Below are 57671 nucleotides of genomic sequence, written 5' to 3'. Positions count from 1 at the left end.
TTGAATATCGCCAGACGTTCATCAAGCGCGCGGGTATAGAGATTGGTATCCACCCCTACCGCAACAAAATTAGCTCCCCACGCGAGTACTTTTTGCGCCATTTCTGGGTCCACGGCCAGGAACCCAGCGGCCTTTCCCGCGGCGCGAATGCGTCGTATGCTCTGCTCAATAACACGCTGAACTTCCGGATGCCCGGCATTATCCGGATAGCCTAACGAGGCGGATAAATCAGCAGGGCCGATAAAGACGCCATCAATACCTTCCACTTCGAGGATCTCATCCAGATTTTCAAGTGCCGTTTTACTCTCCATCTGAATCAGCAAACACAGCTCGTCGTTGGCCTGCGCCATATAGTTCTCCACGCGTCCCCAGCGGGCAGCGCGAGCCACCCCAGCGCCAACGCCGCGGGTACCGACAGGTGGGTAGCGGGTGGCAGAAACAATATCCCTCGCCTGCTCGGCGGTATCGACCATTGGGATCAACAGCGTTCTGGTGCCAATATCCAGCACCTGCTTAATCAGGCTACGATTGCCCTCTACCGGACGAATGACCGGATGGCTGGCGTAGGGAGCAATAGCCTGGAGTTGGTGGTACAGATCCTGGACCGTATTCGGCGCATGCTCGCCGTCAATCAGCAACCAGTCGTAGCCCGAAGTGGCGGCAATTTCCGCCATGTAGGAAGAGGTCGTGCTCAGCCACAGACCAATTTGCGCCTCTCCCTGCAAAAGTCCCGCTTTAAATGGATTCGATAAAATGGCGTTCATAGTGCTCCCTTAAATTAATGCTGTAAGGTGCTAGCCTGCGGCACCGTGCGATTAACCCGCAGTGAAAAAATAATAACGACCCCAACAATCGCCACGCAGGCGAGCGTCAATAATCCGGCAGAATTGCTGGCGAAGATCGTTTCGGCCTGAACGCGAATAATCGGCGCCAGAAAACCACCGATGGCGCCAAACAGGTTGACGAACCCAATGCCAGCCGCCAGCGCCGTACCGGAAAGCAGCTGCGTCGGCATGGTCCAGAAGACCGGCTGTACGGCAATAACGCCAACGGCGGCTACACACAGCGCGATGATCGCCAGCACCGGTGAAACCAGACCGGAGACCGCAATACCTATTGCTGCCGCCAGCAGAGTGAATGCCGCGATATTACGCCGCTCACCGGTACGGTCGGAGTAGCGTGGAATCAGCCAGGTACCGAACAGCGCCGCAACCCATGGAATCGCAGTCACTACCGAGGCCACAAACCCCACTTTGGTGCCCAGCAGCGCAGCGACCTGAGTTGGCAGGAAGAAAATCAGGCCATAAACCGCAACCTGAATGGTCAGATAGATAATCGCCAGCTGCCAGACCCGGCCATTGCGCAAAGCATCGGACAAACGCGAAGTGACCTTTTTCTGCTCTTCGCTGGCCAGCTCGCTAATTAACGCCTGTTTCTCAGCGGACGTCAGGAAACGCGCATTTTGCGGGGTGTCGTCGAGCCAGAAGAAGGTGAAGAATCCCGCGCCAACGGCAAGCAGCCCTTCAATGATAAACATCCAGAACCAGCCGGGATGCCCCATAAAACCGTGCATTTCCAGCAACGCACCGGATAAAGGTGAACCGAGCGTCAGCGCCAGCGGCGCGCCCATATAAAATAGCCCCATAATGCTGGCGCGGTTTTGCTGTGGAAACCACTGGGAGGTCAGGTAGATCATACCGGGGAAAAAGCCCGCTTCGGCAGCACCGAGCAGCGTGCGCACCAGCAGAAATTTCGCTTCGGTATCCGCCCACGCCATCGCTGCTGACAGAACGCCCCACAGCAGTGTGGTGCAGCCAATCCATTTTCGCGCGCCGAATTTGCGCATCAGCAGATTAGCGGGCACCCCGAGAAAGGCGTACACCACAAAGAAGATCCCCGCCCCCAACGCATAGGCTTCATTACTTAGCCCGGTATCCAGCTGATAGGTCTCTTTGGCAAAGCCAATATTCGAGCGGTCAAGAAATGCCAGCACGTACAGCGCCAGCATAAAGGGGATCAAACGGGCGCGGTTTTTCTTCACCACGCTCTCAAGCAAGGTGTTGCTCATCGTAATATCCTCAAAAAATGGGCCGCACATCAATGCTGTACGGCACGGCTGGATCAGTGGCTATAAGGACGTTTCAGGTTGCAGTCGCGGTTCAGCTCAACGCCGAAGCCCGGTTTATCGAGAACGGTTTTATGAATGCGCCCATTTTGCGGCACCGGTTCACCGACCAGAATCGGGTCAAACTGCGGACGCATTGTTGAGCAGTCCGGGCTGGTCATCAGGAATTCGCTGAACGGTGTGTTGGTAAAGGTAATGACCGCGTGGTGTGAATAGACCGATGATCCGTGCGGGACCACCAGTTGACCGCGCGCTTTAGCAATAGCGGCAATCTCTACCAGCGTGGTCAAACCGCCACACCAGCCCACATCAGGCTGCATAATATCGATGCCAGTTTCTGACAAAGTGCGGAAAGATTGCAGCGTACCGTGGTGCTCACCGCTGGTGACCATCATCCCGGCTGGCGCATTGCGTTTGAGCTCACGATAGCCTTCATACTGCTGCGGCGGCAGGCACTCCTCGATCCACTTAAGGTTGTGAGGTGCGCAGGCGTGAGCCAGCTTTGTGGCGTAATTAACGTCCTGGCTCATCCAGCAGTCAAGCATCAACCAGAAATCCGGGCCGCATTTTTCACGCATATCAGCGACCATCGCGGCGTCTTTGCGGATCCCTGCATCACCATCGTGTGGCCCCCAGTGGGTCGGCATTTTCCCGCCGATAAAGCCCATCTCTTTCGCCAGGTCTGGGCGTGCGCCGGTGGCATAGAACTGAATTTCATCACGCACCGCGCCGCCCAGCAGTTTATACACCGGCAGGCCAACCACTTTACCGAACAGATCCCACAGTGCGAGATCGATACAGGAGATGGTGTTCATCACCAGGCCGCCGGAGCCGGAATAGTACATCGTGGCGTTGAGCATCTGATCATGGATCAGTTTGATATCGCTGACGCACTTACCTTCGATAAAGCGGTTCAGGTGTTTTTCAACGATAAAGCAGCCCATTTCCCCCGCCGTTGATACCGCAAAACCGGTCTGCCCATTTTCAGCTTCAACTTCAACAATCAGCGTCCCCAGAACGTTGATGCCAAATGACTGGCGAGACTGCTCATACTGTTTGTACTTGCTCATCGGCGTAGCAATGTGATCATCAATCCAGTGGTTTGCCCCCTGATCGTGATAATCACCGCCGCCAGCGCCTTTCTCTGCGGTAGCGCCGCCGATAAACCAGGCGCGAACGTGTTTAATTTTCGGTAGGGTCATAGTGTTTTTCCTTATTATGAGGCTTGTTGTTCAAAGGGGCTTTTCCACCCCAACAGGCGTGAAATATCTTTCGCGCAGGCAATCGCCTTACCGGCGAGGTAATCACGATTGTCTTCGTTGATTTGCAGGCGCGTGCCCACCACTGAGATAGCAGCGGTCAGCTCGTTATTCGCGTTAAAGACCGGTGCGGCGACGCAGCGAACGTCGGGATAATCTTCGCCATTATCGAAGCTCCATCCTCTGGCACGAATGCGTTTTAGCTCATCGTGAAGCTGCTGGGCAGTGATGATGGTGGTCGGCGTGGCCCGCTCCCAGCGCAGTTCGCTGATAATCGACTCCTGAACCCGCTCAGGTTGCCAGGCCAGCAGGCATTTACCGATACCGGAACGATAAAGTGACAGGCTCTTGCCTTCATGTGAACGCACGCTGATGGTGGCCGGAGATTCGATCTTCAGAATGTAATAGGCGTTGCCGTTATCGATGATCCCCAGGTGGCAGAGCAGTCCGCACTGATCCATCAGCTGCGTCAGGCGCGGGCGCGCCAGTTCTCGCAGGTCCATTTTGCTCAGAGCATGACCGGCCAGTTCAACCAGCTTAGTCCACAGGCAATAGTTATCCTGATTATCCAGGCTGAGGAAGCGCTGTTTTTTTAACTCCCCCAGCAGCAGATAGGCAGTGCTTTTCGGGATACCCAGTTCGTCAATAATGGTCGCCGCGCTGCAGGGGCCGATACGGGCGATCAAATTGAGAATATCAATGGCGCGGGTGAGCGCCGGGACTTTGCTTGATTCCAACATACTGGACTCCAATCCTGAATACTGGAATCAGTGTTGCGGTTGTCAGGGCGCTAAATTGTGAGCAACTTCAAACGATGGGGCTATTCCAGCCTGATGGAGGTTTGGAGGGAAAAAGATGAGAGATGGCGCACAGATTATTTCAAAGCAAGTACAACAGGTTGGACTGAAAAAGCGCCGAAGGCCATCTCCGACGCGTTGATGTGTTACAGCACAAGCGAATCGACCACATTAATCCAGCCGTGTTCACTGGCAACCGGGCGACCGTTCAGCCAGCGGCGCAGCATGTTCAGCGCCATCATTGCGCACACTTCTTGGCGCACCGCCAGACTATGTCGCGTATTGCTGAACTTCACCTGGAGCGCGTGGGTGGCGTCCGGGGTGGCGAGCGCAAAGTTGATGTGTTCGCTTTCAAGGCCGCTTACCGCCAGCGCCAGTCCGGCGAAATGATTCACCCGGCGTTCAGCGGCCCAGCGGGCGGTCTGCGCTAAGCTCTCATCCTGCGGCGGTACCACTTCGCTGGCGAGCAGCGGCGCCTGGGCGCGGGACAGTTGCAGAGCAATCAGCCCGCTGGTGAACTGCTCGCTTAAGGTCAGGCTGAGCTGTTTCTCTTTCAGTACTCGCGCCAGCTGCGCAGGCAGCCCTTCGGTGCCTTCAAAAATCAGACTTTCACCCGCCACTTTCTGCACTTCCGGCCACAGCGCCAGCATGGCTTCGCGATGCTCCGCAGGCCCGGTTAGCTTCAGTTCGATAATCGGCATCGAGGAGCGATAGCCCATGCTCACGCCCGGCGGTAGCTCAAGGTGCTGGAGGCTCTGAGCGAGATCGCTTTCTGAGCGGCCAAAGGTGGTCAGACGCAGACACAGCGGCGGTTCGCCGACCGGATAACGCTGGCGAATGCGCGGCAGGATCTCTTGTTCGACCATCACCTTAAATTCGGATGGCACGCCCGGGGTGAAGAACATCAGGCAGCGGTTGAGCTTGACGGCAAAGCCGCAGGCGGTGCCAACCGGGTTATCGATAAACTCGGCGCTGGCCGGGATTTCAGCCTGCTTGCGGTTGCTCGGCGCCATGACGCGGCCGCGCTCGCTGAAGAAGCGCTCCATAAACGCCAGCCACTCTTCGTGCAGAATCAGCGATTCGCCTTTGGCCGTTGCCGCGGCAAGCGCGCTGAGGTCGTCGCTGGTCGGCCCCAGGCCGCCGTTCACAATCAGGATATCCGCCTGGGTACTGCGTTCGCGCAGTATCGCCACCAGGTCTTCCAGGTTATCGCCCACGGTGTTGCGTCGCGTCAGCGGGATTCCCTGCTGAAAGCAAAAGTCGGCAAGCCAGGCAGCGTTTGTATCGACGATCTGCCCCGATAAGACTTCGTCACCGGTGGACAGCATCTCAACCGTTATCATCACTTTCTCCAATAAAAAGAGGACGAGTCACTATAACGCAAGCGGAGGATTTAAGAAGAGAAAAACTGGCGCAGCGGTGCCGCCGCGCCGGGGGGAGATTAGAACGCTGCGCTCACGCCAACGTATGGGCCATCGGCCACGGTGTTGTCGCGATGACCGTCTTTACCCGCGAGGTTCAGGTAACGATAACCCGCTTCGATGCTGATTGGACGCATGATGGTGTAACGCGCGCCCGCGTTCGCTTCGGTGTAGCTGTCGATACCGCTGGAAAGCGAATCTGGAGAGTAGTAGTACTCACCGAACAGACGCAGGCTGTCGCCAATTTTCCACTGCAGGCCGCCGCCGACCGCAGCGGCATAGCCGGAATCGCTGTCGTTCGGATCGGTATAAACGCCTTTACCGCCCACGGTTGCCATGAATGGACCGAGAGGGATATTCAGACCCAGGCCCAGACCTGCGACATCACCGTCGTCGTCGCTGTGCGTCCAGTTACCGGTTAACGCCAGGCCGGATGTCTCAGTGCCGAGACCAAAACCCAGGTTAGTGTAATCTTTACCGGCCTGGCCGCTAAAGCTGACTGCACTCGCTGACGCGGAGACAAACATCAGCCCCGCCAGACCCAATAACACGCTCTTTTTCATCTTCATCCTTTCACGCAAACGCAAAAATAAACGCCCATAACCCGCTGAATTGTACTGCGATACGCAGCGGATTCAATGTACGAAACAGGCAATAATCAGTGGGATTGTAACGAATTACTTCTCATACATCAGCAGGAATAATAATACTTACCAATGTAATCACGCATATCTATTGATCACAATTTTCCCTGTGCGCTTACCCACTGGGTCAACTGATGGCGAGAAACTTTAATTCCCGTCCCTTTCATCGCCTCAGGCAGCAGCAGCCAACGGCAAGGTTGTTGAAATCCTGCCAGTTTGTCCTTTGCCCACTGCGCTAGCTCGGCCATATTCAGCGTCGGTTCAGCGTCCAGCACCGCCACCGGGCGCTGACCAAATTCGATATCATCAACGGGGACAATAAAGACCTGATTCACCGCCGGATGCTGTACCAGCACCCGCTCTACCTCTTCCGGCTGAATGCCCTCACCGCCGCTGAAAAACAGATTATCCAGACGCCCAATGACGTGCAGCTTGCCGTCGTGGATTTCTCCGCGATCGCGGGTGGCAAACCAGCCTTCGGCATTCACCAGCGGCACCAGTTCACCGTTACGCCAGTAACCTGAGGCCATGCTGCTGGCGCGCAGCCAGATTTCACCGTCGACCAGGCGCAGTTCACGCCCCGGCAGCGGCACGCCGACATCCTCGCCGCCGTTAGCTTCGCGCGCACAGACGGTAGAGGCAAACTCGGTCAGGCCGTAGCCGCAGAAGGTTTGAATCCCCTGCGCCGCAGCTTGTTCAGTCAGCACCGCAGGGATAGCCGCACCGCCCAGCAGCACCGTTTTCAGGGTGAGCGGCTGTTCGTCATTAAGCAGACGCCAGAGCTGCGTCGGCACCAGCGAGGCGTGGGAGCAGCCGTGCAGCGCCTGCGCGAGCGGGCGTTCACTGACCGCCATCTGCGCGCCCATCAGCAGCCAGCGCCAGAAAATCCCCTGGCCGGAGACGTGGAACAACGGCAACGACAGCAACCAGCAGTCATCCTGATCAAACGGCATCAGGCTCAGTACGCCGTGCGCGCTCGCCAGATGCGCCGCGCAGGTATGCACCGCCGCTTTCGGCAGGCCGGTTGAACCCGAGGTGAGCGTCATGGAGGCCAGGCGTTCAGCACGCCAGCCGCACGACGATGTCAGCGATGCACAACGCAGCTGCAACGGCGCGAGGCCATAGTGCTCATCGGCTTCCAGATTTAAAAAGTGGCGCAGGCTGAGGCCCGGCAGCAGTTGGTTGACCAGCGTCGTCGGCAGCCGTGGGTTCAGCGGCAGAATGCGCGCACCGCACTGCAACAGCGCCAGCCAGGCCAGCACCGCCTCCGGGAGATTGCGCGCGCAGAGCGCCACGCCGTCTTCGGGCTTCACGCCCTGTGCCTGAAACCCGGCGGCCAGCGCGTCGATACGTTCGCACAGCGCCGTCCAGCTCAGGGTTTCGTCATCGAGACGCAGCGCGATGGCGTCGCCGCGCACGTCACGCCAGTGCCGCCACGGCCAGGTTGTAAAGGTCACAGCAGTGGCTCCATATCCTCGATCGCGCCGCACGGCAGCAAGCTGCCAGGCCAGCAGCGAATCAGCTGGGTCTGCATCAGATCCAGGGTATCGAGGCCGGGGATAGTTTGCGGCGTCAGCCACGCGGCGATGCGCGCCAGTTGGGTTAAGCCGAGGCTTGATTCCAGCGAGGAGCTGATCACCGCCGTCAGGCCAAGCGCGTGTGCCGCCGCCACCTGGGCTTTTACGCGTTCCAGGCTGCCGGTCAGCGTCGGTTTGATCACCACGGCTTTGAGGCCGGGCTCGGCTTCAAAGCGGAAATCCGCCTCGCGCAGGCTTTCGTCCCAGGCAATCGCGATGCCGGTTTCACGCGCAAAGGCGCGCGAGTCATCGCGGGTTTTGCATGGTTCTTCAAGGAAAGCGATACGCGAGCGGTGATCCGGGTTGACGTATTTGGCGAACTGCTGGGCTTTCAGCGGCGTCCAGGCACGGTTAGCGTCAAGGCGCAGGGTCAGCTCTGGAATGGCTTCCAGCAGCAGGTTCACCACCATGCCGTCGCGGACCGCTTCATACAGGCCGACCTTCACTTTCGCCACCTTCTCGCCGGACATGTCGGCGAGCTTGATAACCAGATCGTCCGGGTCGCCAGTGCACAGCGGCGCGGCGCGATAGTCCGCTGCCTCGGGCAGCGCATCGTTCAGCTCCGCCAGCGCGCAACTGATGCCGAAGGCTACCGAGGGAACCTCTGGCAACGCGCGATCGTCGCCCTGTCGCCAGGCGTTAACCCAGCCCAGCAGCGCCGACTGCGCGTCGTCCAGCGACTCCAGGCTAAAGCCCGGCAGTGGGGAGATCTCTCCCCACCCGTCCCGTTCGCCGTCACGCAGGTAGACGAATAACCCATCACGGGTTTTCAGCCGCCGCTCGCGCAGAACCACACCTGCGTCCATCGGTATCTGCCAGCGGTAAACCTGCGCACTACGCATTACGGATTCCGTTTGAATTTGCTGAAGTCAGGCTGACGTTTCTGGTTGAAGGCGTTACGGCCTTCCTGACCTTCTTCGGTCATGTAGAACAGCATGGTGGCGTTACCCGCCAGTTCCTGCAGACCCGCCTGACCGTCACAGTCGGCGTTCAGCGCGGCTTTCAGGCAGCGCAGCGCCATCGGGCTGTTTTGCAGCATTTCGCGGCACCAGCGAACGGTCTCTTTTTCGAGGTCGGCCAGCGGTACTACGGTGTTCACCAGGCCCATATCCAGCGCCGCTTTAGCATCGTACTGGCGGCACAGGAACCAGATTTCACGCGCTTTCTTCTGACCGACGATGCGCGCCATGTAGGAAGCGCCCCAGCCGCCATCGAAGGAGCCGACTTTCGGGCCGGTCTGGCCGAAGATGGCGTTATCCGCCGCAATGGTCAGGTCACACATCATGTGCAGCACGTGGCCGCCGCCGATGGAGAAGCCTGCGACCATCGCCACGACCGGTTTCGGGCAGGTACGGATCTGACGCTGGAAGTCCAGCACGTTCAGGTGGTGAACGCCGCTGTCGTCCTGGTATCCGCCGTAGTCGCCGCGCACTTTCTGGTCGCCGCCAGCGCAGAAGGCTTTGTCGCCCGCACCGGTCAGGATGATCACGCCGACGTTGTCGTCATAGCGGGCATCCGCCAGCGCCTGAATCATCTCTTTGACCGTCAGCGGACGAAACGCGTTGCGAACCTGCGGGCGGTTAATGGTGATTTTGGCGATGCCGTCAGCGGATTTTTCGTAGCGAATGTCGGTAAAACCTTCGGAACAATCGTGCCACTCAGCGGGGGCGTACAGCATAGCTTCATCAGGATAGATCATAGCGAGTCCTATAAGTTAACAGGCAGAATCTGAGCCAGGCACGCGGCCACGCCCACGGGATTTTCCCGGTGCGCGTTGTGCCCGGCATCATGAATAAGGTGGCAAGGTCGCGAGAGTTCCTCGGCAATAGCCCGAAACTTGCGGTCGCGCTCGCCACAGAGATACCAGAATGGCTGTGAAAGCGTGTGCAGCGCAGGACGGAGGTCTTCCTGCACGGATAAAGAAGTGGCCAGCAGCATTGCCGCCAGCGCGTTGCCGTCGTTGTGCTGACGCAGCGCCACTAGCGAATCGCGCTGCACGTCGGTGAGGCTGGCAAAGACCGACTGTTGATACCAGGCGCTGAAAACGTCCGCTAGCGGAAGCTCACGAAAACGCTGCGCCCAGGCTTCGTCATTGCGCCAGCGCGATTCCCGCTCCGCGTCGTTCGTCAGCCCAGGGTGACCACCTTCGACAATCAGCCCTGCGAGGCCTTCCGGCCGCGAGCAGGCATAGTGCATGGCAATCCGTCCGCCCAGCGAGTACCCCACCAGCCAGTAATTAAGTATATTGTAACTAAGCAGCGTAGCCTGGAGTGCGGCGTCCATCTCAGTGAAGTTATTGACCCGCACAGACGCAGAACCACCGTGGCCGGGGAGATCGACATACAGCCGATTGGCCCGCGCAAAGCGCTGCCCCACCGGCTGCCATTCGCGGTGGTCGCCGGAAAAACCGTGCAGGAAAACCAGCCACGGCTGTGAGGAGTCGCCCTGCTCGGCCACGGCGTGCAGAATCATAGCTTGCTGACCTGCGCCAGCAGATGCTGCAGCGTTTGCGCACCGTCAGTGTCGTTTACCACCAGCTCAATCACCGTGGTCGCGGGCGTACGCCAGGCGGTGCTCAGCGCCGTTTCCAGCGAGGCCCAATCCTCTGGCTGCTGATAGCGCAGGCCAAACATCTTCGCCGCATGTTCGAAGTGAACGTTTTGCGGCATCGCGTAGAAGCGCTCGCGCTCCTCCACCGGCGTCGGCAGCAGAGAGAAAATCTGCCCGCCGTTGTTGTTGACCACAATCAGCACCAGCGGCGCGGAGACCTGACGCAGCAGCGCCAGCGCGTTGAGATCGTAGAGCGCGGACAGGTCGCCAACGATGGCCAGCGTCGGCCTCGCGCTGGCACGCTGCACGCCAGCTGCCGTAGAAATCAGGCCGTCGATGCCGCTGGCACCGCGGTTGCTATAAACCGGATAGCCCGCCGGAAGCTGGCCTAAAGCGTCAATTAAGCGCACCACCAGGCTGTTGCCGACGAACAGTTGCCCTTGTTCAGGAAGATAGCGGCGAATACGGTGCGCCAGCTGCGCTTCACCAAAATGTTCACTTTGCGCAGCGACCGCATCCCATGCCTGCTCGGAGAGCGTGGGGATGACCGTGGTCCACGGCGCGCGTTTTTCCGCTGGGTGTTTTTCCAGCCACTGGGCGATATTGCTCACCAGTCGACGACCACGATGGTGCGCCGGGTCAAGACGGCCGGAGAGCGGGTCGACCAGCCAGTACTCGTCCGGTTCGCAGGCCAGCTGCCATTGCAGCACGCGTTTGCCGGTGAGGCTGCTGCCAAGCTGCACCACAATCTGCGCCTGCTCAAGCTCGCTGATGGCGGCCGGGTTGCCGAGCCAGAGATCCGCGCACGGAAGCGGCTGCCCGGTTTGCGACAGCACGTCGCCAATCAGCGGCCAGCCGAGGGTTTTCGCCCATTCGGCAACCTTCTTGCCCTCTTCCGCGCTCATGCGCCCGGCAACAATCACGCCGCGCTTTTGCCGCCAGAAGAACCAGTCGCGCTGGACGGCACTCTCCTGATGCAGCGCTTCGCGCAGCCAGGGTTTTTCCCCCTGCCACCAGTCGCCTAACGCCTGCTGCCAGGCAAGGCCAGTATCGTCCATATCGCCATACAGCGGTTCAGCAAACGGGCAGTTGATGTGTACGCCGCCGGAATGCAGTGAGCCCAGCGCGTCATCCACCACGGAGACCAGCCAGCGGGCCGGAATATCCTGGCTCGGGCGCGGTAACGAGAGGGTGCTGGACGGGTGTGAGGCAAACATACCGGGCTGGCGGATCGCCTGATTCGCGCCGCAGTCAATCAGTTCCGGCGGGCGGTCGGCGGTCAGCAGAATAATTTTTTCACCGGTCAACCCCGCTTCAATCAGCGCCGGGTAGAGGTTCGCCACCGCCGTGCCGGAAGTGACAATCACCGCCACCGGCTGCAGGCTGACCTTCGCCAGCCCCAGCGCCAGATGCCCAAGCCCGCGTTCATCAAAATGGGTGTGATGAATAAAGGTGCGGTTCTCCGCCGCCGCCAGCGTAAGCGGTGTGGAACGAGACCCCGGCGCAATGCAAACGTGCCGCACGCCGTGACGGGTTAATGCTTCAAGGATCACCGCCGCCCAGCGTCGGTTAAATGCGCTTACTGACATGAAGTTGTCCGGTATCAAATAATCAACTCAGTATAGATTCTACGGCTTAGTAGGATTTTGATATGAATCGGTAATGTTCTATTCAGGGAACAGCAAAGCGCGCAGACCCGCCGCTTTATTTTCGATCTCCTGCCACTCCTGCTCAGGATCCGAGCCGTCGATGATGCCGGCCCCGGCATACAGGCGCACCGTATCGCCTTCCACCTTCGCCGAGCGCAGCGTGACGCAAAACTCGCTCTGACGACGAGAAAGATAGCCCGCCGACCCGGCGTACCATTCGCGGGTAAACGGCTCGAAACGGTCGATAAAGTCCAGCGCCTGCGCGCGCGGCAGCCCCGCCACCGCCGCCGTCGGCTGCAGTTGCAGCAGGCAGCGCGTATCGTCCGCCACGTTAAGCTCCGCCTGAATGCAACGGCGCAGATGCTGCACCTTGCGCAGGCGAACGATTTCCGCAGGCAGAACGTCGAGGGTGTGGGTCAGCCCCTGTAAGCGCTGGCAGATATCTTCCACCACCAGGCTGTTTTCCCGCTGGTTTTTATCGTCGTGCATCAGCCAGTCGCCCAGCCGCTTTGCGGTTGCTGCATCATCGTGCGCCGCCACGGTGCCCGCCAGCGCTTCGGTACGCAGCGCCGTAACGCGCCGCCGCCATAAACGTTCCGGCGAGGAACCGAGAAACGTCCGCTGCGCGTCGAACGCCATATAGAAATGATAGCAAGAGAAATTGACCCGGCGACTGGCGGCCATCAGCGCACTGGCGTTCGGCGCACTGCTAAAGACCAGATCCGTTGCCCGCGCCAGCACCACTTTGCTAAAGGCACCGTCGCGAATCGCCTGGGTAGCCTGGTCAATCAGCCGACACCAGCCCTCTTTGCCAGGGCGATGGGTTTCACTTTTCTGCTGCAACGCCAGCTCCGCCGAGGCGTGATGGGCGGTAAGCAAGGCCAGGCATGCTCGCGCCTGTTCAGCATCCTGCTGGAGCGAGGTATCACTCCACAGGTTGATGCGAAGCTGAGCGTGCCCGGCTTCGCGCCGCCATTCCAGACGTGGCAGGAACAGCTGGCCGACGTTGGGATCAAACGCGTTCACGCCGCAGATGCGCAGATCGTCGCGCTCAAGCGTGTGCAAAAAGGCATTGGCATTAGCCAGGGAGGAAAAGGTCTGTACGGCACCCAGCGCGGCAATCTCTTCTTTGCCGCTGCGCTGCTGCCAGTAGAACTGCGGCCAGACCGCCTGCCCGCTAAGCCAGGCAAGCGGGTCGAAGGCATCGCTCAGGGGGAAAGAGACTTCGAGGGTTCGCGCGCCGGGCAACGCTGGAAAATCGTCTGTCAGCAGCCCTGACAGGCTCTGCAACGCCGCTAGAATGGATCGCACGCAAACCTCCCTATGATAAAAACCACATAGTATACGGGGTACTTGTTATAAAAAGCAGTACCCACGATTAGGGAGCGGAAACGTAACAAGGCAATATCGCACTGAAAATCAACGCTCTTTGCCTTTCACTATAGACGGGATTTAGGGTTATGCCTGCGCCACTTCTCGCGCCATCCCCACGTGCGGAATACCATCTTCGTCGTAAACGTCGGTCACGGTGATAAACCCGAAATGGCCGTAGAACTCCCGCAGATGCGCCTGCGCGCCAAGATAGAGCGCCCGCTGCGGCCAATGCTGCTGGCAGCTGGCCAGCGCGCGTTCCATCAGCTGGTAGCCCAGACGTTCGCCGCGTACGGCTGAGCTGACAATCACCCGGCCAATCACTACCGGTTCAATTTCTTCCTCACTGACCAGAATGCGCGCGTAGGCCACCAGCTTGTCGTCTTTCCAGCCCAGCAGATGGCGGTTTTCACCCACCAGATCGTCACCGTCGATATCCAGATACACGCAGGCCTGCTCCACCACGAAAACTTCGCTGCGCAGCTTCAGCAGGTCGTACAGCGTCGGGACGGTTAATTCAGAATGGTGCAAATCTTGCCAGCGAATCATGGTAGGCTCCTTAAACCTTATTTTTTACCGCCAGGGGCGCGGCGCTATGCAATTGACGTTTTTAGGTACATCCGCGGGCGTGCCAACCCGAACTCGCAACGTAACAGCAATGCTGCTGAATCTGCAACACCCGACGCAGCCGGGGCTGTGGCTTTTCGACTGCGGCGAAGGCACCCAACACCAGCTGCTGCACACCGCTTTTCATCCGGGCAAAATCGAACGCATATTTATTAGCCACCTGCACGGTGACCATCTGTTTGGCCTGCCGGGGCTGATTTGCAGCCGTTCGATGTCGGGCAGCGCCCAGCCGCTCACCCTGTACGGGCCAAAAGGGCTGAAAGAGTTTGTTGAAACCACCCTGCGCCTGAGCGGTTCGTGGACCGATTTCCCGCTGGAAGTGGTTGAAATCAACGGCGGGGAGATCCTCGACGACGGCCTGCGTAAAGTCACCGCTTTCCCGCTGAATCACCCGGTCGAGTGTTACGGTTTTCGCGTGGAAGAACACGATAAGCCCGGCGCGCTGGATGCGCGCAGGCTGGTTGCCGCAGGCGTCGCGCCTGGCCCGCTGTTCCAGCAGCTTAAAGCCGGTGAGCAGGTCACGCTGGCGGACGGCCGCGTGATTAACGGCGCGGAATACCTCTCCCCTGCCACGCCCGGTAAAAAAGTGGCGATTTTTGGCGACACCGCCCCGTGCGATGCCGCGCTGGAGATGGCCCGCGACGTTGATGTGATGGTGCATGAAGCGACGCTGGAAGCCGCCATGGCGGAGAAAGCCAACAGCCGCGGACACTCGTCCACCGAGCAGACCGCCCAACTGGCGCGGGCCGCCAACGCGAAGCGGCTTATCGTCACCCACGTCAGCTCGCGTTACGATGCTGAAGGCTGCCGCCGCCTGCTCGCCGAGTGCCAGGCGTATTTCCCGGCATGCGAACTGGCCGAAGATTTCGCCACCTTCACGCTGTGATAACGTTTTAGCCACGCCTGCCGATAACTCAGCTAATAAGAGAACGCTTTTTACGCTGAGGGCATGATGGATAACTTCCAGAAAGAGATCGACGACAGGGCTAACCTGACCCTGTCCAACCGTTTTGAGCTGCTGCTTTTCCGCCTCGGCGCGTCATCGCAGAGCGACGCCTCGGAGCTGTACGGCATTAACGTCTTTAAGCTGCGGGAAATCGTCCCGATGCCAAGCTTCACCCGCCCCGCCGGCATTAAGCCGCCGCTGATGGGTATGGTGAACATTCGCGACCAAATCATTCCGGTTATCGACCTCGCCGCCGTGGCGGGCTGCAAGCCTGCCACCGGCCTGAACATTCTGCTGATTACCGAATACGCCCGCAGCGTGCAGGCCTTCGCCGTCGAATCCGTTGAGAACATTACCCGCCTCGACTGGACGCAGATCCACACCGCCGAGAAAGCGGTGAACGGCAAATACATCACCAGCATCGCCTGCCTCGACGATCATAAGGAGAGCAACAACCTGGCGATGGTTATCGACGTGGAGCAAATTCTTTACGACATCACCCCTTCCAACCACGACCTGCACGCCAAAGAGCTGAACCCGCGCAAATTCAATATTAAACCGGGCGCCACGGCGATTGTCGCCGAGGACTCCAAGGTAGCGCGCGCTATGCTGGAGAAAGGGCTGAAGGCGATGGACATCCCCGCCCAGCTGCACGTAACCGGCAAAGAAGCGTGGGAGAAAATTGAGCTTATCGCCCAGGAAGCGGCGAAAGAAGGCGTACCGGTGAGCGATAAAATCGCCCTCGTGCTGACCGACCTCGAAATGCCGGAGATGGATGGCTTTACCCTGACCCGCAAAATCAAAACCGACCCACGGCTGCGCAATATTCCGGTGGTGATCCACTCCTCCCTGTCGGGGAACGCTAACGAAGACCATATTCGCAAGGTTAACGCTGATGGGTATGTGGCGAAGTTTGAGATTAACGAACTGGCGGCGGTGATTGAGCGGGTGCTGAATAAGGCGGCTGGGAGGGGGGAAAGTGGGTTGCATGCGGTGAGGTGAGTGTTAGGAAGGCCGCCAGGAAGTGTTGATGCCTGGCGGAAATTTTTGGAGGTCTGCTATGAGCGAACTGCGGACATCGACAATGCTCCCCACAACTAACGGAAGCATTACTAACATTACGATGTGTTCATTAGTGGGAGTAGGTTTGACTGTGGGCCAAACATTAATACAGGGGACATTCTTGCTGCCATAACATCCATTTGCCTCAATGACGATCTAAAAGATGTTTTACGCGGAGCGAAACCTACGATTGGCAGAAACTTGATATAGCTCTACAAATGAGTGTTCTAGATTATTGCTCCGCAATAAAAACTTGAAGCATTAAAGCAAGAGAATAAAGTACTAATGCTGCAGAAGTTAGGTGGTAAGCACTGAAATTTGATGTTTTAAGTGGGGGGGACATGGAGTTGACAAAGGAATCTGCATATCAAGCGATTGCAGAGTTTTTTACTGAGAAGCCGTTTGTTTTATTTGGCACAGGAACTTCATGTGCACTTGATCTAAATTTTGGGATGCCAGCATTAGAGCGCCACCTTCGAGCCGAGTTGACCAGTGGTATGACGGATACCCAAGAACAACAATGGCAGCAAGTTATCTCTGCACTTGATGGGGGTAGCAATGATTTTGAATCTGCTATGGACTTCATCAAGGATGAGGCTCTGACCACTCGAATAGTCGAGCTAACTGCAAGCTTTGTTGCGCATCATGATAACATTCACGCCCATCAAATCATTTCAGGATTACGCGATTGGCCTGCTGGTTCACTACTGAAAAAGCTCGTTGAGACTCTGCCACAGGCCGATAAACAACTTCACGTCGCAACGCCTAATTACGATTTATTAGCTGAGTACGCCTTTATTCGACATAAAATTCCATATATTACGGGGTTTTATGGCGGCTTTCTTCAACGTTATGACTGGAGTGAAGCAAAAAAAGCAGTTCAATCTATTCATAAAGGCTTAGGCAAGCCGAGACAACCATCAAGAATCGTTGAATGTAAACATGTTCGACTACACAAACCACATGGTTCATTAAATACGTTTGAATGGGAAAATCACCTTATTGAGTGTAATAGCTGGATTCTCAACAAACCTGAAGGCGTTGTGCGAGCGATGATCACTCCTGGCACAGCCAAATATCAGCGATTGCATAAAGACAGGGCCCAGTTGGCTGAATATGATAATGCTGTTGGAAACCATACCTGTTTTCTGTTTTTAGGATTTGGCTTTAACGATTCCCAACTTGTAAATAACGCATTTAGACAAAAACTCGAACAAGATCAGTGCCGTGCGTTGGTTATTACTCGGGATTCAAACTCAAGAGTCGAGGAATGGTTAGATAAATGCCCAAATATGTGGCTTATCTGCAAACAGACAAATTCAGATAAAAGCAGAATCTACAATTCAAAGTTTGAAAACTGGCTGCATTTAGATGACAAGGAATTATGGCGTTTTGACGCTTTCGCTAACGAGTTTTTAGGGGGGTAATATGGCTCTTTTTACTTTAAATGACGACAGCTACATACTTGGCAATATTCGTGAGGTAGACACCAGAAAAGTAACCATACTTGTAAATAGTGACAAGGATCTGCGTAAGGCCAGAGTTGGACAACTTGTAACAGTGCAACTAAGCGGAGCAACAGAATGTTGGCTCATTGGCATGATTGATAAAGTAATCAAAGCAGTAGTTGCTCAACCCCTTACCCAAGAAGTGCAAGAAGATGATGCGGACGAGATAGACGCATTTGAAGATAGTGTTATCAACACAGTCAAGATTACGTTAATGGGCGGGACCCGATGGGACGCAATTGAGCAAAAGTATAAGTTTTCAAGGTCTCTAGATCACGTCCCGGAAATCGACTCAACCTGTTACGTACTTAAAGACGCCCACCTCGAAGAATTCATGCGTGTGATTTCTGAATGTGGCGATGGAGAGCACTCACTGGAACTGGGCTCTTATAAGCTCAATGAAAATGCACGCGCTTATGTTGATGGCAATAAATTGTTCCAGCGGCATGCCGCTCTACTTGGTAGTACGGGATCTGGTAAATCATGGACGGTTGCTTCGATTCTGGAAAGGAGCTCGAAACTGCCATCTTCAAACCTCGTTGTATTCGACTTGCACGGTGAGTACAAAGAACTTTCCTATGCCAAACAAATGAGAATACCAGGGCCGGATGAGGTTGATACAGATGATGACTCACTCCTCTTCCTACCTTATTGGTTGCTCAATTCGGAAGAGATTCAGTCATTATTCGTTGACCGAAGTGAGTTCAGTGCACATAACCAAGTTGTGGTTGTGCAAGATGCGATTACAGAGCAAAAGAAATCTTTCCTACTAGCGAATGAACGAACCGATCTGTTGCAGTCTTTTACACTTGACAGTCCAATTCCCTTTTCTCTCGATAATGTCATTGAAAAGTTAAAGTTTTTAAATGAAGAAAGGGTTCCGGGGGCGCAAGCTGGAAAGGAAAAAAATGGCCCTTTTAACGGTGAGTTTTCTAGATTGCTAGTCCGTATGGCTAGTCGCTTGCAAGATCGACGTTATGGATTTCTTTTCAATAGTCCGGAAAAATACAATCAGTACAGTTCGTTGAGTATGATTGCCGAAAAGCTGATGGGTTTTGGTATTCAAAAAAAGAGTATTAAAGTAATCGACTTCTCAGAAGTTCCGGCCGATATACTACCAGTAATCATTGGGTTGGTTGCCCGTATCATTTATCAAGTTCAATTCTGGACTGATCCGACAGATCGCAGACCAATTGCATTTGTCTGTGATGAAGCTCACCTATACTTGCCAAGAAAAGAAGGCAATCCAGTTGAACGCAGAGCCGTTGAAGCATTTGAAAAAATCGCTAAAGAGGGCCGGAAATATGGCGTTGCATTAATGATTGTAAGCCAAAGACCTTCAGATGTAAGTACCACTATTCTGAGTCAGTGTAACAACATTATTTCACTGCGTTTAACAAATGCGGATGACCAGGCAACTGTACGAAAATTACTGCCAGAAAGCCTAGAGAGCCTATTGGAGGCATTACCCATCATGGATGTCGGGGAAGCTATGGTTGTCGGTGACTCAGTACTTCTACCAAGCAGAATTAAAGTTGACCCTCCAACAGAAAAACCGTTAAGTGCAACAATAGATTTTTGGTCTCGTTGGCAGGAGAACGTTACCAATGCAGACTTTGTATTGGCTGTAGAAAACATGCGTCGACAAAATAGAACGAAGTTATAACCAGAAACAGCCCCTCAGGCGAGGGGCATAAGCAGGTCAGGTTTGTTCAACCCCGTTTTCGGATGGAGTTGTATCCCTAAAAAATAACAAACTATGATAGGTATCCTGCTACTCGTTGATTAATACATCGTGATATCAGCAATGTCCGCTCTTGGCACAAAGCAGAAGTGAGCTCCTCTTGCGCAACCCGCAAAAACCCCGGCGTCGCTCCGCTCAGCCGGGCGACCATTGTCGCTTGCCGCTAGAATTTCCCGCCCGATTTACTCCGCTTAATCACCGGAATATCCCCGCTATCGTTCAGCGCCCCCGGAAAGGTTTTCAGCCATGCTCTCACTTTGCGCTGGTTGATGTTCGCGACGCTCATGCCTTCAATGCAGCCCCATAGCTCGCGGGTGTTCTGCGGGGTGATCACGATGCAATCTTTCATTACGCGGACTTTGATGGGCATGCCGTCGATAAATCCGGCTTGGGAGAGCCATTCTCCGCCAAGGTGGACGGCGCGGCCTTCAACGAAGGAGTAGAACTCGCAGTGGGTGAAGTCTGGTACGGTAGTTGTGGTGAGGGGTGTCGCCATCGTGGCAGCCTCCGATAAGTGATATTTTCTCTCTCATTGGTGGCTAAACCAGACGGGGTTAGAACGACCGACTCATCGATACCGGTGCATCTTTCAATGCCCCCGCTAGCCCACCATTGAGATGGTGACTGTGCATACGACAGAAATTTGCGTTAACGCGCTTTATATCGTCGATGAAGTTGGTTCAGGGTTCCAATCCCGGCACCTGATTTTGCAGATACAACAACAGGATACTGCGCTTAACGGGGCTGAGCAATACGGGTTGCTGGAAGGACGCTCGCAAAACTGAATGACAATCATACTGCCGTAACATCATTAAAGCCCGATACGAAAACGTCATCGGGCTTTATTCCGCACTACCAGCAAACAGAGATTACGGGTAAATCCCGCGCTCTTTCCTCGCGGTAAGAATACGCTCGCAGGCAATCGCATACGCCGCCGTGCGCAGCGAGATCTTCAGCTGCTGCGATTTATTCCACACATCATCAAAGGCGTTGAGGATGATTTTATCCAGCTTTTGATAGATCTCGTCTTCTGACCAGTAGAAGCTGGAGAAATCCTGAACCCACTCAAAGTAGCTCACCGTCACGCCGCCCGCGTTACAGATAACATCCGGGAGCACGATAATGCCGCGCTCGCGCAAGATGTCATCGGCCTGCGGCACCGTCGGGCCATTCGCGCCCTCCAGCACCAGGCGGCATGAGAGGCCTTCGGCGCGTTGAGCCGTAATCTGGCCCTCCAGCGCGGCGGGGATCACGATGTCATAGTCGTACAGCCAGAACGCATCGGGGTTGACGTCAGCCGCGCCCGGGAAGCCCTTTATCTTGCCGTTCTCGGTTTGCCACGCGATAAGTGCGTCAATATCAATGCCGGAGGCGTCATACAGCGTGGCGGAGTGATCCTGCACGGAGATAACTTTTGCTCCTTCGCTGGCAAACAGCTGCGCGGCGACGCTGCCGACGTTACCAAAGCCCTGCACGCCAATACGCGCGCCGGTGATGTCGAGGTTAATGTGTTTCGCCGCCGCCATGCCGGTGACAAAGACGCCGCGTCCGGTGGCCTTAACGCGCCCCAGTGAGCCGCCGAGGTGGATAGGTTTGCCGGTGACCACGCCGGTGGTGGTGGAGCCGACGTTCATCGAGTAGGTGTCCATCATCCAGGCCATCACCTGCGCGTTGGTGCCCACGTCCGGTGCTGGAATGTCCTGCTGTGGCCCAATAATCAGGCCGATTTCGCTGGTGTAGCGGCGGGTCAGCCGTTCCAGCTCTTTCTTGCTGAGCTCGCTTGGGTCAACGCGAATACCGCCTTTGGCGCCGCCGAAAGGCAGATTCAGCGCTGCGCATTTGATGGTCATCCAGGCGGATAACGCCATCACCTCTTCTAAGGTGACGTCCGGGTGGTAGCGCACCCCGCCCTTACCCGGCCCGCGGGACAGGTTATGCTGTACGCGATAGCCTTCGAAATGGCGCACGGTGCCATCTTCCATCTCCAGCGGAATGTCGACAATCAGCGCACGTTTGGGGCGGATCAGCGTGTCGGCCCAGCTCTCCAGCTCTCCTAAATACGGCAGCACGCGCTCAACCTGGGCAATAAAGATATTCCATGCGGAATCGGGATTGTTATTCAGAAACGACAGCGTTTTCATCGTTTACCTCAACAGTGAAATCGGATTTTTAATAAAAAAACCGACGATACGGATGGCTATCGTCGGTGCTCGTATGAGCAAAGTACCACGGCACTAAAGATGTCCATGTTGTGCAGAAAGCGAGGGTAACGTGGCGGTTCGTCAGTCCTTCAGGGCGTTTTTGATGATCTCCAGCGCCTGGGTGAACTGGAACTCCGGTATGGTTAACGGATAGAGGAAGCGGATCACGTTGCCATACTGGCCGCAGGTCAGCAGCAGTAACCCCTGCTCCAGCGCTTTACGCTGCACGCGCTGAGCCAGTTCGGCAGACGGTTCTCCGCTTGTCGGGTCGGTAAACTCTGCGGCAATCATCGAGCCTACGCCGCGCACTTCTGCCAGACCCGGCGCGTATTCGCGGGCGTCTTTCAGGGTGGCACACAGACGTTCGCCTAACGCATCGGCGCGCTGACACAGTTTCTCGTCATCAATAATATCCAGCACCGCCAGCGCAGCCGCGACGGAGAGCGGGTTGCCCGCGTAGGTGCCGCCCAGGCCACCTGGCGCTGGTGCATCCATAATCTCGGCTTTGCCTACCACGCCGGAGAGCGGCATACCGCCCGCAAGGCTTTTGGCGATGGTCATCAGGTCCGGTTTATCCGCGTAGTGATCCATCGCGAACAGCTTGCCGGTACGGGCAAAGCCGCTTTGTACTTCGTCGGCAATCATCACGATGCCGTGCTTATCGCAGATGCGACGAATCGCCGCGACGAAATCAGGAGGCGCGACGACAAAGCCCCCTTCCCCCTGGATAGGTTCGAAGATAATGGCGGCGACCTGCTCAGCATCAATATCGGCCTTAAACAGGCGTTCGATGGCTTTTACCGCATCGTCGGTGGTGATCCCGTGCAACGCGGAAGGATAAGGCGCGTGGAATACCGATCCCGGGAAGGGGCCAAAGCCTTTTTTGTAAGGGGCTACTTTGCCCGTCAGGGCCATGGTCATGTAGGTGCGGCCGTGGAAGCCACCGCCAAAGGCGATAACGCCCGGTCGGCCGGTGTGGGCGCGGGCAATTTTCACCGCGTTCTCTACCGCTTCGGCACCGGTGGTGAAGAAGGCGGTTTTCGCGTCGCTGCCCACCGGGGCCGCGGCGTTAATCTTCTCGGCCAGGGTGACATAGCTTTCGTAAGGGACAATCTGGTAGGCGGTATGGGTAAAGGCCTGCAGCTGCGCTTCAACGGCCTGCACCAGGCGCGGGTGGCGATGGCCGGTGTTGAGTACCGCGATACCGGCAGCAAAATCAATAAACTGGCGACCTTCTACATCCGTCAGGGTGCTGTTCTCTGCGGACTGTGCGAAGAAATCGCACATCACACCCACGCCACGTGGGGTGGCGGCCAGGCGACGTTGATGCAGGTTTTTATTACTCATAGTGTTGCCTCATCCTTTTTTATAAGTCTGTGAATACATCTCACTGCTATTTATTCACCATCTGGTACTCTAATCGAGAGCCAAAACGTTTTATTTTAAGGATCCAAATGCGTTCTCTTGCTGTAGATGTGATCACGCAGGCATTTTCGCAACAGACCGGTGAGAAATTGCATCGTCGTCTCTATGCGGCGATATGCAGCTGCATTCTGGAAGGCAGCCTGAAACCCGCCACCCGCATCCCTCCTTCCCGGGATCTGGCCGACGAACTGGCGCTGTCGCGTAACACCGTGCTGCGTGTTTATGAACAGCTGCAGGCGGAGGGGTATATCTCGGCCCGCACCAGCAGCGGCACCTTTGTCAGCGAGAGCGTGCTGGACAATCTGGTCCAGCGAAAGGCGCCGCCATCGGCCCCACCGCAGCAGGCGCTCAGCGTCCAATTGTCGGAACGCGGCCAGGCGCTGCTGGGCAATGCCAGCGCCAGCCCGCGCCAGTGGGGGGCGTTTGTGCCGGGCGTCCCGGACGTCACCCTCTTCCCGCATCGCGCACTGAAAAAAATTCAGGATCGCCTTTCCCGCCAACCGCTGCCGCAGTATCTGACCTACGATGCCTACGGCGGCGTGGCCGAGCTGAAAGCATCGCTGACCGATTACCTGCGCACGGCGCGCGGGGTGCGCTGCTCCCCGGACCAGATTCTGATAACCGAAGGGATCCACCAGGCGCTGGATTTGGTCACCCGCACCTTATGCAACCCGGGCGATCAGGCCTGGGTGGAGGAGCCGGGCTACTGGGGCATCAAAAATATTCTGCGCATGAATGGGGTGAATTTTTCCGCCATCGCGGTGGATGAAGAGGGGCTGGTGCCTGCAGAAGAGAACGCGGAGCCGCCGAGGATGATTTTTGTCACCCCCTCGCATCAGTACCCGCTAGGCTCGGTGATGAGCCTGAGCCGCCGTCAGCAGCTGCTGGCGCTGGCGCGGAAAACCCAAAGCTGGATTGTCGAGGACGATTACGACAGCGAGTTCCGCTTTGCCGGGCAGCCGATCCCGTCCCTTCAGGGGCTGGAAGAGGCGAGTCCGGTGATTTACATCGGCACCTTCAGTAAAACTCTCTACCCGGCTCTCCGCCTTGGCTATATGGTGCTGCCGGAGCCGCTGGCGGCGGCGTTAAAAAAGGTGCATAGCGATCTCTATCGTGGGGGCCACCTGCTGATGCAGGCCGCGCTGGCGGAATTTATTCGCGAAGGCTACTACGCGGCCCATATCCGCAAGATGCGCCAGCTCTACAGCCGCCGTCGCCTCGCGCTGGTCGCGCTGATTACCCGTCAACTGGGGAAAGAGTATCTGGGCGAGTTCAGCAGCAACGCCGGGCTGCATCTCATTTTGCAGCTACCCGATGATGCCGATGACCTCGCCATTACCCAGGAGGCCAACCAGCAGGCGCTGCTGGTGCGCCCCCTGTCACGCTATTTTGCCGACACGCCAACGCGCAAGGGGCTGCTGCTGGGGTTTGCCAGCATTGATGAAGAGGCAATGGCACCGGCGTTTACGCGGCTGGCGGAGATCATCAAAAAGCACCTCCTTAACCCTGCTTAACCGACTGATGCTGGCGAGCGAGCGCAATTTTCTGTTCGATGTCCGCCCGCTGCGCGGCATCGCCCTCGCTCAGTAACAGCATGCGCTGCCAGCGGGCGATGGCGAGACTGTATTGCTGCTGTTGATACGCGTTGACCGCCGCCAGTTGCAGAAGACGCAGGTTGTCCGGATGGGCGTTCAGCAACGGTGCCAGCAGCCCGGCAGCCTGCTGTAGCGCCTCCGGTTCGTCGGTGCGGGTCAGAACGTCGGCGTAGCCTGATGCCGCGGCGAGATCCTCCGGCGCCATGGCATGGGCGCGACCATAGGCCTGGGTTGCCAGCGTGGCGTTGTTGAGCATCATCCCCACACGCCCCAGCAGCATCCAGCCTTCCGGGTTGTCGCCGTCATGCGCTAAATGGGTTCGTAAGCCCAGCGCCAGAGTTTGCAGCTCTTTCTCCGTCAGCGGCGCGGCGCGGGAGTCTATCGCCCGGTTCATCAGTTCGGGTAACTGCCGGGTTGCCTGCTGCCAGTCGCGCACCTGTCGATAGCCGCTGGTCGCGTAAAACGCCGCCCCGCTTACCGCCAGCGCCATCACAATCCCGGCTACCAGCCCCCACGGGTTTCCTCTGACGGGGAGTGTCTCAGCGGAATCTGGCCTCACCGCAATACGCACCCGCCTGCGGCTGCGAGCGTAAATGGCATAGCCCCCTGCGAGAACCGCCAGCAGCGGCAGCATCCACAGCAGCAGCGTGACCGGCGTCAGCGGCGGATCGTAGCTGATAAACGCGCCGTAGCGCGCCACCATGTAATCGACAACCTGCTCGCGCGTTTTGCCCTGCAACGTTAGCTGATACACCTTCTGGCGCAGATCCGCCGCAATCAGCGACCCGGAGTCGGCAATGCTGTTGTTCTGGCATTTAGGGCAGCGCAGTTCGGCCGTCAGCTGGCGGTATTGCTGTTCCTGCGCTTCGCTTTGAAAGGTCATCACCTCCGGCGCCGCCATCACCCAAAAGCTCAGCGCCATCAGCAGCAGCGCCAGTAATCCGTTTTTCATACTCCGGCCTCTTTACGGTATTTTTCCCACAGCGGCGCGACCTCTTCGCGCCATACGTCGGCATTCAGCTCGCCAGTGTGCCGGTAGCGCACAATCCCCTGCCCATCAATCAGGAAGGTCTCCGGCGCACCGAAGACGCCCAGCTCAATACCGACCGCACCGTCCGCATCCAGCAGGTTATCGCGATAAGGGTTGCCGTAATCCTGCAGCCAGCGCTGCGCCTTTTGCCGGTCGTCTTTGTAATTCAGCCCGGCTATCGCGACGCCTTGCGCCGTCAGCGTATTGAGGTACCGGTGCTCTGCCCGGCAGGTGGGGCACCAGGTGGCCCAGACGTTCAGCAGCAGCGGTTTGCCCTTGCCCAGCGTCTGAAAATCCTGTTTCTCCTCGGGCTGCGCCAGCGTCGCCACCCGCAGCGCGGGCAACGGCTGGCCGATAAGGGCGGAATCCAGCGCTTTAGGGTCTTCGCCGTCGCCGATGCGCAGCAGTTGCCAGAAAAGCAGGCCCGCCAGCAGGACGAAAATCGCCAGCGGCAGCAGATACAGGTTACGTTTCATGCCGTCACCTTTTGGGCTTTTACCACCAGCGTGCGACGCCCGCGAAAACAGAGCCCGCCCCCCAGCGCCATTAAGATTCCCCCGGCCCAAATCCAGCGGATAAAGGGCTTATAGTAAAAACGCATGCCCCAGGAGCCGTCATCGAACTGTTCGCCCAGCGCGACGTAAAGATCGCGGGTGAAGCCGACCTGAATAGCGGCCTCGGTCATAATCGCCCGGCTGGCGGTGTAAAAACGTTTCTCGGCGAATAGCGTCGCCGTTTTGCTGCCGGGGGCATCGGCATCAATCACCGCCGTCACCGCCTGGTAGTTGGGGCCAAGGCTTTCGCGGACCTCACGGAAGGTAAAACGGTACTCCCGGATTTGCAGGGTATCGTTGACCCCCATCCGCACGTCGCGTTCGATATCGTGGTTCTGGTGAAAAGCGATGCCGATGACCGTCACCGCCACCCCGAGATGGGCGATAATCATGCCGGTGAAGCGGCGAGTCACCGGCTCCCCACACCGCAGACGCCGTATCACCTCCCACAGATGGAGGATGACAATCCACAGCGCCATGCAAAGGCCCAGCACCGTCAGGGCGACAATCTGATCCTGCAACCACCACGGCAGCAGCAGCGCCAGCAACGGGGTGGCAATCAGCGCGGCAATGACCGGCTTACGCTGTTTTCCCGGGCGATCGCGCCCCCATCTCACCAGCGGGGCCAGCCCCATCAACAGCGCTAACGGCACCATCAGCACCACAAATAGACGGTTAAAGAACGGCTCACCGATGGAGATAGCGCCCAAACCCAGCGCTTTATGCACCAGCGGCAGCAAAGTGCCAAGCAGCACCACCAGCATTGCGGTCATCAACAGAACGTTATTGCCCATCAGCAGCGACTCCCGTGACCAGAAGGCGTTATTCACCCTGGAGCGGATACGGTAGCCGCGCAGGGCAAAGAGCAGCAGCGAACCGCCGACCACCAGCGCCATAAAGATCAGGATATACATGCCGCGCGTGGGGTCCGCGGCGAAGGAGTGAACCGAAACCAGTACGCCGGAGCGCACCAGAAAGGTGCCCAGCAAACACAGGGAAAAGGCGGCGATAGCCAGCAGCGCGCTCCAGGCTCTGAAGGTATCCCGCTGCTCGGTAACGGCCAGCGAGTGCAGCAGCGCGGTGCCCGCCAGCCAGGGCATCAGGGAGGCGTTTTCCACCGGATCCCAGAACCACCACCCTCCCCAGCCCAGCTCGTAGTACGCCCACAGGGAGCCCATCACGATGCCCAGCGTTAAGAAGATCCACGCCATCAGCGTCCAGGGGCGCGCCAGCCGGGCAAACTCCCGGTCGAGGCGGCCATTGAGCAACGCCGCGATGGCGAACGCGAAGGCAACGGAGAAACCGACGTAGCCCATATAGAGCGCCGGGGGATGAAAAACCAGCCCCGGGTCTTGCAGCATCGGATTCAGGTCCCGCCCTTCAATCGGGAAATCGGGCAAGGTGCGGGCGAAGGGATTCGAGGTAAACAGGATAAACAGCAGAAACCCGAGGCTTATCATCCCCATCACCGCTAGCACCTGCGCGCGCAGTGACGGCGGTATAGTGCGACGTAAGGCCGTGGCCAGCGTCCAGCCGCTCATCAGCAGCACCCACAGCAGCATTGAGCCTTCGTGGGCACCCCAGACGGCGGCCATTCTGTAGATAATCGGCAGCTGCGTATTGGCGTTAGCCGCCACATAGGCGACGGTGAAATCGTTACTGATAAAGGCGTACATCAGGATAAGAAACGCCCCGGCAAGGCAGGCAAATAGCGCGATGGCGAACATTGGCGCGGCGGCTATCAGCAAGCGTTGCCCGCGCCATGCGCCATACAGCGGCAGGCTGGAGAGCAGACACGCGGCCCCCAGCGCCAGGCAAAGCAACAGGTTCCCCCATTCAGGCATCATGTTGACGGTTTCCTATAGCCGAAGGGGTTTTGATTCCCTTTTTTACGCCGGGCGGCGTGTAGTTTTCATCGTGTTTTGCCAGCACTTCACGGGCGATAATGTGGTTGCCGGAATCCAGCTCCCCCTGAACCACAATGCCCTGCCCCTCGCGAAAGAGATCCGGGAGCAGCCCATCAAAGGTGACCTGCACCCTGCCGCGCTCGTCGTAGAGCGTGAAGCTTACCTGCATTGAGGTAGGCGAACGCTTAATGCTGCCGGGAAGCACCAGACCGCCCACCCGCAGGCGCTGTCTGGCGACAGGCATTTCTCTGGCCTCCCCTTTGCCGTACAGCACCTCTCCCGGCGTGTAAAACAGGTCAATATTGGCGCGCAGGGCATACAGAATCAGCCCCAGAGTCAGCACCAGCCCACCGAGCAGGAGGCTGGTTATCAGCAGGCGATTTTTACGGCGGGTATTCATAAGCTGGCCTCGCGTTGCGGCACGTTGCGTCGGCGCTGTTCCCGGGAGTGACTACGGCGAATCGCCTGCAAAATGGCGCGCCGCTGCCAGCAAGTGTGGCATATCAGCCCAACCAGCGCGAGCAGTACCAGCGCCACGGCCAGCCAGATATAGAGTCCGTAGCCGCCCATCGCGAAAAAGTCGTTCCAGTGTTTGAAAGCTGGCGTCATGGCCGTTCTCCTGCGCAAGCGATATGGCGTACCCAGGGGCGCAGGCGCTCCTCAAGCAGGATCAAATTACGTAAACGCATCAGCGTCAGCGTGATAAACAGCAGCAGAAAACCCACAATGACGAGCCGCAGCGGCAGACGCATCGCCGGGTCGATAGTTTGCTGCAGCCCGGTGGAACCCTGATGCAATGTGTTCCACCAGACCACCGAGTAGTGAATCACCGGCAGGTTAACCACCCCCATCAGCACCAGAATGCTCACCGCCCGGCCCGCCGTGCGGCGGTTATTAAACGCATTCCAGAGCGCAATAATGCCCATATAGATGAACAGCAGAATGAGCTCCGAGGTCAGCCGGGCGTCCCATATCCACCAGGTCCCCCACATCGGTTTTCCCCACAGCGCCCCGGTGACGAGGGCGATAAAGGTATAGACCGCACCAATGGGCGCCATGGCCGCCACCGCCAGGGAGGCGAGCTTGAGTTGCCAGACGAGGCCGACAAAAGCGGCCACCGCCATCACGCCATAAATCCCCATCGACCACATCGCCGCGGGAACATGCAGATAGATAATGCGATACCCCTCGCCCTGCTGGTAATCGGCGGGAGCGAAGGCGAATCCCCAGACCCAGCCCAGCGCCAGCGTGACCAGCGCCGCCGGCGCCAGCCAGAAAATGGCCCGGCCGCTGAGGCGATAGCAGCGTTCCGGGATAGCCAGTTGATGCAGTGTTTTCCACATAGTGCGCACTCTTCTTCGAAATAACATGAGGCTTACCCCTGCAGGCTGGCGCGCAGGGCCGCAGCGGTGGCAAAGGGGCTGAACATGGCGCTGCCGGTCAGCATCGCCGCCAGAATGGCGAGATAACCGGAAACGGGCAGCCCCGCCGTCGCGGCGTTTATCGCGGCGGTGGCAAAGATCAGCAGCGGCAAGGTAAAGGGCAGCACCAGCAGGCTGAGCAGGACGCCGCCCCGGGGCAGCCCAACCGTCAGCCCCGAACCAGGCGCGGCCAGTAAGCTGAGGGTCGGGGTGCCGAGCAACAAGGTCAGCGCCATCACCGCCCACTGGGCAAAATCCATTGCCATCAATAACGCCGCCAGCGGCGAGAAGAGCAGCAGCGGCAGGCCCGTAACGCACCAGTGAGCGAGGATTTTACTCAGCACCACCGCGGGCAGCGGCACGGGAAGCAGCATCAGCTGCTCGAGGCTGCCGTCCTGGTAGTCATCGCGGAACAGCCGGTCTTGCGCCAGCAAAGAGGCGAGAAGCGCCGCTATCCAGATGGCACCGGGGGCGATGTGCGCCAGCTGTTTGCTGTCCTGACCCAGAGCGATTGGAAAGAGCGTGAGGATAATAAAAAAGAACCACAGCGGGTTGGCAAGCTCGGCGCGGCAGCGAAAAGCGACCCGCAGTTCAAGGCAGAAAAGAGACCACATCATCCCGGCTCGCCCCCCGTTAGCGCCACCCTTCGGACAGGCAGGGTTGAGTCGGCCAGCGGCTGATGCGTGGTCATCACAATCTGCCCGCCCGCGGCAACGTGCTGCGCCATCCTGCGCGTCAACCTGGCGACGCCCTGCGCGTCAATGGCGGTAAAGGGTTCATCAAGGATCCACAGCGCGGCGTGGGTCAGCCAGAGCCGCGCCAACGCCACATTGCGCTGTTGCCCGGCAGAGAGCGTCGCCACCGGTACATCTTCGTAGCCGGCGAGCCCCACCAGCCCGAGCGCTGCCAACCGTTCTGACGGCGACGCATCGGGATGAAAAAAGGCGATATTCTGTAGCGCCGTCAGGCGCATTTTTATGCCCGGCTGATGACCAATCCAGAGCAGATGAGCGTGCAGGCCCTCGCGGTGACGGCTGACGGATTTATCCTGCCAGCGCACCTCTCCACCGTCGGGCCGTATGATTCCCGTTAACATCCTCAGCAGCGTGGTTTTTCCCGCTCCGTTGCCGCCCGCAATCTGTACCCACTCTCCCGGCGCGACGGTAAACGAGAGATCGCGAAATAAGTGCCGATCGTCCCGCTCACAGCACAGCCCTACCGCTTCTAATCTGTTTTCCATGTTCTGCCTTTTTGCTGACCCCTATGCCAGGTTAAGGGTGAGATGCTTTCACCTTCGCCACATCATCGGCCGTGACCTCGCCCGCGCCGTTGCCCCAGCTTTGCCGAACGTAATTCACCACGTCGCGCATCTCTTCGTCGGTCATCACATCCCCATAGCCAGGCATTCTGAACGAGACGTTGCCCACGGTCGTCGGCGTTTCCGCGCCTTGCGTGACCACACGCAGCAGCGGCGTGGCCGCTTTGGCGCTGACGAGAGGGTTATTCACCAGCGAAGGAACGTTGTCATCGGTGCCTTTCCCCTCGGTGCCGTGACAGGTGGAACAGTAGCGGCCATACAGGGTTTTCCCCGCTGCCGGAGAAGCAGACGCAGCGGTAGTCACATGGCTGGCAGGCGTCGCCGTGCGCTTATTGTTATTGAGGCTTAACAGGTAACGGGAAATGGCGGTGGCATCGTCAGGCGTCAGATATTGGGTGCTCTGACTGACCACTTCCGCCATAGAGCCCGATACAGCGGCATGCTTGCTCCTACCGGTGACGATAAGCGAGGTCAGCTCGTTTTCCGGCAGCGACAGCGTTCGCAGCGACGGTGCATACCAGCCGTCAATCATGGCACCGCTCAGGAACGTATCATCCTGGTTGCTGTAGGCTTTTTCGTTCATCGCCACGCCTCGCGGCGTATGGCACGCCCCGCAGTGACCGGCCCCTTCAACCAGGTACGCGCCCCGCTGAAGCACGGGATCCGACAGCGGACGACGTTCTCCCGTCGGCGGGTCCAGGAACAACCAGTTCCAGACATGCAGCGGCCAGCGGGCGGAGAGCAGCCAGGGGATGTCACTCTCCTGATTGGCTTTCTCTGAGGGCGCGACGCCTTTCATAAAGTAGTCGTACAGGGCGTGAATATCGCTATCGCTCATCCGGGCGTAGGAGGGATACGGCATAGCCGGATAGAGCGGATGGCCGTCTTTGGCTATCCCCTGACGCACGGCCTTTTCAAAATCGGCATAGCTGTAGTTACCGATGCCGTGGGTTTTATCCGGGGTGATATTGGTGGAATAAATATCACCGACGGGAGTCGGAAATTTCTTGCCCCCCGCCAGAGGGGAACCGCCTTCTGCCGTGTGGCAGGCCATGCAATCGGCAACGCGGGCGATATACTCCCCCATCATCGGTGCCGCAGAGGCCCCAACAGAAAGCAGGCCGGTGAATAACATGGTTACGATACGCATCGCTTACCCCATATCCTTGAGTTCGTTGACGGCACGCCAGGCCTGGTCGATCGCCGCGTGGGCGTAAGCGCTCCAGTCTGAATCGGAGTTGGCGATGGTGATGCGGCCAACGGGCTTTCTCGCGCGGGAGATAATGTCGGGGATTTTGTCCATATCGTCGAACAACGAGCAGGCATAGTAGGCGTAGCCATGCGCCCAGCGGTTCACGGTGATCCCAGCGATATCCCGCTGATGGTCGAACCCGATCGCGCCAAACATCTCCTGGAGCTGGTCGCGGATCATTTTTTCATGCGCCTCAAAAGAGGTGCCGAGCAGCCAGGCTCGGCCTTTGCGGAACTGCTCCCGCGCGCTCATATTGCTGCCTGGGTAGGTAGGGACAAAGACCATATGCAGCACGATCGGCTCATCCGGGCCGTGTGAGTGTTCGTACCCGCCCATGCTCACCGGATAGTCGAGTTTTACCCGGCTGTAAGGTGCCGTCGGTGAGTAAAACTCATGCACGCCGAGGGTTTTAAACGCCTGCCAGTTTTTCACCGCCACGTTGGTGTACACCAGCGGCGCTTTGACGTTCAGCCGCATGTCGGCCTTTTGCTCCTCAGGCATTTCGGGCACCAGATACGGGATCATCATGTTGTAACCCGCCATCACCGCGTTGCGTCCCCGAACGCGATGGAGCTTGCCGTCGTTGATGTAGGTGACACTCACCCCGTCCTGCTCGTTGGCAGCGTTGATAACAATGCTGCTCAACCGCAGGCGGGTGCTGTTTTTGGCCAGATCAAGCTTGCTGTAATCGAGGCGGGAAGTGACCGAGTCTTCCATGGTGCTGCCCGGCAGCGCGTCAGGCAGAAGGTGGCGCACCATCAGGCGTGCCAGACCTGCGTTGCCGTCCGGGAAGTGATACACATACGGCTCTTCGAGGTCGGCCAGCGTTTCGCCATCCAGCGGCGGCAGACCAAGCGCTTCCATCCCCGGCAGCGCGCAGGCGCGGGCGTCGGTGGCGGAAATGCCCTCAATGCCAATGGCGAAGAAATCGTTGGAGCGCTGCTGGAAGTAAAGGCGAGCCATCTTGCTGAGCCCTACCTTATCGCTGAGAAACTCACTGTAGCTATGGGTATCCATCCAGGCGATTTTCTCTTCCTGGCTCATGCCCGGCAGATAGTCCCGTGGATGTTCGTAGAGGTCGAGAAGCGCTTTTTTATCGCTCTCCACCAGCGGAAAATCATTGATGAACGCTTCCATGCTACGGCCATTCAGCCTGTCCGGCGGAATATCATCTGCGACCGCCCGGCCCGGATCGCCGCTGACGATTTTGGTCTCACCAAAGTTTTTCTTATCAAAAAAGACGCCGCGGCTGAGCTGCTGATCCGGGTAGAAGTTGACGTCAAAGCTCTCTTTCATGCGGGTGATACTCACCCCCAACTTCTGCATCAAGCCATTCACTTCCGGGCTAAAGTTGTGGGTGGGAGACTGAAACGCCTCGCTGCCGCCATAGCCGATGAGCGTTTTATTGCCGACAGTAAATTCGTTACGTTTGGCATGGCCGCCGAAATCGTCGTGGTTATCGAGGATCAGGATTTTACTTTCCGGCCCCATTTTCTCGCGCCAGAAGCAGGCCGCAGCCAGCCCGCTTATCCCGCCGCCGACGATAACCAGGTCATACTCTTCTTCAAACGGCAGAGTGCCGAAATCAAACTTTTCATGCTCACGGCCCAGGGCATGGGCCATCTCAAATGAACCGGGGTGGTTGCCGCGCAGACCGGTGAGCGCTGGGGGGTAAGCCTCCCCGTGGATAAACTCATTCTCTTTGCCTGCCGCCCGCGCCCACTCCAGCGGCGTCAGCCCGGCCGCGATGGTAATTGCCACACCGTTAAGAAAATCACGTCTGGTGATTGCCATTGATAATCCTGTCTTTTATGGCTGACACCCGGTTCAGGATGCCAGGTTAAACGCCCCCCCTTTTTGCAAAGGGGGTGGCCGATTATTTGTTCTCAGGTTTCAGCTCTTCATCCAGCTTTTTGGAATCGTAATAATCCCCCTGCCAGGTGATTTTTCCGTCCTTCACACGGATATAGCTCACGCCTTCAAATTTGATGGCGTTGTTGGTAGCCGGGCTACCTGCCCACTCACCGCTGTTTTTACCAACAAACTGCCAGCGGAAGGCAACGGTATCTTTGTCGTAAACCGGCTTATCGGTCATGGTCCATTTCAGGTCGGGAACGGCGTGAATAAAGGCACCGATCACCTCTTTTTCGGCGTTATCCCGGCCCTTCACCGGCTCACCCGCCGCCGCGTCGTAATAGACCACGTCGCTGGAGAGCAGGGTCGCCGCCTTGCTGGCATCATGGGCATTCCATGCCGCCATATAGGCTTTCACGACCTCCAGAGAAGAGCTATGGGCCTGCGCCAGCCCGGAGAACAGCACGGCAGAAAAAAGGGCAACTTTAAGGGTTTTCATTTTTTATCCTTGTTATTCAGTGATATCGCACATGATGTGTTTCACTCTGGTGTACTCGTCGAGTGAATAGGAGGAGAGATCTTTGCCATAGCCGGACTTTTTGAAGCCGCCGTGAGGCATTTCGGCACACAGCGGGATGTGGTTGTTGACCCATACGGTGCCGAAATCCAGCTCGATGCTGAAACGCTGGGCGCGGCCGTGGTTACTGGTCCAGACGCTGGCCGCCAGGCCATACTCCACGTCATTGGCCTTATGCAGCGCTTCTTCTTCGCTGTTAAACGATTGAATGGTCATCACCGGGCCGAAGACTTCATGCTGGATGGCTTCGTCCTGCTGATGCAGACCAGAGATCAGCGTCGGTTCGAAGTAGAAGCCCGGCCCCGGCCCCGCATGGCCGCCCATCTCAATTCTGGCGTGCGACGGCAGGCGCTCAATAAAGCCTTTCACCTGCTCCAGCTGATTTTTGCTGTTCAGCGCGCCGTAAAGCGCAGACTTATCGTCCGGCAGCCCAAAACGGATGGCTTTGCCTTTCTCGAGCAGTTTTTGCAGGAAGACGTCGTAGACCGACTGCTCAACCAGCAGGCGCGTGGCGGCGGTGCAGTCCTGCCCGGCGTTGAAGAACCCGGCGGTGAGGATGGTATCGACGGCTTTGTCCAGATTGGCGTCAGCAAACACCACTACCGGCGCTTTACCGCCCAGCTCCAGATGTGCTTTGGTCAGGTTGGCTGCCGCCGATGCGGCGACCTGCAGACCGGCACGCACGGAGCCGGTGATCGACACCAGAGAGGCCGTTGGGTTGGAGACCACCAGCGAACCGGTACCGGCCTTACCCAGCACCACATTAAACGCCCCTGCCGGGAAGAATGGCGCGGCAAGTTCCGCCAGCATCAGGGTGCTGATAGGGGTCGTGTCGCTCGGCTTTAACACCACCGTGTTACCTGCTGCCAGCGCCGGAGCAATTTTCCATACCGCCATCATGAAGGGGTAGTTCCAGGGGGTCACCTGCCCCACGATCCCCAGCGGTTCGCGGCGAATCGTGGAGGTAAAACCTTCGCTGTACTCCCCGCTGGCTTTACCTTCCAGGCAGCGTGCGGCCCCGGCAAAAAAGCGAATGGCGTCGCAGGACGCGGCAATTTCCTCTTTCTCGATAAAGTGCCGCAGCTGCCCGGTCTCCTGGCTCTGAATTTCCGCCAGGCGCGCGGCGTTACTTTCAATCGCATCCGCAAGATTCAGCAGCGCCTTCTGACGCTGCGCCGGGGTCGATTTTTTCCATACCGTGAAAGCCGCTTTTGCCGCCGCGTAAGCCTGATCGACCTCCGCTTTGCCGCCGTTCGGGCTCATGGCATAGCATTCGCCGTCGACCGGGCTCACCAGCTCAAACGCCTCTTCCGACGACGACGAGACAAACTGTCCGTTAATAAAATGCTTCAGCGTGTTCATGACCAACTCCTGACATTTAAAACATAAAGAAACTTATGTAATATATTTGTTACCGTCAGGATTCAAACGTGCTGAGCGAACAATATGATACGCTTCGCAAATTTAACTATTTTCTTACATTAGAATCACAAAATAGCTAAATCTCAGCGAAGAGGGATTGCTCACCGACGGGATTACGCTATGTTGGCTCAGTGCCAGCAGGCCAGGAGATCGCGAAAACGGGGGTTATCTGCCGTGATTCTCTCCTTTCCTGCCCGGCAGGCTTATGTTAAGAAGGGTGCTCTTTCAGGGAATAAATAATAGAAAAGCTTATGATTACTCATGCAGTTATCTTTGCGCCTATTGGACAGGCCAGTCGCTCCGATCAAATAGTTCAGCGCCTCTCCAACGCGATCATTACCGGGCTGCTGGAACCTCATGAACAGCTGCCCAATGAAACCGACTTAGCGAAAATGATGGGCGTTTCGCACATTACGATCCGCGAGGCGCTTAACACGCTGCGGGCCAATGAATTGATCTACACCGTGCGTGGCAGAAATGGCGGCAGCTTCGTGTGCGAAAACGTGCGCGATAAAAACAGCAGCCTGCACCCATTCAAAACCATCAGCACGGATTACCTTTCCGATTTAGGAGAGATGCACTCCGCCATTATCAGCCATAGTGCCAGGCTGGCTTCCCGCCGGGTGACCGCGGCGGATATTGACCGGCTGCGAGGGTTTGTTGACGTGCTGAAACACGCCGACACGCCGGAGCAAAGAACCCAGTCTGATATGCGCTGTCTGCTGGCGCTTGCCGCCAGCTCGCATTCCGCCAGGCTGGCAAACCAGGAGCTACAGCTGCAGGCTGAGTGGGCCTCACTGGTGGCGGTACTCTACCGTTCCGATGAGATTTTCCCGCAGGTTGTGGCCCTGTACGAGACGCTGACGGAGGCGCTGGCGAACCACGACGAACTGGCCGCCATGGCGATTGCAACCCGACTTATTGATACGTTTATCTACCACCTGATCGACCAAAAGATGAAATATAATCTGAGCGAAGGCTGACCGCAAAATGACCTCTCCCATATCGTTTACCACCCTGATAGATAAAATTGAGGATATTACCGCCTCAACAGTGGCGTCCACCGTCGCGCTGGCTGACCGCATACGTGAAAGCATCACCAGCGGGCAAAAGGCGTCGGCGGAGATGTTATTAGAGCCTGCCGTGAAGGCCACCATTCAGGGGCATATCCAGCACACGTTGCAGCATAACCGCTACTGCTCGGGGGCCGGTTTTGCCAGCCATATTGAGAGCAGCCCAACCGCCAGCGAATACTGGTTGCTGGAGTGGTGGTTTAAAAAGGCCAACGGGATGGAACAGGTCAATCTCGACCTGGATCAGGCTACCCAGCAGCGGCTGGATTTCAGAACGTTTGAGTGGTTTAAACACACGCCGTCGGTGGGTAAGGCCTGTATTCACGGCCCTTATGTGGATTACGTCTGTAATACCGCGTACACCCTCACCTCTGCGGTGCCGGTTTACAGCAATGGGCAATTTCTTGGCGTGGCGGCTATCGATATGCTGGTAGGCCAGATTGAAGAGGAGCTGCTTTCCTGTCGCCCTCCCGCAAAAGTGGTGCTGACTAACCGCGACAGACGCATCATTTTTTCGACTGAACCCCGTTTCCGGGTGGGCAATCTGCTGACCACGCTCCCGGCTACGGTGCTTCATCAAAGCGACTACTTCATTCTGTATCAATGTGACAATTAAGGGCCCGCAGGCCCTTGAGTATTAATAACTTTCTCTTGCTTTCAGCTCATCCGCATAGGCGATGGCATCATTTTCCGGCGCGCTGGAGCGACCAAACGGTCGCGCAATCGCCATATAGAGCAGACCGGTTCCCAGCACAATCGCCAGTCCAATCAGCACCGTCCAGCGATCGAGGAAGGTACTCCCTTCCGCAGGCTGCGCCAGCAACCAGATAGCCGCGACGCCATAGGCCAGCGCCAGTCCATTCACCAGCGTCCCCCAGCCACCGATAGTCCACTCACCGGCCGGTTTCCAGCCGTTCAGGCGTTGACGCATGGCGGCCAGCACTACCATCTGGAAGGAGATATAAATGCCGATCACCGCAAACGCGGTAATACGCGCCAGGTTGTCAGGCTGGAAGTAGACGCAGACGCAGACAATCACCGGCAGCAGGCAGCTGACGATCATCGCGTTGTCCGGCACGCTGTTTTTGGAGATTTTAGACATCCACTCGCTGCCCGGTAACATTTTGTCGCGGGAGAAGGAGAAGATCAGTCGGCTTAACGCCGCCTGCAGAGAGAGAATGCAGGAGAGCATGGCAATAATCGCGATCACGATAAATACCGTCGCACCGGTTTCGCCCAGCGCTTCATGCAAAATTGCCGGGATAGGATCCGCCACCTTGCCGTTCACGATATTGAGCAGATTCGGTGAGGAGAGCAGATAGCCCAGTACCGAGATAATGGCGGAGATAGCGCCGAAGACGATACTTAAAATCATGGCGACCGGGATCTTCTTGCCTGGGTTTTGCACCTCTTCCGCCACGTTGCCGCAGGCTTCGAAGCCAAAGAACATAAACAGGCCCATCAGCGCGGCGGACATAAAGGCGGTGGTGTAGCTGCCATCATGCGCCATCACGCCCATCGAGTCGAAGATAACCGAGAACGGCTGAGTGCGATGGAAAATCAGTAAGTAGATCCCCAGCGCAATCACGCTGACAATCTCGCACCAGAAGCCGATACGGGCGACGCGCGCCAGGTTTTTAGTGCCCGACATATTGATAGCCATCATCATCAGCAGCAGTACCGCTGAGGTTATCAACATCGTCATCGGCGTTTGTCCGTACTTGAACAGCGACTCAACGAAGGTCGCGGTGTATTCCGCAATGGAGGTAACGGTCACGACCAGCGCCCAGAGGTAGATCCAGGCAGCAATCCAGGCGTATTTTTTCCCCCACAGGCGTCTGGCCCAAGGGTATAACCCCCCGGTAATCGGGTATTGCGAAGAGACTTCACCAAAAACCAGCGCCACCAGCAGCTGCCCGCAGGCGACGATCAGAATCCACCATACCGCTGGTGGCCCCGCCAGCGTCACCGCCAGGGCAAACAGCGAGTAGACGGCGGTCAGCGGCGAAAGATAGGTAAAACCCAACGCGAAATTTGAGACCAGGCCAATAGATCTTGTGAATTGCTCTTTGTTATCAGACTGAATATGTTCAGTTTTTTTAGCAGGTGTCTGTTCCATATACGTTTCTCATTTGTAGGTAAAGCGCAGAGTACACCCGCTAATTTATAAAAGATAATAAGTTATATGTATATTGTCATTGTCACATTTTTGTTAAGTTTTTGTGCGGATTTAGGGTACTAAGGAATGGTTTGTCCGAAATTATGCTGCATTTAGCTCAGCAGCCCCGCCCCGACGTTCACCGACAGGCCCAGAATCGCCAGATTGAATACAAAAGAGATAACCGAATGGAGCAGCGTGATTTGTCGCATATCGGTAGTCCCCGTCGCCACATCAGCGGTTTGTGACGCGACGGCGATGGTGAAGGAGTAATAGAGGAAATCCCAGTAGCCCGGTTCCCCCGGTTTTTCGGGGAAGATCATCGGCGTGACCTCTTCGCTACGGTGCAGATAATGGTGGTGAGCGTAATGCATGGCAAATGAGGTGGGAAGCAAGGCCCAGGATACCGCCAGCGTGGCGCCGGTGAGCAACAGATGCAGTACCCGCGGCGTGCCGGAAAGATGCTTAAGCGACGTCAGCTCAACCAGAATCGCCAGGATGCTGACCAGACAACCAACAATCACCATGCCCAGCACCAGCCCCGCGCTTTCATCCTGCATTCTGGCAATGCGCGGAATGTCCCGCACATCGGTACGCAGCATCAGAAACCACATAAAGAACAGATACAGCCACGCCAGTACGTTCCAGCTAATCAGCAACCGCTGCAAATAACCCAGCGCGGGAGGAAGAGTAAAGAAACAGATTAGCCCGGCCAGAATAGCCATCAGTAAGCGCAGACGCGCGCGAAAGTAAGTACCGAGAGAAAGGGTCATGATGTGAGTGGCTTAGAAAAGGGACGATAGATTAACTGTAGCCCTAACCCTTCAAATCTTCGCGGGTTGGCCCTTGAAAGTAGATGCTACTGATAGGTCAACGGCGAGGTGGGAAGTTCTTTCATTTAGTGCTAATTACAGCGGTATTTAAACCGCTGTTAGCTATCTTTTAGCGCTGCCTTTGGCAAAAAATATATCAGGCTGGATATATTTATAACGTCTTTATAAATTTAAAAATCTGCCATAACGGCAGATTTCTGTAATCTATAATTAGAGGTTAGCAACGTTGTGATAGACTTTCTGCACATCGTCATCATCTTCAAGAGCATCAACAAGCCCTTCAAAGATGGCTAAATCTTCTGGTGACAGTTCAATTTCTGACTGCGCAATCATTTCTAATTCTGTGGTCGCGAATTCAGTAATACCAGACGCTTTCAGCGCGGCAATACCTTTATGAAGGTCGGTGGCTTCAGTATAAACAATAATGTTGCCTTCTTCTTCAGTCACATCACGAACTTCCACTTCAGCTTCAAGCAGAATTTCAAAAATACTATCAGGGTCTGTTCCCTTAAATACAATCACACCGGTGTTGTCAAACATATAGCTGACCGCACCCGTTGCGCCGATGTTCCCGCCTTTTTTATTGAAAATGTTGCGGACATTAGCAATCGTGCGGTTAACATTAGAGGTCAGCGTTTCAGCGATAAGCATAGAACCGCTTGGCCCAAAGCCTTCATAACGCCCTGCTACGAAGGTTTCGTCTCCGCCGCCTTTGGCTTTATCAATAGCTTTATCAATAACGTGCTTTGGAACCTGTGCTTGTTTAGCACGTTCAATAACGAATTTTAACGCGGAGTTTGATTCTGGATCTGGCTCGCCTTGTTTAGCAGCGGCATAGATTTCTACACCGAACTTTGCATATACGTTTGACGTTGCACCGTCTTTAGCCGTTTTTTTAGCAACGATATTGGCCCATTTACGTCCCACTGGAAGAGTCCCCTCAAATATTTATTTACGTTAACGCCAGATTAATAATCTGCACGTTTTTCCTCCGTATTATATCATGATATGTAAATACTCGTCTATGAGAACTAAAAACATCCAATCTTCACGACATGTTACTTTAATTATATAAATAATTAACATTGCGGATGAATTATTTTGAAATGAACTCCATGATATTATATTTCTATTATTAATAACCAAACACCAGCAATAAAATATAATAGAAATAAGGCGGTATTCCTGAAAAATACCGCCGTCATTTTATTATAAAACCACGCACACCTGCCCTACCCTGCCAGCGCCCCAAAGCTCACTATCCGCGAACGCCCTAGCTCTTTCGCCCGATACAAGGCCACGTCCGCCGCACGCAGCAGGCTGTCGCTCTGGGCGTGCTGCGGGTAGCTTGCCACGCCGATGGAGACATCCACATGACCAATCTCCGCACCGCTAAAGCGCAGCACCAGTTCGCGCACGCCGTCGAAAATCTCACTGGCGATGCGGTTGGCGGCCTCATCATCCACGTCGTACAGCAGCACCAGAAACTCTTCGCCGCCGTAACGGAAAGCCATACCGCGGTCGTTCACCACGCGCTGAATAGTGGAGGCGACGCTTTTAATCACGCCGTCGCCCGCCTCGTGGCCGAAGCGATCGTTGATGTTTTTGAAGTGATCGATGTCAATCATCAGACAGCTCATCGGCTCTTCGTTGCGAATCGCCTGGCTCATCTGGGTATTCAGGATATCGTCCAGATGGTGGCGGTTACGTAGACCAGTGAGCGGGTCGTAGAGCGCTTTTTCCAGCAGCGCGTCACGCAGGCGCTGGTTGGCTAACGCCAGGCCCAGCGCTTCCGCCATCAGTTCAAGGTAGGCGCGGGAAGGTGCAGTCTGGTCGTTGAGATTCTGGAATGAGAGCAGGCCGATGGCCTCGCCCTGAGCAATCAGCGGGACGCACAGCGTATGGTCGAGACACGACTCCGGCAGATGGTAGCAGCCGATATCCGGTTCACCGTGTACCGGCGGGTGGCTCTGCCCGCGGCGCACCGCCCAGCACTCATCCGGGTGGAACGGCGTCGGCTCGCCCTCCGGGGAAAGCCAGGAGGCCACACAGCGCATCTGCCACGGGTCGCGGTCGAGGATATAGAGTCGCCCCGCCACGCCCGGCGCAATGTTCGGGGCAAAAAGCTCGGCGACGTTAACCACATCATCAAAACACTCGCAGCCCTGCAGACGCTGGGTCATGCGCGCCAGCAGTTCGCGTATCGCCCAGTCGGCATCGCGCTGCCGTTCAAGCTGTTGCCGCACCAGCCCGTTCTCGCGGAAAATGCGGATCGCCTGCGCCATATCGCCAATTTCATCAATCTGGTTAAAGCTCGGCGTTTCCACGGCGTAGTCCTGAGAAGCCAGGCGATGCACCACGTCGCTCAACCGCACGACCGGGCGCAGCACGCGGCGTTTTAAAATAAAGCCGAGGACGAATAAAAACAGCAGCGCCGTCAGCCCGACCATCACCTCCGACAGCGTGCGCAGCATACGAGAGTCGCGGGTCGCCTCCTGAACCGCACGCAGCGCCCGGCTATCGAGCATCTGGCGGAAATGGTCCATGCGCTCCTGCGCCCGGTCAAGCTCCTGCTCATAGACTTTGCCATACAGCAGCGATACGGCCAGCGGAGCCTGATCGTGTGCGAGGTTGGCGAGCGCCGTTTGCTGCTCATCCTGAAGCCCATCAACAATCTCCAGCCCTTCATGCAGCAGCGCCAGCTCTTCTCCTGTCGCTCCGGCGTCTTTGAGCTTTAGCAGCCGCTGTTCAATCTCAACCTGCTGCTTCTCTCGTTGCTGATATTCGCTCAACACCGCCGGGTCTTTATTCACTACATACAGGCGCGCCAGGTCAGAGAGCGACCAGGCATCGCCGTCGACCTCATCCGTCAGTTGGTCGAACATCAGACGCTGCTGTACCGCCTGCCGCTCGGCGTTATCCGCACTGGAGGCCATCAGCATGACGATACCGGAGACAATCGTCAGACATACCGTCGCACCGTAGGCCCAGTTGGTTATTGTGGCAATTCTCACCTGTCGGTTCCTTCTACTACCTGAAAACAAGAAGCATGATTGAAATTATAGGAAACGCCTGATTTCTCGTGACAATAAAAAGGCGACCTCAGGCCGCCTTTTGCTATTTCGTGATCGTCATGCCTCGGGCGGGCTTTTGCCCTCTTCGATAAACTCTTCGTCCAGCCCCTCGACGTTCCCGGCGTGATCTCGCCCGGAGAAGAGGTTCCAGCAGGCGAGGAACAGCGCGGCAATCAGCGGGCCAATCACAAAGCCGTTGATACCGTAAATTTCCATACCGCCAATGGTGGTGATAAGAATCAGGTAGTCAGGCATTTTGGTATCTTTGCCCACCAGCAGCGGGCGCAGAATATTGTCCACCAGCCCGACAATAATCACGAAGAAGCCGACGATAAATAGCCCCTGCCACACCTGCTGGGTGGCGAAGAGGAAGATTGCCGCCGGTACCCAGATAATCGCCGACCCTACGGCTGGCACCAGCGAGAGAAACGCCATCAGCGCGCCCCAGAGCACGCTGCCGTCGATGCCGACAATAGCAAAGGCTATGCCGCCGAGCGTCCCCTGCACCACCGCGACCACCGCCGTGCCTTTGACCGTCGCCCGCGTGACGCCGACAAACTTGGCAAACAGGTGCTGCTTAACGATATCCGTCAGCGGTAAGGAGTCGAGGATCTGGCGCACCAGAAACGGCCCGTCTTTCAGCAGGAAGAACAGCAGATAGAGCATGATGCCGAAGCTGATGGCAAAGCCAAACGTCCCTTTACCAATCAGGAAGGCGCTGCCAGCAAGGTACTGCCCACCCGCCAGTGCGACGTCAGAGAGTTTTTTCTGGATCTGTGCGACGTTATCGAGATTGTGTTCTATCAGGAACCCGCGCGCCCAATGCGGCAGATGCGAGAAGAGGCTGGCTATCACCTGCGGAAAACGGGTGTTGTTCTCCTGCAGCTTGGTGTACACCACGTTTAGCTCAAGCGCCAGCGAGGAGAGGATCACCATCAATGGAATAAAAACGATCAGACAGATAATGCCGATAGTCAGCAGCGAGGCCAATCCGTTACGATCGCCCAGTACGCTGCGCAGTTTGTTTTTCACCGGGTTAAAGACGACGGTGAGTATCGCGGCCCACAGAATGGCGGAGAAATACGGCGACAGTACATCGAAGAATGCCCAGGTCACGAGCGCGAGAATGAAAATAAAGAAGCCTTTGGTCAATCCGTTAAATCGCATTAGTGAGTCCTGTTGCGGGGAAACAGTCTCGACTATAGAAGCGTTTAGCCGGATTTACCAGGCGGCATGTTCATTCTCCCTAACGGACAAGTGACCGCGCCTGGTAACCTACAAAGACCGTTTTCCGGCCCATTGACCGGAAGACACAACGGGAGGAAGCATGTCAGAAGTACTCAACGATAATGAACTTGCACGCATTGCCCAACGTTTACAAGCGCTGGCGCAGACCGGACTCACGTACACCAAAGACGCTTATGACCGGGAGCGTTATGAAGAGCTGATGGGCATCGCCGAACGAATGCTAACCGCGCGCTTTGACCTGCCGGAAGCCACGCTGAAAAATCTGCATAAGGTAGACACCGGCTACGCCACGCCAAAAACCGACGTGCGCGCCATCATTCTGCATGAAGGCAAGCTGCTGATGGTTCAGGAATCTGACGATAAAGGCTGGAGCCTGCCGGGAGGTTGGGCCGATATTGGCGATAGCCCTGCGCAAGCGGTCGAGCGTGAAGTGCGTGAAGAGACCGGGCTTGAGGTGAAGGTGAGCCGCCTTCTCGGCGTCTGGGACCGCAACCAGCACGGGCATCCGCCCTATCCCTGGCATGTCTATAAGCTGATTTTCCTCTGCGAAACGCTGGGCGGCGAGCTTGCCATCAGCCATGAATCGCTGGATATCGCCTACGTTGACCCGAACAATCTGCCGCCGCTCTCCCTGACGCGTATCGTGCCGGAAGAGATCCACGCTAGCATCCGCAGCATTCGTGAAAACGAACCGGTGTGGTGCGACTAGATATCCGGCAATAAAAAACCCCGCGTCGCGGGGTTTTTTCACATCGGTGACGATGGATTACATCATCGGCATCGCCAGGCGCACAATGCTAATCAGCGGCTGTGGATAGATACCCAGCACCAGTACCAGCAGCGCGGAGATCAGAACCACAATACCGCCTGCGCTGTACTGCCAGTTAGACGGCGCATCGCGGTTTGGTTTTTCCGGCGCGCTCAGGTACAGGCTCACCGCCACACGCAGGTAGTAGTAGAGACCAATCGCGGAACCGACAACCACCGCGCCAACCAGCCACCACAGGTGTGCCTGGACGCCGACGGCCAGCACGTAGAACTTGCCGATAAAGCCGAGGGTCATTGGGATACCGGCCAGAGACAGCATCATCACGGTCATCACCGCCGCCAGAATCGGACGGTGCCAGAACAGACCACGGTAGGCGTACAGAGACTCTGCATCCGGGCCGCGGTACGGGCTGGACATCAGGCTGACAACGCCAAACGCGCCGAGGCTGCTGAACAGGTAACCTGCCAGGTACACGCCAACGGTTTCCATCGACATCTCACCGCTATGCAGCGCAATCAGCGCCACCAGCAGGTAGCCGAGGTGAGAGATGGAGGAGTAACCGAGCAGACGCTTGATGTTGGTCTGGCTCAGCGCCATCAGGTTACCGAAGATGATGGAGGCGAAGGCGATAAGGCCCAGCACCACGCGTACCGCTTCGCTGTCGCCTACCGGCGCGTACAGGAACAGACGCATCACCACGCCAAAGATAGCAATCTTGCTGGCGGTGGCCAGGAAGGTTGATACCGGCGCAGGGGCACCCTGATAAACGTCCGGCGTCCACAGGTGGAACGGCACCAGAGAGAGCTTGAAGCCGAGGCCAACAATCATCATCCCCAGGCCTGCCAGCAGCAGCGGTTCGTGCAGCATGTTATCGCCGAGGCTCTTACCGAGCGCGACGAAAGACAGGTTGCCGGACTGCGCGTACAGCAGCGCCATACCGAACAGCAGGAATGACGATGCGGCGGCGGACAGAATGGTGTACTTGATGCTCGCTTCCAGAGAACGTTTCTGGCGGAACGCGTAACCAATCAGGCCAAACAGCGGCAGAGAAATCAGCTCAATACCGAGGAACAGCGCCGCCAGGTGGTTGGCGTTCGCCAGCAGAATGCCGCCGAGGGCAGCAATCAGCACCAGCAGGTAGAACTCTTCCTTGTTGTCGGTATAGCCCTCAAGCCACGGGTAAGCAAAGGTACAGGTCGCAAGGCTCGCCAGCAGCACCAGGCCAGTGTAGAACATGGCGTAGGCATCAACGCGCATCAGCGGCGTGACGTCCATCGCCCCCGCCTGACCAACAAACCAGAGCGAGACCAGCGCGGCGTTAAGCCCAAGCACTGACAGCGTGGCATTCAGGAAGTGATTGCGTCGCCACGCAATGGAGAGCATCACAACCACCACCGTCAAGCCGACGATCAGCAGCGGTAATAGCGCGATCAGTTGTTGTGGAGTTATTGTCATGGCGAATTACGGCCTTGTAGTTGAAACAGAATTAACAAACCACTGCTGGATGTTACTCATCGCAGAATGTGACGTGTCCAGAATCGGCTGCGGGTAGAAGCCCAGCAGAACCAGAAGCACGACCAGCAACAGGACGATAAACAGCTCGCGCAGCGACATCCCTGGCAGTTCTTTTGCCGCGATTTCACTCTTCGCTTTGCCAAAGTACGCACGGTGCAGCATCGCCAGCGAGTAAACGGAAGCGAACACCAGACCGAAGGTCGAAATCACCGTAATCGTCGGAACCACATGGTAGCTGCCGAACAGGATCATGAATTCGCCGACGAAGTTACCGGTACCCGGCATCCCCAGCGTACAGACCGCGAAGAACAGTGACAGCGCAGGCAGCCATTTAATTTTGCTCCACAGACCGCCCATCTGACGCATGTCGCGGGTATGCAGACGTTCGTAAAGCTGACCACACAGAATGAACAGACCGGCTGCGGACAGACCGTGCGCAATCATCTGGATAACCGCGCCCTGGTAAGCCAGTTGGCTGCCGGTGTAGATAGCAATCAGCACGAAGCCCATGTGGGAAACGGAGGTGTAGGCAATCAGACGTTTGATGTCGTACTGCGTGAACGCCATCCATGCGCCGTAGAAGATACCAATCACACCCAGCCACATGGCGATAGGCGCGAATTCTGCGGAAGCGTTCGGGAACAGCGGCAGCGCGAAGCGCAGCAGACCGTAGGCCGCGGTTTTCAGCAAGATACCCGCAAGGTCAACAGAACCGGCGGTTGGTGCCTGTGAGTGTGCGTCTGGCAGCCAGCCGTGCAGCGGAACCACCGGCATTTTCACCGCGAAGGCGATGAAGAAGCCCAGCATCAGCAGGTATTCCACGCCGTGGGACATTGGCGTCTTCAGCAGGTCCTGATAGTTGAAGGTCCATACGCCGGTCGCATCGTGGTGAACGAACACCAGCGCCAGGATGGCAATCAGCATCACCAGACCGCTCGCCTGGGTATAGATGAAGAACTTGGTGGCCGCCGTGATACGCGTTTTACCGTCGGAGGCTTTATGGCCCCACAGCGCGATCAGGAAGTACATCGGCACCAGCATCATCTCCCAGAAGAAGAAGAACAGGAACATGTCGATGGCCAGGAACACGCCGATAACGCCGCCCAGGATCCACATCAGGTTGAGGTGGAAGAAGCCCTGGTATTTCTGGATTTCATTCCAGGAACAGAGCACCGCCAGCACACCCAGCAGACCGGTCAACACCACCATCAGCAGCGACAGGCCGTCGAGCGCGAGGTGAATCGTTATCCCAAAGCGTGGGATCCACGGCAGGATGAATTCAGACTGCCACTGCGGCAGACCGGTGGATTGGGTGAGTGAGTAGCCGCCCTGCAGCCACAGCTGCAGGCCAAGCGCCAGCGTCAGTCCCATGGTGATCAGCGCGATCCAGCGCGGCATCTTCACGCCAAAGCGTTCGGTCTGCCAGCAGAGGAAACCGCCGATAAAGGGAATCAGTATTAGCCAGGGTAATAACATGGCAATTCATTTCCTTATTAATCTATCCGGAGGCGACAAGCCTGCCAGAACAGGAAAACAGCACGACATTTTCATGGGGAGGAAACTCCTCCCCAACGAATTAACGCAATACCATCAACAACGCCAGCACCACCACGGCACCGATGCTCATTGACGCAACATACCAGCGCAGATACCCGTTCTCGCTCAGTACCAGGCCTTTGCCTGCGAAGCGGGAGAGGATAGCCGGAATGTTCATCAAGGCATTGAGCGGGTCGCGCTTCAGCAGCCAGGCGATGCCAAGGAACGGCTTCACGAACACCTTGTCGTACAGCCAGTCGAAGCCCCAGGCGTTATACCACCAGGTCCCCAGCAGGCGGCCAGGTGCGCTGTTGGCGATGGAGGTCACCAGCGTGCGTTTGCCCAGCCACAGCCATGCGGCAATCAGGATCCCGGCAATCGCCACGACACCCGAGGTGATTTCCAGCGTCAGCACGCGGCCGTGTTCCAGTTCGGTCGTTGCCGGCAGTACGCCGTGCAGCGGTGGCACAATCAGCGCGCCGATAAAGGTCGACAGCACCATCAGCACGATCAGCGGCAGGTGGTGAGTAATCCCCTTCCCTGCGTGGGCGTGAATCTGCTCTTTGCCGTGGAAGACGATGAAGATCATACGGAAGGTGTAGAGCGAGGTCATGAATGCACCGACCAGACCCGCTACCATCAGGTTGATATGACCGTTCGCCATCGCACCGGCAAGGATTTCGTCCTTACTGAAGAAGCCTGCGGTAATCAGCGGCAGCGCGGAGAGCGCGGCACCACCGACCAGGAAGCAGGCATACACCAGCGGAATCGACTTACGCAGGCCACCCATCTTGAAGATGTTCTGTTCGTGATGGCAGGCCAGAATGACCGAGCCGGACGCAAGGAACAGCAGCGCTTTGAAGAACGCGTGGGTCATCAGGTGGAAAATCGCCGCATCCCATGCCTGTACGCCAAGCGCCAGGAACATGTAGCCAATCTGGCTCATGGTGGAGTAAGCGAGTACACGTTTGATATCGGTCTGTACCAGCGCGGCAAAGCCTGCCAGCACCAGCGTTACCGCCCCAATAATACCGACCAGATGCAGCACTTCCGGCGTCAGCAGGAACAGGCCGTGGGTACGGGCAATCAGGTAAACACCGGCGGTCACCATGGTCGCCGCGTGGATCAGCGCAGAAACTGGGGTTGGGCCAGCCATCGCATCCGCAAGCCAGGTCTGCAACGGCAGCTGCGCGGATTTACCCACCGCACCGCCCAGCAGCATCAGGGTTGCCCACATCAGCATGTTGTTGCCCGCGGCGAAGTGCGCCGGTGCCAGTTCAACCATTTCGCGGAAGTTCAGCGTGCCCAGCTCGTTGTAGAGAATGAACAGCGCGAACGCCAGGAATACGTCACCGACACGGGTCACCACGAAGGCTTTCATGGCCGCCGCGCCGTTCTTCGGATCGGTGTAGTAGAAACCGATCAGCAGATAGGAGCACAAGCCCACGCCTTCCCAGCCGAGGTACATCAGCAGCAGGTTATCGGCCAGCACCAGAACGACCATGCTGGCGATAAACAGGTTGGTGTAGGCGAAGAAGCGAGAGTAACCCTCTTCCCCACGCATATACCAGGAGGCGAACATGTGGATCAGGAAGCCGACGCCGGTCACCACGGAGAGCATGGTCAGGGATAGGCCATCCAGCACCAGGTTAAAGCCGATGTTGAAGTCGCCGACGGACATCCACGTCCACAGCGGCAGGCTGAAAGCCTGCTTGCCGTTGGCGAAGAAATCCATGCCAGCATACGCCGTGACCAGCGCCGCGAGGCCAATCGACCCGACGCCAACGGTGGCGGAGAGATTCTCCGACCAGCGTCCGCGGGAGAAGGCCAGCAGAACGAAGCCAATGAATGGCAGAATAATGGTTAAGGCAAGCATGTTCATCCGCGCAACTCACTTACTGAATCGATGTTCAGGTTCTGGCGGCGACGATGGAGCTGCAGCAGCAGCGCCAGGCCAATACTCGCTTCCGCAGCCGCGAGGGTAATGGCGAGGATATACATCACCTGACCGTCGGTCTGGCCCCAGTAGCTGCCGGCAACCACGAAGGCCAGCGCGGCGGCGTTAATCATAATTTCCAGCCCAATCAGCATAAACAGCAGGTTGCGGCGGATAACCAGACCGGTTAAACCCAGCACGAATAAAATCGCCGCGAGGATCAGCCCATGTTGTAAAGGAATCATGCGTGTTCCTCCGTTTTCCTTTTCGCGCTATCGCCAGCGCGGTTGCTCAGCACTTCGCCCATGCGGTCTTCACGACCGATATGGAAGGCCACAACCAGGCCTGCCAGCAGCAGCATCGATGCCAGTTCAACCGCCAGTACGTACGGCCCGAACAGGGCAATACCGACTTCTTTGGCGCTGATAGCGTTACCGTCAATACCCTGGTCGTTCAGGCCCATGATGGCGTACACCATCACCGCCAGCAGCACGGCGGACAGAACCGCCGGGCCAATCCAGATTTGCGGCTTCAGCCACTGACGTTCCTGGGCGATTTCAGCGCCGCCCAGGTTCAGCATCATCACCACGAAGACGAACAGCACCATGATGGCGCCCGCATAGACGATGATCTCCAGCGCACCGGCGAAGTAAGCGCCCAGCGAGAAGAACACCCCGGCAATAGCCAGCAGCGAGACAATCAGATACAGCAGCGCGTGTACCGGGTTAGTGTGCGTAATCACTCGCAGGGTCGCGAGGACAGCAATCAGGCCACAGATATAAAAAGCGAATTCCATTGCCCCTCTCCTTACGGTAACAGGCTCTTGACGTCGATAGGCTTAGCTTCGTTCTCTGCTTCGCCCTTATCTTTGCCGTCGATTGCCATACCCGCCATCCGGTAGAAGTTATATTCCGGGTATTTGCCCGGACCGGAAATCAGCAGATCCTCTTTTTCGTACACCAGATCCTGACGCTTGTATTCGCCCAGTTCGAAGTCCGGGGTCAACTGAATCGCCGTGGTCGGGCACGCTTCTTCACACAGGCCGCAGAAGATGCAGCGTGAGAAGTTAATGCGGAAAAACTCCGGATACCAGCGGCCATCTTTGGTCTCTGCTTTCTGCAGAGAGATACAGCCAACCGGGCAGGCTACCGCGCACAGGTTACAGGCAACGCAGCGCTCTTCGCCGTCCGGGTCGCGCGTCAGCACGATACGGCCACGATAGCGCGGCGGCAGGTAGACCGGCTCTTCCGGGTACATCTGCGTTTCGCGTTTGGCGAACGCATGCAGGCCGATCATCCAGATACTGCGTACCTGGGTGCCGAAGCCTACGAGTAATTCTTTTAAGGTCATGGTCTATAGCCCCTTATGGCTGCTGCCAGAGAATGACAGCCGCCGTTACCAGCAAGTTGATGAGCGTCAGCGGCAGGCACACTTTCCAGCCGAAGGACATTACCTGGTCATAACGAGGACGCGGTAACGACGCACGAATCAAAATGAACATCATCATGAAGAACGCGGTTTTCAGCGCGAACCAGATGAATGGCGGTAAGAACGGGCCTTGCCAGCCACCGAAGAACAGCGTCACGATCAGCGCCGACACGGTGACGATACCGATGTATTCCCCCACGAAGAACAGACCGAATTTCATACCGGAATATTCGATGTGGTAACCATCGGCCAGTTCCTGCTCCGCTTCCGGTTGGTCAAACGGGTGACGGTGACATACCGCCACGCCCGCAATCGCAAAGGTAATGAAGCCGAAGAACTGAGGAATGACGTTCCACAGGTGAGCCTGGTTATTGACGATGTCGGTCATGTTGAATGAACCGGCCTGCGCCACCACGCCCATCAGAGACAGACCCAGGAACACTTCGTAGCTCAGGGTCTGCGCAGACGCACGCATCGCACCCAGCAGCGAGTATTTGTTGTTGCTCGACCAGCCGGCGAACAGCACCGCGTAAACCGCGAGACCCGCCATCATCAGGAAGAACAGGATCCCGATATTGAGGTCGGCGACCACCCAGCTTGGGCTGACCGGCACAATGGCGAAGGCCAGCAGCAGCGAGGTGAAGGCGATAACCGGTGCCAGCGTAAAGATCATGCGGTCCGTAAATTTCGGAACCCAGTCCTCTTTAAAGAACATTTTGATCATGTCGGCAACCAGCTGGAGCGAACCGCCCCAGCCCACGCGGTTTGGCCCGTAGCGGTTCTGGAACAGGCCCAGAAGGCGACGTTCACCGAAGCTCATGAACGCCCCGCAGGTGACGACCACCAGCAGGATGACCACGGCCTTGATGATGCTAAGGAGGATCTCAATCAGATCCGGCGTTAACCAACTCATTGCTGTGCCTCCTGCAGATTCTCAAGACGCGCGCCCGCCAGTGCTGGAGCAATGCCCGGCATGCCCATCGGCAAACCAACCTGCCCTGCCACCAGCCCGCTGGAAATGACCAGCGGCAGCGTGACCGTCTGACCATCAAAGCTGAACGCCATCTTCGCGCCTTCGTTTACGCCAAGCGCCGCGGCATCGGCCGGGTTGAGCTTGAGGTAAGGCTGCGGCATCCGGCTCTGGAACACCGGTGCGCGCTGTGACATCTCGTCGCTACCAAACAGATGGTAGTACGGGGCCACGCGCCATTTCCCGGCTTCAGCCTGGAAGCTTGCCGGTACGGTGGTGAAGTAATCCAGACCGTTAGCAGACGCTTCAATCAGACGTACGCCCGGGTCACCGTGACGCAGTTTGCCGCCCACTTCCGCCTGGAACTTGTTCCATGCCTGCGGGGAGTTCCAGCCTGGAGCCCATGCAAATGGGATCTGCGAGCGCGGCGCGCCCGGCTGGTTGTTCCCTTCCATAGAGAAGGCGAACATGGTGTCTTTATCCTGCGGCTGACGCGGTTCGTGAACGCTGATGTTCGCGCGCATGGCCGTACGACCACTGTAGCGGTGCGGTTCACGCGCCAGCTTCTGACCGCGAATGCGGAAGGTCGCATCCGGCGCAGCATCTTTGATACCTGCCAGCTGCGGCAGCGCCGCGACGGCAGCGTCAATCACGTGGTCCAGCTGAGTCCAGTCAACCTGACGGTTTTCCAGGGTGCTGTGCAGCGAGTGCAGCCAGCGCCAGCTTTCCAGCATGATGGTTTTGCTGTCGTAGTAGCTTGGGTCATACACCTGGAAGAAGCGCTGTGCGCGACCTTCGTTGTTGATGACCGTACCGTCGCTTTCAGCAAAGCTTGCCGCCGAGAGCACCAGGTGTGCATGGTCCATAATCGCCGTACGCTGATGGTCAATGACCATCACCAGCGGAGCTTTATCCAGCGCCGCGTTCACACGGCTGGCAGCCGCATGACGGTGCAGGTCGTTTTCCAGCACGATAACCGCATCGGCAGCGCCGCTTTCCAGCTCGTTCAGGGCGTCATCCAGAGAGCCGCCGCCAATCATGCCGAGGCCAACGCTGTTCACCGCACGAGCAATCATCGTCACGCCAACGTCAGAACCGCGCGCTTTCAGGGCTTTCGCCACGTTCGCTGCAGCCTGAATCACTTCAGCGCTACCGGCGTTGGTGCCGGAGATAATCAGTGGTTTTTTCGCCCCGGCCAGCGCCTGAACGATCACGTCGATCTTGCCCTGTAGATCACGATCGATACCGTCAACGGCCGGCGCGTTGTTGTCCAGCGCATGGGCAATGGCGAAGCCTAAACGCGCCTGATCTTCTACCGGTGCGCGGTAGGTCCACGCGGCGATATCGTCCAGACGGGTGTCGTCCACGTTAGTGACAAACAGCGGGTGTTTTGCACGCTGGCCGATGTTCAGGATTGCTGCAATCTGCCAGTCAGCCACTTTCTGGGCCGCTGCCATTTCACGCGCTTTACCTTTCACCGCCTGGCGTACCGCCAGCGCAACGCGAGCGCCGGTCTGGGTAACGTCTTCGCCCAGCACCAGTACCGCATCGTAAGATTCGATTTCGCGCAGCGCCGGCGTATGAATGCCGCCTTCGCGCAGCACTTTCAGCGCCAGCTGCAGACGTTCCTGCTCGCCTTTGGCGATGCCGGTGTAGAAGTTATCCGCACCCACCAGTTCACGCAGCGCGAAGTTGCTTTCCACGCTCGCACGTGGAGAACCGATACCAATCACTTTCTTCGACTGACGCAGAATATCCGCCGCGCCCTGCATCGCCTGCTCGGCGTTGAGGGTGATGAGGTCATCGCCACGACGCTGAACCGGCTGACGCGGACGGTCTTTCAGGTTCACATAGCCATAGCCGAAACGACCGCGGTCGCAGAGGAAGTAGTGGTTAACGGTACCGTTGTAGCGGTTTTCGATACGACGCAGTTCGCCGTAACGCTCGCCCGGGCTGGTGTTACAGCCGATGGAGCACTGCTGGCAGATGCTTGGCGCAAACTGCATGTCCCACTTACGGTTGTAGCGCTCGGAGTGCGTCTTATCGGTAAATACGCCGGTCGGGCAAATTTCAACCAGGTTACCGGAGAATTCGCTTTCCAGGGTACCGTCTTCTGGACGGCCAAAGTAGACGTTATCGTGCGCGCCGTATACACCGAGATCGGTGCCGTCAGCGTAGTCTTTGTAGTAACGCACGCAGCGGTAGCAGGCGATGCAGCGGTTCATTTCGTGAGAGATGAACGGCCCCAGGTCCTGGTTGCGGTGGGTACGCTTGGTAAAGCGATAGCGACGGAAGCTATGACCGGTCATTACGGTCATATCCTGAAGGTGGCAGTTACCGCCCTCTTCACAGACCGGACAGTCGTGCGGGTGGTTAGTCATCAACCACTCCACCACGCTCTCGCGGAACTGCTTCGCTTCTGCGTCGTCGATAGAAATAAAGGTGCCGTCAGATGCCGGTGTCATACAGGACATCACCAGGCGGCCACGCGTGTCTTCCGCGTTCTGATATTGCTTCACCGCACACTGGCGGCAAGCACCGACGCTCCCAAGCGCCGGGTGCCAGCAAAAGTAGGGAATATCAAGACCCATAGAGAGACATGCCTGTAGCAGGTTGTCCGCTCCGTTGACCTCGTACTCTTTGCCGTCTACATGAATCGTAGCCATTAGCGTGCTTCCAAATTAAAAAAATCGTTACCACTTCCTCATTCAGGCTGCCTCTGCGTTGGCTGCCTTCATTCACCCCAGTCACTTACCAATGTAAGCTCCCGGGGATTCACTCAGTTGCCGCCTTGATGCAACCTGAATGAGTTTGTGGGAATCACCAGCGCGTCTTTAGCAGGTTCGGCTGAATCCCGTTAATTGCATGGGTGTTGCTGAACTGCTGCTTGATGCCTGCTTCGAATTCTTCGCGGAAATATTTAATGGCGCTCTGCAGCGGCTCAACCGCACCAGGCGCGTGCGCGCAGAAGGTTTTACCCGGCCCTAAGAATCGACACAGTTGCTCAAGTGTCTCGATGTCGCCAGGCTGGCCTTCACCGCGCTCAAGGGCGCGCAGAATTTTGACGCTCCACGGCAAGCCGTCGCGGCACGGTGTACACCAGCCGCAGGACTCACGGGCGAAGAACTCTTCCAGGTTACGCACCAGCGGAACCATGCCGATCTCGTGGTCGACGGCCATTGCCAGCGCGGTACCCAGACGGCTACCCGCTTTACCGATGCTTTCAAACTCCATCGGCAGGTCAAGGTGCGATTCGGTCAGGAAGTCAGTCCCTGCGCCGCCCGGCTGCCAGGCCTTAAATTTCAGGCCATCACGCATACCGCCAGCGTAGTCTTCAAGGATTTCACGCGCGGTGGTGCCAAACGGCAGTTCCCAGACGCCTGGGTTTTTCACACGCCCGGAGAACCCCATCAGCTTGGTGCCGGCATCTTTACTGGTGGAGATGTTCTGATACCACTCAACGCCGTTGGCCAGAATCGCCGGAACGTTACAGAGGGTCTCCACGTTGTTGACGCAGGTCGGTTTACCCCACACACCAGAGCTCGCCGGGAACGGCGGCTTAGAACGTGGGTTAGCACGACGGCCTTCAAGGGAGTTAATCAGCGCGGTTTCTTCACCGCAGATGTAGCGCCCTGCCCCGGTGTGCACGAACAGCTCGAAGTCAAAACCGGTGCCGAGAATGTTTTTCCCAAGCAGGCCCGCTTCGGTCGCTTCCGCAATGGCGCGACGCAGGTGCTGTGCGGCTTCAATGTATTCACCACGCAGGAAGATGTAGCCGCGGTACGCCTTCAGGGCGAACGCGGAGATCAGCATGCCTTCCACCAGCAAGTGCGGCAGCTGTTCCATCAACAGGCGGTCTTTATAGGTGCCCGGCTCCATTTCATCGGCGTTACACAGCAGGTAACGGATGTTCATGGATTCGTCTTTCGGCATCAGGCTCCACTTCAGACCGGTGGAAAAGCCCGCGCCGCCGCGCCCTTTCAGGCCAGCGTCTTTGACCTGGTTGACGATCTCGTCCGGGGCCATCCCGGAGAGCGCTTTACGCGCACCGGCATAGCCGTTTTTCGCCTGATACTCTTCCAACCACACCGGCTGTTTGTCGTCGCGAAGACGCCAGGTCAGCGGATGGGTTTCGGGAGTCAGAATAATATTTTTCATTATTTATACTGCTCCAGCAGGTCAGGAATGGCTTCCGGCGTCAGATGGCTGTGAGTGTCCTCATCAATCATCATGGTCGGCCCCTTGTCGCAGTTGCCCAGGCAGCAGGTCGGCAGCAGGGTGAAGCGGCCATCAAAGGTGGTTTGACCCGGTTTGATGTCGAGCTTCTTCTCAATCGCGGCCTGAATGCCCTGATAACCGGTGATGTGACACACCACGCTGTCGCAATAGCGAATCACGTGACGGCCAACCGGCTGGCGGAAAATCTGGCTGTAGAACGTTGCCACACCTTCTACGTCGCTTGCCGGAATATCCAGAACCTCGGCAATCGCGTAAATCGCACCGTCCGGTACCCAGCCACGCTGTTTCTGAACGATCTTCAGCGCTTCGATGGACGCCGCACGCGGGTCTTCGTAGTGGTGCTTCTCGTGCTCAATAGCTTCACGCTCTGCCGCACTCAGCTCAAAAGCCTCGGTTTGTGGTTGTTGATTCTCGTGCATAATTAGCGGTCCACGTCTGACATAACAAAATCAATACTACCCAGATAGACGATAAGGTCTGATACCAGGCTGCCACGGATCGCCGACGGAATCTGCTGCAGGTGCGCATAGCTCGGCGTACGGATACGGGTGCGGTAGCTCATGGTGCTGCCGTCGCTGGTCAGGTAGTAACTGTTAATACCCTTGGTCGCTTCCACCATCTGGAAGGACTCCTGCGCCGGCATAACCGGGCCCCAGGAAACCTGCAGGAAGTGGGTGATCAGGGTTTCAATGTGCTGCAGCGTGCGCTCTTTCGGTGGCGGCGTGGTCAGCGGGTGATCCGCCTTGAACGGGCCTTCCGGCATGTTGTCGAGGCACTGCTGAAGAATGCGCAGGCTCTGGCGCAGCTCTTCCACTTTCAGCATCACGCGGGTGTAGCAGTCAGAAACGCCACCGCCGGTCGGGATTTCGAAGTCGAAGTTTTCGTAGCCAGAGTATGGACGCCATTTACGCACGTCGAAGCCGATACCGGTCGCACGCAGGCCAGCACCGGTGGTGCCCCACTCCAGCGCTTCTTTTGCGGTATAAGCAGCAACGCCGACGGAGCGGCCTTTCAGAATGGTGTTACGCAGCGCGGCTTTCTCGTAAGAGTCCAGAC

51 protein-coding genes and 1 pseudogene (2 of these 52 cut by a window edge) are annotated in these 57671 nt (G+C 57.2%); 8 read left to right on the top strand and 44 right to left on the bottom strand.

The features are described 5' to 3' along the window. From yfaU to HII27_RS04850, 13 genes are all read right to left on the bottom strand, one after another. A protein-coding gene (gene yfaU, locus HII27_RS04910) for a 2-keto-3-deoxy-L-rhamnonate aldolase (protein WP_185666854.1) crosses the window boundary here: on the bottom strand, positions 1–764 show its 5' portion. It extends 40 nt beyond the left edge of the window; 764 of the gene's 804 nt are visible here — the first part of the coding sequence; it begins with the start codon at positions 762–764; the stop codon falls past the left edge of the window. Between the two features lie 14 nt (positions 765–778). Then, complete coding sequence (locus tag HII27_RS04905) at positions 779–2068, bottom strand: MFS transporter (protein ID WP_185666853.1); 1290 nt, start codon at positions 2066–2068, stop codon at positions 779–781. Positions 2069–2121: 53 nt separating this feature from the next. Beyond that, the gene (rhmD, locus tag HII27_RS04900) at positions 2122–3327 is read right to left on the bottom strand and encodes an L-rhamnonate dehydratase (protein ID WP_139539127.1); all 1206 of its coding nucleotides are present in this window, start codon (positions 3325–3327) and stop codon (positions 2122–2124) included. 14 nt (positions 3328–3341) lie between these two features. Further along, positions 3342–4124, bottom strand: coding sequence for an IclR family transcriptional regulator (locus tag HII27_RS04895; protein ID WP_185666852.1), 783 nt, complete (start codon positions 4122–4124; stop codon positions 3342–3344). 203 nt (positions 4125–4327) lie between these two features. Beyond that, on the bottom strand, positions 4328–5524 hold the full coding sequence (locus HII27_RS04890; RefSeq protein WP_185666851.1) for a nicotinamide mononucleotide deamidase-related protein YfaY: 1197 nt from the start codon (positions 5522–5524) through the stop codon (positions 4328–4330). A gap of 98 nt (positions 5525–5622) precedes the next feature. Continuing rightward, entirely contained in the window at positions 5623–6165 is a 543-nt protein-coding gene (locus HII27_RS04885; protein WP_185666850.1) for a YfaZ family outer membrane protein, read from the bottom strand. Between the two features lie 176 nt (positions 6166–6341). Further along, the gene (gene menE, locus HII27_RS04880; RefSeq protein ID WP_185666849.1) at positions 6342–7703 is read right to left on the bottom strand and encodes an o-succinylbenzoate--CoA ligase; all 1362 of its coding nucleotides are present in this window, start codon (positions 7701–7703) and stop codon (positions 6342–6344) included. Beyond that, positions 7700–8665 carry an o-succinylbenzoate synthase gene (menC, locus tag HII27_RS04875; RefSeq protein ID WP_185666848.1) on the bottom strand — a complete coding sequence of 322 codons (966 nt, stop codon included), beginning with the start codon at positions 8663–8665 and terminating at the stop codon, positions 7700–7702. The genes menE and menC overlap by 4 nt, the downstream gene beginning before the upstream one ends. Continuing rightward, entirely contained in the window at positions 8665–9522 is an 858-nt protein-coding gene (gene menB, locus HII27_RS04870; RefSeq protein WP_035892608.1) for a 1,4-dihydroxy-2-naphthoyl-CoA synthase, read from the bottom strand. The genes menC and menB overlap by 1 nt, the downstream gene beginning before the upstream one ends. Before the next feature lie 8 nt (positions 9523–9530). Beyond that, positions 9531–10295, bottom strand: coding sequence for a 2-succinyl-6-hydroxy-2,4-cyclohexadiene-1-carboxylate synthase (gene menH / locus HII27_RS04865; RefSeq protein WP_185666847.1), 765 nt, complete (start codon positions 10293–10295; stop codon positions 9531–9533). Beyond that, positions 10292–11962, bottom strand: a complete 1671-nt coding sequence (menD, locus tag HII27_RS04860; RefSeq protein ID WP_185666846.1) for a 2-succinyl-5-enolpyruvyl-6-hydroxy-3-cyclohexene-1-carboxylic-acid synthase — start codon at positions 11960–11962, stop codon at positions 10292–10294. Before menD ends, menH begins: the two co-directional genes overlap by 4 nt. A gap of 78 nt (positions 11963–12040) precedes the next feature. Further along, on the bottom strand, positions 12041–13333 hold the full coding sequence (menF, locus tag HII27_RS04855; RefSeq protein WP_185666845.1) for an isochorismate synthase MenF: 1293 nt from the start codon (positions 13331–13333) through the stop codon (positions 12041–12043). A 147-nt stretch (positions 13334–13480) separates the two neighbouring features. Next, the gene (locus HII27_RS04850) at positions 13481–13942 is read right to left on the bottom strand and encodes a GNAT family N-acetyltransferase (RefSeq protein WP_185666844.1); all 462 of its coding nucleotides are present in this window, start codon (positions 13940–13942) and stop codon (positions 13481–13483) included. Positions 13943–13988: 46 nt separating this feature from the next. Between HII27_RS04850 and rbn the strand changes: the two genes are divergently transcribed. From rbn to HII27_RS04830, 4 genes are all read left to right on the top strand, one after another. Beyond that, on the top strand, positions 13989–14906 hold the full coding sequence (gene rbn, locus HII27_RS04845) for a ribonuclease BN (RefSeq protein ID WP_185666843.1): 918 nt from the start codon (positions 13989–13991) through the stop codon (positions 14904–14906). Positions 14907–14972: 66 nt separating this feature from the next. Next, positions 14973–15968, top strand: coding sequence for a chemotaxis protein (locus HII27_RS04840; RefSeq protein WP_185667033.1), 996 nt, complete (start codon positions 14973–14975; stop codon positions 15966–15968). Between the two features lie 401 nt (positions 15969–16369). Beyond that, entirely contained in the window at positions 16370–17455 is a 1086-nt protein-coding gene (locus HII27_RS04835) for an SIR2 family protein (protein WP_185666842.1), read from the top strand. 1 nt (position 17456) lies between these two features. Further along, a complete protein-coding gene (locus HII27_RS04830; protein WP_185666841.1) occupies positions 17457–19202 on the top strand; it encodes an ATP-binding protein in 1746 nt (581 codons plus the stop codon). A gap of 241 nt (positions 19203–19443) precedes the next feature. Here HII27_RS04830 and HII27_RS04825 read toward each other — a convergent pair. From HII27_RS04825 to puuE, 3 genes and pseudogenes are all read right to left on the bottom strand, one after another. Beyond that, positions 19444–19695 (bottom strand): annotated as a pseudogene (locus HII27_RS04825) (SymE family type I addiction module toxin); the annotation flags it as partial. A gap of 454 nt (positions 19696–20149) precedes the next feature. Next, positions 20150–21421, bottom strand: coding sequence for a Glu/Leu/Phe/Val family dehydrogenase (locus HII27_RS04820; RefSeq protein ID WP_185666839.1), 1272 nt, complete (start codon positions 21419–21421; stop codon positions 20150–20152). Positions 21422–21562: 141 nt separating this feature from the next. Further along, positions 21563–22828: a 4-aminobutyrate transaminase gene (gene puuE / locus HII27_RS04815; protein ID WP_185666838.1), complete on the bottom strand. Its 1266-nt coding sequence runs from the start codon at positions 22826–22828 to the stop codon at positions 21563–21565. 107 nt (positions 22829–22935) lie between these two features. On the opposite strand from puuE, the gene pdxR reads away from it, so the two are divergent. Beyond that, positions 22936–24420, top strand: a complete 1485-nt coding sequence (gene pdxR, locus HII27_RS04810) for a MocR-like pyridoxine biosynthesis transcription factor PdxR (RefSeq protein ID WP_185666837.1) — start codon at positions 22936–22938, stop codon at positions 24418–24420. Here pdxR and HII27_RS04805 read toward each other — a convergent pair. The 12 genes from HII27_RS04805 to HII27_RS04750 form a co-directional block, all read right to left on the bottom strand. Then, positions 24407–25453, bottom strand: a complete 1047-nt coding sequence (locus HII27_RS04805) for a cytochrome c-type biogenesis protein CcmH (protein WP_185666836.1) — start codon at positions 25451–25453, stop codon at positions 24407–24409. The two genes, pdxR and HII27_RS04805, sit on opposite strands and share 14 nt — an antisense overlap. Then, positions 25450–26007 carry a DsbE family thiol:disulfide interchange protein gene (locus HII27_RS04800; RefSeq protein ID WP_185666835.1) on the bottom strand — a complete coding sequence of 186 codons (558 nt, stop codon included), beginning with the start codon at positions 26005–26007 and terminating at the stop codon, positions 25450–25452. Before HII27_RS04800 ends, HII27_RS04805 begins: the two co-directional genes overlap by 4 nt. Then, positions 26004–27932 (bottom strand): heme lyase CcmF/NrfE family subunit, encoded by a 1929-nt coding sequence (locus tag HII27_RS04795; RefSeq protein WP_185666834.1) that lies wholly within the window; start codon positions 27930–27932, stop codon positions 26004–26006. Before HII27_RS04795 ends, HII27_RS04800 begins: the two co-directional genes overlap by 4 nt. Beyond that, positions 27922–28392 carry a cytochrome c maturation protein CcmE gene (gene ccmE / locus HII27_RS04790; RefSeq protein ID WP_185666833.1) on the bottom strand — a complete coding sequence of 157 codons (471 nt, stop codon included), beginning with the start codon at positions 28390–28392 and terminating at the stop codon, positions 27922–27924. The genes HII27_RS04795 and ccmE overlap by 11 nt, the downstream gene beginning before the upstream one ends. Further along, entirely contained in the window at positions 28389–28601 is a 213-nt protein-coding gene (gene ccmD, locus HII27_RS04785) for a heme exporter protein CcmD (RefSeq protein WP_185666832.1), read from the bottom strand. The genes ccmE and ccmD overlap by 4 nt, the downstream gene beginning before the upstream one ends. Further along, positions 28598–29335, bottom strand: a complete 738-nt coding sequence (locus tag HII27_RS04780) for a heme ABC transporter permease (RefSeq protein ID WP_185666831.1) — start codon at positions 29333–29335, stop codon at positions 28598–28600. The genes ccmD and HII27_RS04780 overlap by 4 nt, the downstream gene beginning before the upstream one ends. A 32-nt stretch (positions 29336–29367) precedes the next feature. Then, the gene (gene ccmB, locus HII27_RS04775; RefSeq protein ID WP_185666830.1) at positions 29368–30030 is read right to left on the bottom strand and encodes a heme exporter protein CcmB; all 663 of its coding nucleotides are present in this window, start codon (positions 30028–30030) and stop codon (positions 29368–29370) included. Next, the gene (ccmA, locus tag HII27_RS04770) at positions 30027–30653 is read right to left on the bottom strand and encodes a cytochrome c biogenesis heme-transporting ATPase CcmA (protein WP_185666829.1); all 627 of its coding nucleotides are present in this window, start codon (positions 30651–30653) and stop codon (positions 30027–30029) included. Before ccmA ends, ccmB begins: the two co-directional genes overlap by 4 nt. A 31-nt stretch (positions 30654–30684) precedes the next feature. Then, positions 30685–31881 carry a cytochrome c gene (locus HII27_RS04765; protein ID WP_185666828.1) on the bottom strand — a complete coding sequence of 399 codons (1197 nt, stop codon included), beginning with the start codon at positions 31879–31881 and terminating at the stop codon, positions 30685–30687. Between the two features lie 3 nt (positions 31882–31884). Further along, entirely contained in the window at positions 31885–33777 is a 1893-nt protein-coding gene (locus HII27_RS04760; RefSeq protein ID WP_185666827.1) for an NAD(P)-binding protein, read from the bottom strand. Between the two features lie 82 nt (positions 33778–33859). Further along, positions 33860–34336 carry an ester cyclase gene (locus HII27_RS04755; RefSeq protein ID WP_185666826.1) on the bottom strand — a complete coding sequence of 159 codons (477 nt, stop codon included), beginning with the start codon at positions 34334–34336 and terminating at the stop codon, positions 33860–33862. 12 nt (positions 34337–34348) lie between these two features. Next, entirely contained in the window at positions 34349–35776 is a 1428-nt protein-coding gene (locus tag HII27_RS04750; protein ID WP_185666825.1) for a gamma-aminobutyraldehyde dehydrogenase, read from the bottom strand. Between the two features lie 311 nt (positions 35777–36087). On the opposite strand from HII27_RS04750, the gene HII27_RS04745 reads away from it, so the two are divergent. Next, entirely contained in the window at positions 36088–36819 is a 732-nt protein-coding gene (locus HII27_RS04745; protein ID WP_185666824.1) for a FadR/GntR family transcriptional regulator, read from the top strand. Positions 36820–36826: 7 nt separating this feature from the next. Continuing rightward, complete coding sequence (locus HII27_RS04740; protein ID WP_185666823.1) at positions 36827–37525, top strand: cache domain-containing protein; 699 nt, start codon at positions 36827–36829, stop codon at positions 37523–37525. Between the two features lie 21 nt (positions 37526–37546). Here HII27_RS04740 and HII27_RS04735 read toward each other — a convergent pair whose 3' ends face one another. The 5 genes from HII27_RS04735 to HII27_RS04715 all read right to left on the bottom strand — a co-directional run bounded on the left by HII27_RS04735 (position 37547) and on the right by HII27_RS04715 (position 44141). Beyond that, entirely contained in the window at positions 37547–39028 is a 1482-nt protein-coding gene (locus HII27_RS04735) for an APC family permease (RefSeq protein WP_185666822.1), read from the bottom strand. Between the two features lie 152 nt (positions 39029–39180). Continuing rightward, the gene (locus tag HII27_RS04730; protein WP_185666821.1) at positions 39181–39840 is read right to left on the bottom strand and encodes a DUF1345 domain-containing protein; all 660 of its coding nucleotides are present in this window, start codon (positions 39838–39840) and stop codon (positions 39181–39183) included. A gap of 270 nt (positions 39841–40110) precedes the next feature. Continuing rightward, positions 40111–40827 carry a YebC/PmpR family DNA-binding transcriptional regulator gene (locus tag HII27_RS04725; protein WP_185666820.1) on the bottom strand — a complete coding sequence of 239 codons (717 nt, stop codon included), beginning with the start codon at positions 40825–40827 and terminating at the stop codon, positions 40111–40113. A gap of 305 nt (positions 40828–41132) precedes the next feature. Further along, a complete protein-coding gene (locus tag HII27_RS04720) occupies positions 41133–42914 on the bottom strand; it encodes a diguanylate cyclase (protein ID WP_185666819.1) in 1782 nt (593 codons plus the stop codon). A gap of 117 nt (positions 42915–43031) precedes the next feature. Continuing rightward, positions 43032–44141 (bottom strand): AI-2E family transporter, encoded by a 1110-nt coding sequence (locus HII27_RS04715; protein ID WP_185666818.1) that lies wholly within the window; start codon positions 44139–44141, stop codon positions 43032–43034. A 160-nt stretch (positions 44142–44301) separates the two neighbouring features. On the opposite strand from HII27_RS04715, the gene HII27_RS04710 reads away from it, so the two are divergent. Then, a complete protein-coding gene (locus HII27_RS04710) occupies positions 44302–44931 on the top strand; it encodes an NUDIX hydrolase (protein ID WP_185666817.1) in 630 nt (209 codons plus the stop codon). Between the two features lie 57 nt (positions 44932–44988). Here the strand turns inward: HII27_RS04710 and nuoN are convergent, their stop codons facing one another. The 11 genes from nuoN to nuoC form a co-directional block, all read right to left on the bottom strand. Continuing rightward, positions 44989–46446: an NADH-quinone oxidoreductase subunit NuoN gene (gene nuoN, locus HII27_RS04705; RefSeq protein WP_185666816.1), complete on the bottom strand. Its 1458-nt coding sequence runs from the start codon at positions 46444–46446 to the stop codon at positions 44989–44991. Between the two features lie 6 nt (positions 46447–46452). After that, on the bottom strand, positions 46453–47982 hold the full coding sequence (gene nuoM / locus HII27_RS04700) for an NADH-quinone oxidoreductase subunit M (protein WP_185666815.1): 1530 nt from the start codon (positions 47980–47982) through the stop codon (positions 46453–46455). 100 nt (positions 47983–48082) lie between these two features. After that, positions 48083–49924, bottom strand: coding sequence for an NADH-quinone oxidoreductase subunit L (gene nuoL / locus HII27_RS04695; protein WP_185666814.1), 1842 nt, complete (start codon positions 49922–49924; stop codon positions 48083–48085). Further along, positions 49921–50223, bottom strand: a complete 303-nt coding sequence (nuoK, locus tag HII27_RS04690; protein ID WP_035892477.1) for an NADH-quinone oxidoreductase subunit NuoK — start codon at positions 50221–50223, stop codon at positions 49921–49923. Before nuoK ends, nuoL begins: the two co-directional genes overlap by 4 nt. Then, positions 50220–50774 (bottom strand): NADH-quinone oxidoreductase subunit J, encoded by a 555-nt coding sequence (gene nuoJ, locus HII27_RS04685; protein WP_185666813.1) that lies wholly within the window; start codon positions 50772–50774, stop codon positions 50220–50222. Before nuoJ ends, nuoK begins: the two co-directional genes overlap by 4 nt. An 11-nt stretch (positions 50775–50785) precedes the next feature. Beyond that, positions 50786–51328 carry an NADH-quinone oxidoreductase subunit NuoI gene (nuoI, locus tag HII27_RS04680; RefSeq protein WP_000172742.1) on the bottom strand — a complete coding sequence of 181 codons (543 nt, stop codon included), beginning with the start codon at positions 51326–51328 and terminating at the stop codon, positions 50786–50788. Positions 51329–51341: 13 nt separating this feature from the next. After that, positions 51342–52319 (bottom strand): NADH-quinone oxidoreductase subunit NuoH, encoded by a 978-nt coding sequence (nuoH, locus tag HII27_RS04675; RefSeq protein WP_185666812.1) that lies wholly within the window; start codon positions 52317–52319, stop codon positions 51342–51344. Further along, positions 52316–55042: an NADH-quinone oxidoreductase subunit NuoG gene (gene nuoG, locus HII27_RS04670; protein WP_185666811.1), complete on the bottom strand. Its 2727-nt coding sequence runs from the start codon at positions 55040–55042 to the stop codon at positions 52316–52318. Before nuoG ends, nuoH begins: the two co-directional genes overlap by 4 nt. Positions 55043–55196: 154 nt before the next feature. Continuing rightward, complete coding sequence (gene nuoF, locus HII27_RS04665; protein ID WP_115073851.1) at positions 55197–56534, bottom strand: NADH-quinone oxidoreductase subunit NuoF; 1338 nt, start codon at positions 56532–56534, stop codon at positions 55197–55199. Next, positions 56534–57034 (bottom strand): NADH-quinone oxidoreductase subunit NuoE, encoded by a 501-nt coding sequence (gene nuoE / locus HII27_RS04660; RefSeq protein ID WP_035892483.1) that lies wholly within the window; start codon positions 57032–57034, stop codon positions 56534–56536. Before nuoE ends, nuoF begins: the two co-directional genes overlap by 1 nt. Before the next feature lie 2 nt (positions 57035–57036). Next, positions 57037–57671, bottom strand: partial view of an NADH-quinone oxidoreductase subunit C/D gene (nuoC, locus tag HII27_RS04655; RefSeq protein WP_115073849.1) — the final stretch only. 1171 nt of this gene lie beyond the right edge of the window; the window shows 635 of its 1806 coding nt (coding positions 1172–1806); the start codon falls outside the window, past its right edge — the gene reads right to left on this strand; the stop codon is at positions 57037–57039.

The sequence above is a fragment of the Kluyvera sichuanensis genome (assembly GCF_014218705.1).
Taxonomy (GTDB): domain Bacteria; phylum Pseudomonadota; class Gammaproteobacteria; order Enterobacterales; family Enterobacteriaceae; genus Kluyvera; species Kluyvera sichuanensis.
The sequence above is the reverse complement of the archived record's forward strand: the minus strand, read 5'-3'. Positions and strand labels throughout refer to the sequence as shown.

Excerpts from the sequence above, each read along its gene's own strand:
- HII27_RS04760 (WP_185666827.1), bottom strand. The coding sequence starts at position 33,777 with ATGGCAATCACCAGACGTGATTTTCTTAACGGTGTGGCAATTACCATC.
- ccmD (WP_185666832.1), bottom strand. The coding sequence starts at position 28,601 with ATGACGCCAGCTTTCAAACACTGGAACGACTTTTTCGCGATGGGCGGC.
- nuoI (WP_000172742.1), bottom strand. The coding sequence starts at position 51,328 with ATGACCTTAAAAGAATTACTCGTAGGCTTCGGCACCCAGGTACGCAGT.
- menD (WP_185666846.1), bottom strand. The coding sequence starts at position 11,962 with ATGTCAGTAAGCGCATTTAACCGACGCTGGGCGGCGGTGATCCTTGAA.
- rhmD (WP_139539127.1), bottom strand. The coding sequence starts at position 3,327 with ATGACCCTACCGAAAATTAAACACGTTCGCGCCTGGTTTATCGGCGGC.
- rbn (WP_185666843.1), top strand. The coding sequence starts at position 13,989 with ATGCAATTGACGTTTTTAGGTACATCCGCGGGCGTGCCAACCCGAACT.
- nuoJ (WP_185666813.1), bottom strand. The coding sequence starts at position 50,774 with ATGGAATTCGCTTTTTATATCTGTGGCCTGATTGCTGTCCTCGCGACC.
- HII27_RS04710 (WP_185666817.1), top strand. The coding sequence starts at position 44,302 with ATGTCAGAAGTACTCAACGATAATGAACTTGCACGCATTGCCCAACGT.
- nuoF (WP_115073851.1), bottom strand. The coding sequence starts at position 56,534 with ATGAAAAATATTATTCTGACTCCCGAAACCCATCCGCTGACCTGGCGT.
- menC (WP_185666848.1), bottom strand. The coding sequence starts at position 8,665 with ATGCGTAGTGCGCAGGTTTACCGCTGGCAGATACCGATGGACGCAGGT.
- HII27_RS04840 (WP_185667033.1), top strand. The coding sequence starts at position 14,973 with ATGGATAACTTCCAGAAAGAGATCGACGACAGGGCTAACCTGACCCTG.
- HII27_RS04780 (WP_185666831.1), bottom strand. The coding sequence starts at position 29,335 with ATGTGGAAAACACTGCATCAACTGGCTATCCCGGAACGCTGCTATCGC.
- nuoL (WP_185666814.1), bottom strand. The coding sequence starts at position 49,924 with ATGAACATGCTTGCCTTAACCATTATTCTGCCATTCATTGGCTTCGTT.
- HII27_RS04750 (WP_185666825.1), bottom strand. The coding sequence starts at position 35,776 with ATGAACACGCTGAAGCATTTTATTAACGGACAGTTTGTCTCGTCGTCG.
- HII27_RS04765 (WP_185666828.1), bottom strand. The coding sequence starts at position 31,881 with ATGCGTATCGTAACCATGTTATTCACCGGCCTGCTTTCTGTTGGGGCC.
- HII27_RS04795 (WP_185666834.1), bottom strand. The coding sequence starts at position 27,932 with ATGATGCCTGAATGGGGGAACCTGTTGCTTTGCCTGGCGCTGGGGGCC.
- menB (WP_035892608.1), bottom strand. The coding sequence starts at position 9,522 with ATGATCTATCCTGATGAAGCTATGCTGTACGCCCCCGCTGAGTGGCAC.
- ccmE (WP_185666833.1), bottom strand. The coding sequence starts at position 28,392 with ATGAATACCCGCCGTAAAAATCGCCTGCTGATAACCAGCCTCCTGCTC.
- HII27_RS04740 (WP_185666823.1), top strand. The coding sequence starts at position 36,827 with ATGACCTCTCCCATATCGTTTACCACCCTGATAGATAAAATTGAGGAT.
- HII27_RS04820 (WP_185666839.1), bottom strand. The coding sequence starts at position 21,421 with ATGAAAACGCTGTCGTTTCTGAATAACAATCCCGATTCCGCATGGAAT.
- HII27_RS04730 (WP_185666821.1), bottom strand. The coding sequence starts at position 39,840 with ATGACCCTTTCTCTCGGTACTTACTTTCGCGCGCGTCTGCGCTTACTG.
- HII27_RS04905 (WP_185666853.1), bottom strand. The coding sequence starts at position 2,068 with ATGAGCAACACCTTGCTTGAGAGCGTGGTGAAGAAAAACCGCGCCCGT.
- HII27_RS04830 (WP_185666841.1), top strand. The coding sequence starts at position 17,457 with ATGGCTCTTTTTACTTTAAATGACGACAGCTACATACTTGGCAATATT.
- nuoG (WP_185666811.1), bottom strand. The coding sequence starts at position 55,042 with ATGGCTACGATTCATGTAGACGGCAAAGAGTACGAGGTCAACGGAGCG.
- HII27_RS04850 (WP_185666844.1), bottom strand. The coding sequence starts at position 13,942 with ATGATTCGCTGGCAAGATTTGCACCATTCTGAATTAACCGTCCCGACG.
- HII27_RS04895 (WP_185666852.1), bottom strand. The coding sequence starts at position 4,124 with ATGTTGGAATCAAGCAAAGTCCCGGCGCTCACCCGCGCCATTGATATT.
- HII27_RS04735 (WP_185666822.1), bottom strand. The coding sequence starts at position 39,028 with ATGGAACAGACACCTGCTAAAAAAACTGAACATATTCAGTCTGATAAC.
- menH (WP_185666847.1), bottom strand. The coding sequence starts at position 10,295 with ATGATTCTGCACGCCGTGGCCGAGCAGGGCGACTCCTCACAGCCGTGG.
- pdxR (WP_185666837.1), top strand. The coding sequence starts at position 22,936 with ATGCGTTCTCTTGCTGTAGATGTGATCACGCAGGCATTTTCGCAACAG.
- HII27_RS04745 (WP_185666824.1), top strand. The coding sequence starts at position 36,088 with ATGATTACTCATGCAGTTATCTTTGCGCCTATTGGACAGGCCAGTCGC.
- nuoK (WP_035892477.1), bottom strand. The coding sequence starts at position 50,223 with ATGATTCCTTTACAACATGGGCTGATCCTCGCGGCGATTTTATTCGTG.
- nuoM (WP_185666815.1), bottom strand. The coding sequence starts at position 47,982 with ATGTTATTACCCTGGCTAATACTGATTCCCTTTATCGGCGGTTTCCTC.
- nuoH (WP_185666812.1), bottom strand. The coding sequence starts at position 52,319 with ATGAGTTGGTTAACGCCGGATCTGATTGAGATCCTCCTTAGCATCATC.
- HII27_RS04715 (WP_185666818.1), bottom strand. The coding sequence starts at position 44,141 with ATGCGATTTAACGGATTGACCAAAGGCTTCTTTATTTTCATTCTCGCG.
- ccmA (WP_185666829.1), bottom strand. The coding sequence starts at position 30,653 with ATGGAAAACAGATTAGAAGCGGTAGGGCTGTGCTGTGAGCGGGACGAT.
- HII27_RS04890 (WP_185666851.1), bottom strand. The coding sequence starts at position 5,524 with ATGATAACGGTTGAGATGCTGTCCACCGGTGACGAAGTCTTATCGGGG.
- nuoN (WP_185666816.1), bottom strand. The coding sequence starts at position 46,446 with ATGACAATAACTCCACAACAACTGATCGCGCTATTACCGCTGCTGATC.
- HII27_RS04805 (WP_185666836.1), bottom strand. The coding sequence starts at position 25,453 with ATGAAAAACGGATTACTGGCGCTGCTGCTGATGGCGCTGAGCTTTTGG.
- HII27_RS04885 (WP_185666850.1), bottom strand. The coding sequence starts at position 6,165 with ATGAAAAAGAGCGTGTTATTGGGTCTGGCGGGGCTGATGTTTGTCTCC.
- HII27_RS04755 (WP_185666826.1), bottom strand. The coding sequence starts at position 34,336 with ATGAAAACCCTTAAAGTTGCCCTTTTTTCTGCCGTGCTGTTCTCCGGG.
- HII27_RS04835 (WP_185666842.1), top strand. The coding sequence starts at position 16,370 with ATGGAGTTGACAAAGGAATCTGCATATCAAGCGATTGCAGAGTTTTTT.
- ccmB (WP_185666830.1), bottom strand. The coding sequence starts at position 30,030 with ATGATGTGGTCTCTTTTCTGCCTTGAACTGCGGGTCGCTTTTCGCTGC.
- nuoE (WP_035892483.1), bottom strand. The coding sequence starts at position 57,034 with ATGCACGAGAATCAACAACCACAAACCGAGGCTTTTGAGCTGAGTGCG.
- puuE (WP_185666838.1), bottom strand. The coding sequence starts at position 22,828 with ATGAGTAATAAAAACCTGCATCAACGTCGCCTGGCCGCCACCCCACGT.
- HII27_RS04800 (WP_185666835.1), bottom strand. The coding sequence starts at position 26,007 with ATGAAACGTAACCTGTATCTGCTGCCGCTGGCGATTTTCGTCCTGCTG.